Origin of the sequence: Pseudomonas sp. PS02288, from assembly GCF_029959715.1 — a bacterium.
GTDB classification, from domain to species: domain Bacteria; phylum Pseudomonadota; class Gammaproteobacteria; order Pseudomonadales; family Pseudomonadaceae; genus Pseudomonas_O; species Pseudomonas_O kuykendallii.
This window is the reverse complement of the sequence record NZ_JASCPA010000012.1, coordinates 1-57492: the sequence shown is the minus strand read 5'-3', so window position 1 is coordinate 57492 and position 57492 is coordinate 1. Positions and strand designations below refer to the sequence as shown.

Annotated in this window: 49 protein-coding genes; 34 read left to right on the top strand and 15 right to left on the bottom strand. The window is 63.8% G+C overall.

What is annotated here, in order from left to right:
* Positions 1-12 precede the first annotated feature (12 nt).
* Positions 13-663, bottom strand: a complete 651-nt coding sequence (locus QMX85_RS07510) for a TetR/AcrR family transcriptional regulator (RefSeq protein WP_282339500.1) — start codon at positions 661-663, stop codon at positions 13-15.
* A gap of 140 nt (positions 664-803) precedes the next feature.
* Between QMX85_RS07510 and QMX85_RS07505 the strand changes: the two genes are divergently transcribed.
* From QMX85_RS07505 to QMX85_RS07475, 7 genes are all read left to right on the top strand, one after another.
* Positions 804-1838 carry a beta-eliminating lyase-related protein gene (locus tag QMX85_RS07505; RefSeq protein WP_282339499.1) on the top strand — a complete coding sequence of 345 codons (1035 nt, stop codon included), beginning with the start codon at positions 804-806 and terminating at the stop codon, positions 1836-1838.
* Between the two features lie 25 nt (positions 1839-1863).
* Complete coding sequence (locus tag QMX85_RS07500) at positions 1864-3123, top strand: MFS transporter (protein ID WP_282339498.1); 1260 nt, start codon at positions 1864-1866, stop codon at positions 3121-3123.
* Between the two features lie 78 nt (positions 3124-3201).
* A complete protein-coding gene (locus QMX85_RS07495) occupies positions 3202-5109 on the top strand; it encodes a DUF1302 domain-containing protein (RefSeq protein ID WP_282339497.1) in 1908 nt (635 codons plus the stop codon).
* A gap of 33 nt (positions 5110-5142) precedes the next feature.
* A complete protein-coding gene (locus QMX85_RS07490) occupies positions 5143-6513 on the top strand; it encodes a DUF1329 domain-containing protein (RefSeq protein ID WP_282339496.1) in 1371 nt (456 codons plus the stop codon).
* Positions 6514-6728: 215 nt separating this feature from the next.
* Positions 6729-8012 carry a serine hydroxymethyltransferase gene (gene glyA / locus QMX85_RS07485; protein ID WP_282339495.1) on the top strand — a complete coding sequence of 428 codons (1284 nt, stop codon included), beginning with the start codon at positions 6729-6731 and terminating at the stop codon, positions 8010-8012.
* The gene (locus QMX85_RS07480; protein ID WP_282339494.1) at positions 7993-9369 is read left to right on the top strand and encodes an L-serine ammonia-lyase; all 1377 of its coding nucleotides are present in this window, start codon (positions 7993-7995) and stop codon (positions 9367-9369) included. Before glyA ends, QMX85_RS07480 begins: the two co-directional genes overlap by 20 nt.
* 118 nt (positions 9370-9487) lie before the next feature.
* Entirely contained in the window at positions 9488-10174 is a 687-nt protein-coding gene (locus tag QMX85_RS07475; protein WP_282339493.1) for a hypothetical protein, read from the top strand.
* Positions 10175-10386: 212 nt separating this feature from the next.
* Here QMX85_RS07475 and QMX85_RS07470 read toward each other — a convergent pair whose 3' ends face one another.
* Positions 10387-11934 carry an IS66 family transposase gene (locus QMX85_RS07470; RefSeq protein ID WP_282339492.1) on the bottom strand — a complete coding sequence of 516 codons (1548 nt, stop codon included), beginning with the start codon at positions 11932-11934 and terminating at the stop codon, positions 10387-10389.
* Between the two features lie 61 nt (positions 11935-11995).
* Complete coding sequence (tnpB, locus tag QMX85_RS07465; protein WP_282339491.1) at positions 11996-12331, bottom strand: IS66 family insertion sequence element accessory protein TnpB; 336 nt, start codon at positions 12329-12331, stop codon at positions 11996-11998.
* 418 nt (positions 12332-12749) lie between these two features.
* On the opposite strand from tnpB, the gene QMX85_RS07460 reads away from it, so the two are divergent.
* On the top strand, positions 12750-14114 hold the full coding sequence (locus QMX85_RS07460) for a coniferyl aldehyde dehydrogenase (protein WP_282339542.1): 1365 nt from the start codon (positions 12750-12752) through the stop codon (positions 14112-14114).
* Positions 14115-14299: 185 nt separating this feature from the next.
* Here the strand turns inward: QMX85_RS07460 and QMX85_RS07455 are convergent, their stop codons facing one another.
* Positions 14300-15238 carry an AraC family transcriptional regulator gene (locus tag QMX85_RS07455; protein WP_282339490.1) on the bottom strand — a complete coding sequence of 313 codons (939 nt, stop codon included), beginning with the start codon at positions 15236-15238 and terminating at the stop codon, positions 14300-14302.
* Positions 15239-15419: 181 nt separating this feature from the next.
* Between QMX85_RS07455 and QMX85_RS07450 the strand changes: the two genes are divergently transcribed.
* On the top strand, positions 15420-16259 hold the full coding sequence (locus QMX85_RS07450) for an oxidoreductase (RefSeq protein WP_282339489.1): 840 nt from the start codon (positions 15420-15422) through the stop codon (positions 16257-16259).
* Between the two features lie 7 nt (positions 16260-16266).
* On the opposite strand, the gene QMX85_RS07445 is transcribed toward QMX85_RS07450, so the two are convergent.
* Positions 16267-17151, bottom strand: a complete 885-nt coding sequence (locus QMX85_RS07445; RefSeq protein ID WP_282339488.1) for a LysR family transcriptional regulator — start codon at positions 17149-17151, stop codon at positions 16267-16269.
* A gap of 149 nt (positions 17152-17300) precedes the next feature.
* On the opposite strand from QMX85_RS07445, the gene QMX85_RS07440 reads away from it, so the two are divergent.
* Both QMX85_RS07440 and QMX85_RS07435 read left to right on the top strand, forming a co-directional pair.
* A complete protein-coding gene (locus tag QMX85_RS07440) occupies positions 17301-17945 on the top strand; it encodes a hydrolase (protein WP_282339487.1) in 645 nt (214 codons plus the stop codon).
* A gap of 69 nt (positions 17946-18014) precedes the next feature.
* A complete protein-coding gene (locus QMX85_RS07435) occupies positions 18015-19034 on the top strand; it encodes an alpha/beta hydrolase (RefSeq protein WP_282339486.1) in 1020 nt (339 codons plus the stop codon).
* Positions 19035-19111: 77 nt separating this feature from the next.
* Here the strand turns inward: QMX85_RS07435 and QMX85_RS07430 are convergent, their stop codons facing one another.
* Together QMX85_RS07430 and QMX85_RS07425 are read right to left on the bottom strand one after the other, a co-directional pair.
* On the bottom strand, positions 19112-20467 hold the full coding sequence (locus QMX85_RS07430; protein WP_282339485.1) for a PAS domain-containing methyl-accepting chemotaxis protein: 1356 nt from the start codon (positions 20465-20467) through the stop codon (positions 19112-19114).
* A 210-nt stretch (positions 20468-20677) separates the two neighbouring features.
* Complete coding sequence (locus QMX85_RS07425) at positions 20678-21232, bottom strand: TetR/AcrR family transcriptional regulator (protein WP_282339484.1); 555 nt, start codon at positions 21230-21232, stop codon at positions 20678-20680.
* Positions 21233-21417: 185 nt separating this feature from the next.
* On the opposite strand from QMX85_RS07425, the gene QMX85_RS07420 reads away from it, so the two are divergent.
* The 4 genes from QMX85_RS07420 (at position 21418) to QMX85_RS07405 (ending at position 28494) form a co-directional block, all read left to right on the top strand.
* Positions 21418-22584, top strand: a complete 1167-nt coding sequence (locus QMX85_RS07420; RefSeq protein ID WP_282339483.1) for a MexC family multidrug efflux RND transporter periplasmic adaptor subunit — start codon at positions 21418-21420, stop codon at positions 22582-22584.
* 30 nt (positions 22585-22614) lie between these two features.
* Positions 22615-25749, top strand: a complete 3135-nt coding sequence (locus QMX85_RS07415; RefSeq protein WP_282339482.1) for an efflux RND transporter permease subunit — start codon at positions 22615-22617, stop codon at positions 25747-25749.
* Between the two features lie 318 nt (positions 25750-26067).
* A complete protein-coding gene (locus QMX85_RS07410; RefSeq protein WP_282339481.1) occupies positions 26068-27114 on the top strand; it encodes a glycoside hydrolase family 5 protein in 1047 nt (348 codons plus the stop codon).
* A 165-nt stretch (positions 27115-27279) separates the two neighbouring features.
* The gene (locus tag QMX85_RS07405; protein ID WP_282339480.1) at positions 27280-28494 is read left to right on the top strand and encodes an MFS transporter; all 1215 of its coding nucleotides are present in this window, start codon (positions 27280-27282) and stop codon (positions 28492-28494) included.
* Positions 28495-28568: 74 nt separating this feature from the next.
* Here QMX85_RS07405 and QMX85_RS07400 read toward each other — a convergent pair whose 3' ends face one another.
* From QMX85_RS07400 to QMX85_RS07390, 3 genes are all read right to left on the bottom strand, one after another.
* Positions 28569-29045 carry a hemerythrin domain-containing protein gene (locus QMX85_RS07400; protein WP_090227877.1) on the bottom strand — a complete coding sequence of 159 codons (477 nt, stop codon included), beginning with the start codon at positions 29043-29045 and terminating at the stop codon, positions 28569-28571.
* Between the two features lie 240 nt (positions 29046-29285).
* A complete protein-coding gene (locus QMX85_RS07395; RefSeq protein WP_282339479.1) occupies positions 29286-29465 on the bottom strand; it encodes a hypothetical protein in 180 nt (59 codons plus the stop codon).
* A 77-nt stretch (positions 29466-29542) separates the two neighbouring features.
* Positions 29543-30121 (bottom strand): TetR/AcrR family transcriptional regulator, encoded by a 579-nt coding sequence (locus QMX85_RS07390; protein ID WP_282339478.1) that lies wholly within the window; start codon positions 30119-30121, stop codon positions 29543-29545.
* Between the two features lie 187 nt (positions 30122-30308).
* Between QMX85_RS07390 and QMX85_RS07385 the strand changes: the two genes are divergently transcribed.
* The 5 genes from QMX85_RS07385 (at position 30309) to QMX85_RS07365 (ending at position 35783) form a co-directional block, all read left to right on the top strand.
* Positions 30309-30962: a glutathione S-transferase gene (locus tag QMX85_RS07385; RefSeq protein ID WP_282339540.1), complete on the top strand. Its 654-nt coding sequence runs from the start codon at positions 30309-30311 to the stop codon at positions 30960-30962.
* Positions 30963-31086: 124 nt separating this feature from the next.
* A complete protein-coding gene (locus QMX85_RS07380) occupies positions 31087-31983 on the top strand; it encodes a LysR family transcriptional regulator (protein WP_282339477.1) in 897 nt (298 codons plus the stop codon).
* A gap of 3 nt (positions 31984-31986) precedes the next feature.
* The gene (locus QMX85_RS07375) at positions 31987-32889 is read left to right on the top strand and encodes a LysR family transcriptional regulator (RefSeq protein WP_282339476.1); all 903 of its coding nucleotides are present in this window, start codon (positions 31987-31989) and stop codon (positions 32887-32889) included.
* Positions 32890-33038: 149 nt separating this feature from the next.
* Positions 33039-33668 carry a glutathione S-transferase gene (locus QMX85_RS07370; RefSeq protein WP_282339475.1) on the top strand — a complete coding sequence of 210 codons (630 nt, stop codon included), beginning with the start codon at positions 33039-33041 and terminating at the stop codon, positions 33666-33668.
* A 51-nt stretch (positions 33669-33719) separates the two neighbouring features.
* Positions 33720-35783 carry a pyridoxamine 5'-phosphate oxidase family protein gene (locus QMX85_RS07365; protein ID WP_282339474.1) on the top strand — a complete coding sequence of 688 codons (2064 nt, stop codon included), beginning with the start codon at positions 33720-33722 and terminating at the stop codon, positions 35781-35783.
* A gap of 247 nt (positions 35784-36030) precedes the next feature.
* Here QMX85_RS07365 and yddG read toward each other — a convergent pair whose 3' ends face one another.
* Positions 36031-36930 carry an aromatic amino acid DMT transporter YddG gene (gene yddG / locus QMX85_RS07360; RefSeq protein WP_282339473.1) on the bottom strand — a complete coding sequence of 300 codons (900 nt, stop codon included), beginning with the start codon at positions 36928-36930 and terminating at the stop codon, positions 36031-36033.
* Between the two features lie 309 nt (positions 36931-37239).
* On the opposite strand from yddG, the gene QMX85_RS07355 reads away from it, so the two are divergent.
* From QMX85_RS07355 to QMX85_RS07335, 5 genes are all read left to right on the top strand, one after another.
* On the top strand, positions 37240-38586 hold the full coding sequence (locus tag QMX85_RS07355) for an NAD(P)/FAD-dependent oxidoreductase (RefSeq protein ID WP_282339472.1): 1347 nt from the start codon (positions 37240-37242) through the stop codon (positions 38584-38586).
* The gene (locus tag QMX85_RS07350) at positions 38586-39020 is read left to right on the top strand and encodes a RidA family protein (protein ID WP_090227899.1); all 435 of its coding nucleotides are present in this window, start codon (positions 38586-38588) and stop codon (positions 39018-39020) included. Before QMX85_RS07355 ends, QMX85_RS07350 begins: the two co-directional genes overlap by 1 nt.
* Positions 39017-39691, top strand: coding sequence for a DUF1028 domain-containing protein (locus tag QMX85_RS07345; protein WP_282339471.1), 675 nt, complete (start codon positions 39017-39019; stop codon positions 39689-39691). The genes QMX85_RS07350 and QMX85_RS07345 overlap by 4 nt, the downstream gene beginning before the upstream one ends.
* A 231-nt stretch (positions 39692-39922) precedes the next feature.
* The gene (argE, locus tag QMX85_RS07340; RefSeq protein ID WP_282339470.1) at positions 39923-41080 is read left to right on the top strand and encodes an acetylornithine deacetylase; all 1158 of its coding nucleotides are present in this window, start codon (positions 39923-39925) and stop codon (positions 41078-41080) included.
* A 131-nt stretch (positions 41081-41211) separates the two neighbouring features.
* Positions 41212-42819 (top strand): methyl-accepting chemotaxis protein, encoded by a 1608-nt coding sequence (locus QMX85_RS07335; protein ID WP_282339469.1) that lies wholly within the window; start codon positions 41212-41214, stop codon positions 42817-42819.
* A 10-nt stretch (positions 42820-42829) separates the two neighbouring features.
* On the opposite strand, the gene QMX85_RS07330 is transcribed toward QMX85_RS07335, so the two are convergent.
* On the bottom strand, positions 42830-43753 hold the full coding sequence (locus tag QMX85_RS07330) for a LysR family transcriptional regulator (RefSeq protein WP_282339468.1): 924 nt from the start codon (positions 43751-43753) through the stop codon (positions 42830-42832).
* A 478-nt stretch (positions 43754-44231) separates the two neighbouring features.
* On the opposite strand from QMX85_RS07330, the gene QMX85_RS07325 reads away from it, so the two are divergent.
* From QMX85_RS07325 to QMX85_RS07290, 8 genes are all read left to right on the top strand, one after another.
* Complete coding sequence (locus QMX85_RS07325) at positions 44232-45725, top strand: aldehyde dehydrogenase (protein ID WP_282339538.1); 1494 nt, start codon at positions 44232-44234, stop codon at positions 45723-45725.
* A 122-nt stretch (positions 45726-45847) separates the two neighbouring features.
* Positions 45848-47218 carry an aspartate aminotransferase family protein gene (locus QMX85_RS07320; protein WP_282339467.1) on the top strand — a complete coding sequence of 457 codons (1371 nt, stop codon included), beginning with the start codon at positions 45848-45850 and terminating at the stop codon, positions 47216-47218.
* A gap of 190 nt (positions 47219-47408) precedes the next feature.
* Entirely contained in the window at positions 47409-48395 is a 987-nt protein-coding gene (locus QMX85_RS07315) for an ABC transporter substrate-binding protein (protein WP_282339466.1), read from the top strand.
* Positions 48396-48538: 143 nt separating this feature from the next.
* Positions 48539-49342, top strand: a complete 804-nt coding sequence (locus tag QMX85_RS07310) for an ABC transporter permease (protein WP_282339465.1) — start codon at positions 48539-48541, stop codon at positions 49340-49342.
* Positions 49330-50163: an ABC transporter ATP-binding protein gene (locus QMX85_RS07305; RefSeq protein ID WP_282339464.1), complete on the top strand. Its 834-nt coding sequence runs from the start codon at positions 49330-49332 to the stop codon at positions 50161-50163. Before QMX85_RS07310 ends, QMX85_RS07305 begins: the two co-directional genes overlap by 13 nt.
* A gap of 171 nt (positions 50164-50334) precedes the next feature.
* A complete protein-coding gene (locus QMX85_RS07300) occupies positions 50335-51927 on the top strand; it encodes a GMC family oxidoreductase N-terminal domain-containing protein (RefSeq protein ID WP_282339463.1) in 1593 nt (530 codons plus the stop codon).
* A 132-nt stretch (positions 51928-52059) separates the two neighbouring features.
* Positions 52060-52491: a PaaI family thioesterase gene (locus tag QMX85_RS07295; RefSeq protein ID WP_090227925.1), complete on the top strand. Its 432-nt coding sequence runs from the start codon at positions 52060-52062 to the stop codon at positions 52489-52491.
* Positions 52492-52495: 4 nt separating this feature from the next.
* Positions 52496-53509, top strand: coding sequence for an alcohol dehydrogenase catalytic domain-containing protein (locus tag QMX85_RS07290; protein ID WP_282339462.1), 1014 nt, complete (start codon positions 52496-52498; stop codon positions 53507-53509).
* Between the two features lie 5 nt (positions 53510-53514).
* Here QMX85_RS07290 and QMX85_RS07285 read toward each other — a convergent pair whose 3' ends face one another.
* Positions 53515-53976 carry a MarR family transcriptional regulator gene (locus QMX85_RS07285; protein WP_282339461.1) on the bottom strand — a complete coding sequence of 154 codons (462 nt, stop codon included), beginning with the start codon at positions 53974-53976 and terminating at the stop codon, positions 53515-53517.
* 91 nt (positions 53977-54067) lie between these two features.
* Here QMX85_RS07285 and QMX85_RS07280 point away from each other — a divergent pair, with 91 nt between their 5' ends.
* The gene (locus tag QMX85_RS07280) at positions 54068-54676 is read left to right on the top strand and encodes a glutathione S-transferase N-terminal domain-containing protein (RefSeq protein ID WP_282339460.1); all 609 of its coding nucleotides are present in this window, start codon (positions 54068-54070) and stop codon (positions 54674-54676) included.
* A 34-nt stretch (positions 54677-54710) separates the two neighbouring features.
* Here QMX85_RS07280 and QMX85_RS07275 read toward each other — a convergent pair whose 3' ends face one another.
* Together QMX85_RS07275 and QMX85_RS07270 are read right to left on the bottom strand one after the other, a co-directional pair.
* Entirely contained in the window at positions 54711-55448 is a 738-nt protein-coding gene (locus QMX85_RS07275) for an SDR family oxidoreductase (protein ID WP_282339459.1), read from the bottom strand.
* 181 nt (positions 55449-55629) lie between these two features.
* Entirely contained in the window at positions 55630-57267 is a 1638-nt protein-coding gene (locus QMX85_RS07270) for a methyl-accepting chemotaxis protein (protein ID WP_282339458.1), read from the bottom strand.
* Positions 57268-57492 lie beyond the last annotated feature (225 nt).

Here is a 57492-nt window from a genome sequence, read left to right as displayed (position 1 = left end):
AGCAAGATCTTGTTAGCCGGATAACCTGGCAAATAGGCTTGCCGTCAACGCCGGTCGTGACGCGTTCGTTCCACATGCCGCAAGCGGTGCAAGGATTGCGATTTCCGCTGATCTGAGGAAATCCGCATCGTCGGAATCGCCACATGCCCAGTCATACAGGGCGCCTAGGTAGCACGTGTACATTGCCTTCCCTAACTGAACAGGATCGATCTCATTTGAGATTTCGTTGTTAGTCTGAGCATCCCGCACGGCCGAGATTTGTCCCTCTGCTAAGTCGCGACCAAGGTGGGTTCCGTCGAACAGTACCTTTGGAATTCTCACCAGCACCTGGCGGTAGAGTTTCGAATCGTTGGTGAGAAGCTTCACCGCGGTACGCACCGTCTCCAAAGCCAACTCTGTGCCGCTAGCGGGTGATTTGCTCATCGTCGCATCTAGTTCATCCAGTACCAGGATCACTACTGCAAATCCGATCGCATCTAAGCCCCCGATCAGGTTGTAGACGGTTTGGGGAGCCACTTCTGCTGTCGCTGCAATCTGATTAAGCGACACATTCTCTATCCCATGTTCCCGCCACAGCCCTGCCGCTGCCGAGACGATCTCAGCGTACCGGCGAGCTTTGCCGCGCTCGCGCACGGGGGTGGTTGTTTTTAGAATTCGTTCCATATTAGTATCCACTCCATATTTGGTGATCACTACATATTTAGGGGCAATCATAACATGGGAAATTCTGATGCAATCGATTTACGGATGCCAGCGGTGTCCAGCTGTTTTGAGCGTCGGAATCGTGCGTCGGGAGCGCCCCTATGATTGATCTACGTAGTGACCTTCTAGGGCCACGCAGGCACGAAGTTGCTTCAGCGATGTTTTCAGGCAGCCAGCGTCCTCCAGCGCTTGCGTACGGCGAGGACCACGACGAAAAAGTGCTGATGAAAAAGCTGGAGGCAGAGCTTGGGGTCGAGGCAGTGCTATTGGTCCCCACCTGCACCATGGCCAACCAAATCGCTATTCGGCTGCACTTGGCAAATGGCGGTGAACTTGCTTCATGTGCTCTCTCGCACATCGTCACGGTTGAAGCGAGCGCCACTGCTCTGACTGGAGTTTCCGGAAAGCCGCTTGCATCTGAAAATGGTCATTTATCCCCTGCCGCTGTCGAGGGATTTCTCGCTGGGCGATCGCAGGACGACGCAGCTCTAATCTGGCTGGAAAATACGCATATGCTATCTGCAGGTTCGGTAATGCCTTCTGGTTGGCAGGCCGCAATTGGAGGCATGTGCAAGCCAGTTGGCGTTGCTGTCCACTTGGATGGGTCACGCCTTTGGAACGCCGCGGTAGCTCAAGATGCGCCAGTTTCCGCCTTGGTGGCTGGCTGCAATACGGTGGCAATTAGCCTAAATAAAGCGGTCGGGGCGCCTTGTGGTTCTGTGCTTGGTGGATCGCGTGAAGACATAGCCAAAGCCGTTCATTTGCGCAGCGCTATGGGTGGCGAATGGCGCCCTATTGGAAGCATCGCATCCGCCGCTTTGGCAGCCTTGGACGGCTGGCGCGACCGCTTAGAAGCGGATGCATTCGCAACCCGTTCGTTGGCTACCTCAATTGTGGGCCGGCTTGGCGAGCATGCTGTGTTGCCAGCTCCAACCAATCTCATCTTCTTGAGTAGACCGAACGGCGATGCAGCACGATTCGTTGAGGCGCTTAGTCGCTTAGGTGTGAAAGCGTTGGTGCTAACACCTGAAGCAGTAAGGCTGGCGATTCATAGCGGCGTTCGGGACAAGGAAGTAGAGATAATCGCTAATGCTGTGAAGACCGCGGACATTGAACTCAATGGCGCACGGCCATGATTAGAATTAGTTGGGGGGCTGGTCAATGAGTTCTCAAGCGCTTCCTTACACAGCTGGCGGATCCCGCCAGCGTTTCGCCTATGGAATTGGCTCTATCGGCACAGGGGTATTTACCACCGTGCCGAGCGTGCTCTTGCTCTACTTTTTGACTACAGAAGTGGGCATTGATGCGGCCATCGCCGGCATGGTGATGTTGATTCCAAAGCTTCTGGGGCTTATTGGCGACCCGTTGATCGGGGTTTGGGCAGACCGACTGCGGGAGGGATCACCCATTCGCAGACGCGTACTGATGGCAACCGGGGCAGCACTAGCAGGTGCCGGACTCTGGGCTCTGTTTGAAGTACCACAACATTACAAAGGGAATCACTTCGTACCAGCCCTGATCTATCTGATTTGTACGACCGGATACTCGCTTTTTGCGGTGCCTTACTCAGCGCTACCTGCAGAGCTAGGACAAACGCCGGAGGCGCGGCGCGCGCTCGTTTCTACACGATTAGGGATCGCATTCCTCGGTACGCTTATTGGCGGCGTGATGGCTCCATTGCTCGTAGCAAGAGCAGGTTATGCCGTAATGGGCATGGTGCTTGGGGCGGTGTGCGTTGCTTCCATGGCTGCATTTCTAATTTCCTGCCGACTAAACGGCAATGGTCAAAGCACCAACGAGCTTGAACTGGCCGACATAGATCTAACACTGACCAATGTTTCGAAGATTTCCTTCAAATGGCGGCTGCTAGCGTTCGCCTTGTTGTTGGCCGCAACCGGTGCTTTTTCATCGCTATTGCCCTTCCTCGTGAAGGATATGAACGGCAGTCAAGATGTGGTTGGCGCTGGGATGTTGGTCAACATTATCGCGGCGGTATTGGCATCCTTGGCGTGGCCTGCGGTGATACGTCGCATGAGCCTCCAGCGCGTATGGCATGTTGCTGCCTCGCTCATGTGTTTGGGGGTAGTTCCTATTGCATTAGCACCTAGCGCGGACCTGATGTTCTTCGTTGGAATGGCCATTGCCGGTGCGGGTTTTTGCGGCGTTCAAATAGCGGGTTTTACCGGCCTGGCTGATTTGACTGCGGACACTCTCAAGGAAGGGAGCGGCGGAGGTTTTCTGACTGGCGTCTGGATGGCCGCCGAGAAGGCCGGCCTGGCCTGCGGGCCCTTGTTTGCCGGTTTCGGACTTCAGTTTCTACATATAACTATAAGTGGCTCGTTATCCCGAGCCCTGATTTTAATAATCCCAATATTCCTTTCGGTACTTTCAATTATGGCTATCGGCCTTCGGTCGAAATAGTCAAGCCCGCCAGATTATCTCAACATCCTTGAAAAGCCCGCTATTGGGCTGACGGCTTAACTTTACCTGGGGAAAGCTATGAAAATAAAAAAGAGCAGTAGTCGAAGCGGGTCTAATATAAATATGGCTGGGGCGTTACTTGCAGGTTTTTTGCCAGTCGTAATGTCTTCGGAAGTTTATGCAATGCCATATGCGATCGGAGAAATTGAGGGTTCGGTCGATACCACGGTTTCTTATGGCCGTCTGTGGCGGGTGCAAGCGCAGGATAAGAACAATGACGTCATCACAGACAACGATGGCAATAGGTCTTTCAAACCCGGCTTGGTTTCTGAGGTTTTCAAAGTAACTAGCGAAGCACAGGCAAGCTATGAGAATGTCGGGGCTTTCATACGCGGAACCGCGTTCTACGACACGCAAATCATGGATAAGCGCAACAATTATCTCGATGGTAATTTGCCTGCGCAGCCAAGTCAGAACTATCCACATGACAGTAGCTATAGCTACGATACACGTCATACGGCAGGTCGCAATGCGGAGATACTTGACGCGTATGTTTACGGTAGCTGGGATATTGCTGACCATGCTGTTACCGCTAAATTGGGCAAGCAAGTGTTTAGCTGGGGTGAAGGATTGTTCTATCGAGGGGGTATTAATACAACGAACCCAGTAGACGCCGCGAAGTATCACGTGCCCGGTTCCGAAGTAAAGGAAGCCCTGGTGCCGATTGAGGCCATCAATTTCAATATTAGCCTCACCGACAACCTTTCCATGGAAACTTTTTACCAGTGGAACTGGAAAGAAACGGCTATTGATCCCGCCGGTACGTATTACTCTGATAGTGATCTGTTTGCCGCCGGTGGAAGAAATGTTTATGTGGGTGTGGATGACCCCGCTGTGCGATCATTACTCGGTGCATTTCCAATCGCTGCGCAGCTCGGTTTAGTCGGCAATGGTCCAGCTGGCGTAAACAATTATATCAACGCCTCGCAAAGCATATTCAGTGCAGGCCGAGTGGGAAGTGATCTGAACGCAAAAAACGAAGGCCAGTACGGCCTTTCGTTCAGATATATCGCCGAAGAGTTAAACCAAACAGAATTCGGCTTCTACTACGTAAACTATCATGCCAAAGAGCCACTAATCGCACTCGATCTTGACGGCTATAAAGGTGTCGATCTATCAAACCCGCTGTGGGCATTGTTTCCATCTGAGGCAATACCGGGTTTAGCTACATTGGATTTAGGTGCAAATGCCACCGTAAGACGAGAATATGCCGAAGACATCAGAATGTATGGTGTCAGCTTTAATACTACTGTGGCCGAAACTTCGGTTTTTGGTGAGCTGTCTTACCGCCCCAATATGCCAATAAGCATTAGTTCCTCGGGGGACATACTGGGTGACATCCTTGGCCAGGGATTCAACGGTTTATCTAACGCATACGATAGTAGTGTGCCAGATAGCCAAGCCTGCTTTACCGTGGGCGGCCAACAGCTTTGTCGCGACAAGGCTCTGCATAACTATGAGCGTGTGGAGATGTTTAATACATCATTGGGTGCCATTTATAAGCTGGACCAAATGTTTAGCTTTGACTCGCTTGCTTTGGTCGGCGAAGTAGCATCCGAGCATGTTCGCGGAAGTAGCCTGAAGTACAACGTATACGATGGTAGCGCTCGCAGCTATACGGGTACGAAAGGAACCATGACCCGTGATGCGTATGGCTACACAGCTGTTGTTTCCGGTACATGGAATGACGTATTTGGCGGGATCAATCTGTCGCCCTATGTCGTGTTCAAACACGATTTCAAGGGGACATCTCATCTTACGGGTGCCTTTCTTGAGGACTCCAAAGCGTTCACCGCTGGCCTCAAGGCTGTCTACTTGGATAGCTTGGAAACTGAACTAAGTTACACCTCTTATTTTGGTGCCAAGGACGTTAACTCGATGCATGACCGGGACAACGTTGGCCTAAACGTTAAGTACTCTTTCTAGAATTTTATTCCACATTTTTTGCTGGAGAAAAACATGCGCGCAAAAACTATCCTAGTGGCCGTCGCGACATCTTTAAGTTTATTGTCAATTTCTACTCAGGCAGCCGTTACGCCGGACCAAGCCTCGCAACTAGGAAAAACACTTACTCCCCTAGGGGCTGAGCGGGCAGGAAATGCTTCCGGTACCATTCCGGAATGGACCGGTGGACTTACCAAGCCACCTGCCGATTACAAGGGGCCGGGGTCACACCACGTAGATCCTTTCCCAAGCGACAAGCCGTTGTTCACCATTACGAAAGCAAATGTTGAACAGTACAAAAACAATCTGACACCGGGCTTGATCGCGCTAATCAACGCCAATCCTGAGACGTTCAATATTCCGATCTATCAAACTCGGCGGACCGGTGCTGCCCCCCAGTCCGTTTATGACAACACATTAAAAAACGCCACCACTGCCACTTTGGTCGCGGATGGCAATGGTTTTGAGCATGCGTATGGCGGGACCCCGTTTCCGATCCCTCAGAACGGTGTAGAGGCATTGTGGAACCATATTGCGCGCTATCGTGGCACGTACGTCGTACGCCGATACAGCGCAGCAGCGGTTCAACGTGGAGGGGCTTATTCGTTGTCCTCTACTCAGCAGGAAGCGTTGTTTAACTTCTATGATCCCAATACGACAGCTGAAACGCTTAATAACATCCTGCTGTATTACACAGACTTGACCTTGAGCCCAGCCCGACAAGCCGGTGGCTCAGTTTTGGTTCATGAAACGCTTAACCAAGTCTCTGAGCCTCGCCAAGCGTGGAGTTATAACTCTGGGCAGCGACGTGTGCGCCGGGCGCCGGGCGTGGCTTATGACACCCCTACAGATGTATCTGACGGTCTGCGGACTGTAGATGACACGGATATGTTCAACGGTGCTCCCGATCGATATGACTGGAAATTACTGGGCAAGAAGGAAATCTACATTCCTTACAATAATTATAAGATTTCCAGCGAGATGACTAAGTACAAAGATTTACTTCAGCCTGAGCAACTGAATCCGGCATATACCCGATTCGAGTTGCACCGTGTTTGGGTGGTCGAGGGAACATTGAAGGCAGGGGCTCGCCACATTTATGCCAAGCGCACTCTCTATCTTGATGAAGATAGTTGGCAGGCTGCTCTGATTGATCAATATGATGGTCGCGGCGAACTGTGGCGTGTATCGGTGGCCTATCTCAAGAACTACTATGAGTTGCCTACAACCTGGGTAGCAGCAGAGGTTAACTACGATTTGCAAGCGCGTAGATATTTTGCCACTCAAATGGATAGCGAAGAACCTCGGGCGGTAGATTTCTCTCAACCTACTCCCGATATTTCGTACTTCAAGCCGGCTGCCCTGCGTCGTCGAGGGGTTCGCTAATTCGCGATCTGGGCGCAGCGGATGCGCCCTTTTTTATAAACTTCATGTGATGGCTATTTTATTTTATCGTTCGGCAATTTAGTAAAGTGCCTGCAGGAAAAGATGTGGTTCTGCGCATTAAGTTAGCTTCAAAGTTGTAGAAGCCCGAAATCCACTGAGTCAGCGCTAGTTTAGCGCTCGGATCTTTGCACCTTTTATTTTTTCAGGACGAAAAGATGCTGAATAAATTCCGAAGCTTCGTTTATTTAGATTCAGTACTTGAAGACGCGGTGATGGCTGAAACCGTCCGCCAAGAAACACATCTTGAGTTAGTCGCTTCTGAAAATTACGCAAGTCTTCAAGTCATGCAGGCTCAAGGTACAACCCTGACCAACAAATATGCAGAGGGTTACCCTGGCAAGCGCTCTTACGGAGGATGTAAAGCGGTTGATGGAGTTGAGAACCTCGCTATTCAGCGTGCGAAAGAACTCTTCGGTGCGGGTTATGCAAATGTCCAACCTCACTCTGGCTCGCAAGCTAACGCTGCGGTGTACATGGCTCTCCTGCAGCCTGGCGACACAATACTAGGGATGAGTGCTTGTCACGGTGGTCATCTCTCGCACGGTGCCCGCGGCAGTTCATCAAATATGTACTACCGCGCGCTGCAGTATGGGGTCGATGCGTATGGGCTGATCGACTACACAGAAATGGAACGTGTAGCACTGGTCCATAAGCCGAGATTGATCGTCGCGGGCTTTTCCGCCTATTCACGCGTGCTCGACTTTGAGCGCTTTCGTCGTGTCTGCAACAAAGTTGGAGCATACCTCTTGGTTGATATGGCCCATTTCGCTGGCTTGGTCGCTGCGGGGGTTTATCCAAATCCAGTTCCATATGCTGACGTCGTCACGTCGACCACGCATAAAACGCTGAGGGGGCCTCGCGGGGGGCTGATCCTCGCGAAAGAAGGGGGACCTTTAGGTAAGCGGCTCGACGCGGCCGTGTTTCCTGGTACCCAAGGTGGACCGCATATGCACGTCATCGCTGCCAAAGCTGTCTGCTTCGCAGAGGCGCTGCAACCATCCTTCGTCGATTACCAAAAGCAGGTTTTGGCAAACGCTCGAGCAATGGCAGAGCTATTTTCCTCCCGTGGTTTTGACGTCATCTCCGGAGGCACCGACAACCACCTTTTCCTCGTGAGTTTGGTTCGTCGTCACCTGACCGGCAGAGTCGCTGAGCAGGCACTGGAAGCAGCTCACATTACGGTGAACAAAAACAGCGTACCGAATGACCCACAAACGTCTTTTGAGACTTCAGGCATTCGTATTGGTACGCCAGCTGTTACCACCAGAGGTTTCAAGCAGGCTGAATGTCGCGAACTCTCCGGTTGGATCTGCGACATCTTGAGTGACGCGGGTAACGCAGAAGTCATTGCGAGCGTGCGAGACAAAGTCCTCGCGATGAGCGCTCGTTTTCCCATTTATCCGTCTGAAGAAAATCGCTATGTCACTCAGCGTTTTTGATCTGTTCAAAATCGGAATTGGCCCGTCCAGTTCGCACACTGTCGGGCCGATGCGCGCTGCTGCTCGCTTTGCTGAAGGGTTGCGACGTGATGGTCTGCTGGAGACTACTCACAACGTGAAGGTCGAACTTTACGGTTCCCTAGGCGCCACCGGCAAAGGTCACGGTAGCGATAAGGCTGTGTTGCTGGGATTGGAGGGGGAGCACCCTGACACGGTAGAAACCGCAAGCATCGAGGAGCGCCTCTCTGTCATCCGCAAGCAGGGGCGGTTAAACCTGCTCGGCGAAAAGCTGATCGACTTCGTGGAAAAAAAACACCTAGCGATGGTTCGCAAACCGCTTCCCCAGCACCCGAACGGCATGATCTTCCGGGCGCTCGATGAAGCCGGTCTGCAACTGCGCAGCCGCGAGTACTACTCCGTTGGCGGAGGGTTTGTTGTCGATGAGGATGCAGCCGGGGCTGATCGTATTGTTGAAGACAGCACGGTACAGCCTTACCCCTTTAAGAGCGGCGCTCACTTGCTCACCCACTGTTTGGAGCATGGCCTGTCTATCAGCCAATTGATGCTGGCCAATGAAAGCGTGTGGCGCCCGGAAGCTGAAACCCGCTCTGGCCTTCTGCACATTTGGCAGGTGATGCAGGACTGCGTAAAAGCCGGCTGCAGTAACGAAGGCATTATGCCCGGAGGCTTGAAGGTCAAACGCCGCGCGGCAGCGTTGCATCGGCAGCTGTGCAAAAACCCTGAAGCGTCGCTTCGAGATGCCTTGTCCGTGCTGGACTGGGTCAATCTCTATGCGCTGGCGGTCAATGAAGAAAATGCCAGCGGCGGCCGTGTAGTCACCGCCCCCACCAATGGCGCTGCGGGCATCGTTCCTGCGGTACTGCATTACTACGTACGGTTTATTCCTGGTGCCAACGAAGACGGCGTGGTGCGGTTTCTGCTCACAGCCGCCGCCATTGGCATTCTCTACAAGGAAAACGCCTCCATTTCGGGCGCAGAAGTGGGTTGCCAGGGCGAAGTCGGAGTTGCGTGCTCGATGGCAGCGGGTGCGTTATGTGAGGTCATGGGCGGCAGCGTTCAGCAGGTGGAGAACGCCGCTGAGATTGGCATGGAGCACAACCTGGGACTGACTTGCGATCCCATCGGCGGGTTAGTGCAGGTGCCATGTATCGAACGCAACGCCATGGGTTCCGTGAAGGCAATTAATGCGGTGCGCATGGCCCTTCGTGGTGACGGGCAACATTTTGTCTCACTGGATAAGGTGATTCGCACCATGCGCCAGACAGGCGCTGACATGAATAACAAATACAAAGAAACCGCGCGCGGTGGGTTGGCGGTGAACATCATTGAGTGCTGATTATCCGAATAGGTTTTCCGAGGCAGGCATGTCGGCAAATCGACAGAACGCTCCCAGTCCACGTCGTGCACGAATAAGCGCTTTTAGAACGGGGAGAGAGGGCAGTGCGAAGCCGCCGTTGCATGCCCTTCAAGTTGAGCTGGGCGCCCAGATGATGCCTGTCGATGGGTACGGCGTTCCAGAGCAATTCTCTCTCGGCGTGATGAGAGAATTCCAACATGCGAAAGCCTTTGCTGGCCTGTTTGATATGTCTCATCGGGGGCAAGTCATGCTGCGCGGACAGGAGGCATTCACGGCTCTGAATAGGCTGGTGGAGATAGAGGTAAACGACCTCGAACTTGCTCAGCAATGCATAGCGAGCGTTTTTGATGGCGCCTCAAGCACTAATGAAAATTTAGGTATAGCGAGAGTGGATGAGGACGCGCTCCTGCTATTCGTATGCAACACCCGGCGACACGATTTGATCTCGCTCTTAGAGGTCACCAGTAATACTGCGAACGTTGGCGAGCCACTGGACCACGTGCTTCTTGCACTCATCGGTCCCTGCGCCTGGCGCGTGTTAGCACGCTTGGCTCCTGAAATCGCGGACCTCGCCATTAACGAAATGAAGAGGATCTGCATTCTTGGAGTGGATTGCTTTGTGGGCCGACCCGAGGGTTCCTCGGGCGGACATTACGAAATTTCCATTGCCGCCGACCGTGCAGAAACCTTCGCAAGACTTCTTTTGACGGATCCTGAGGTTCGGATGATTGGGCTTGGAGCTTGGATCTCTGCATCGAATCAGAACATTACCCAATTCTGTTAGTGGCTCAATTTTGACCAAAGCCGGTGCAGTGCGGTGCGGGGCTTGAGCAGGTGCCGCTGTGCGCAAGGCTTTTTATCTTTCTATTTTTGATCAATTTCTTTGGAGCAATCCATGTCACCTCAGCAGGAACAACTTCTCTCTTACGGGAAGACGAACGATGAAATTCGTAAGGCGTTCATTGGTAAGCGTCTGCCGAACTCACCTTGCGTAATTCAGGCGGGTGCCCATTGATGCGGCAGTAGTTGGCCAATCTCGCTGGCCCGCTGTGTCGGCAGCCGCATCAGCACATCCTTCAGGTAGGCGTACGGATCATGCCCATTCATCCGCGCCGACTGGATCAGGCTCATGATCGCCGCCGCCCGTTTGCCGCTGCGCAGCGACCCGGCAAACAGCCAGTTCGAGCGTCCAAGGGCCCATGGTCGAATCTGGTTCTCGACCTGATTGTTGTCGATGGGCACGGCGCCGTCGTCCAGATAGCGCGTCAGCGCTAACCAGCGTTTTAGGCTGTAATCCAGGGCTTTTGCCGTGGCTGATCCGTTGGGCACCCGATCACGCTGGGCCAGCATCCAGTTATGCAGCGCATCGAGGATTGGTGAAGACTTTTCCTGGCGTATTCGCCAGCGTTCTTCATCGCTCATGTGCCGTGCTTGCCGCTCGATTTCATACAGCCCGGCAATGGAGTGCAGCGCCTGTTCGGCTAACTGGCTTTTGTTCGCTGCGTGCAGATCGAAAAATTTGCGGCGGGCGTGGGCCATGCAGCCAATTTCGGTGATGCCCTGCTCGAAGCTGGCCTTGTAGCCGGCGAAGTCGTCGCAGACCAGCTTGCCACTCCACTGACCCAGAAAATTGCGCGCATGCTCACCAGCCCGGCTGGGGCTGAAGTCATACACCACGGCCTTCAGGTCGGCGAAGGGTGTGGTGCAGTATGCCCAGACGTAAGCCCGGTGGGTTTTCTTCTCGCCAGGGGCCAGCATTTGCACGGGGGTTTCGTCGGCGTGGATCACGCCTTGCGCCAGTACCGCCTCGCGCAGGGCGTCGACCAATGGTTGGAGCTGTACGCCGGTTTGTCCGACCCACTGCGCCAGCGTCGAGCGGGCGATGGCCAGGCCAGCGCGCCCAAAAATCTTTTCTTGTCTATACAGCGGCAGGTGGTCGGCAAATTTGGCCACCATCACGTGAGCCAGCAGGCCGGCAGTGGGGATGCCCTTGTCGATCACCTGGGCTGGTACCGGCGCCTGGATCAGTGTTTCGCACTGACGGCAGGCCCATTTGCCACGCACGTGCTGTTCGACGGTGAACACGCCCGGCGTGTAATCCAGCTTTTCGCTGATGTCTTCGCCGATGCGTTGCAGCTGGCAGCCGCAGGCGCATTGAGTGTTCTGCGGCTCGTGACGGATCACAGTACGCGGAAACTGGGCTGGCAGCGGTGCGCGCTTGGGCTGTTGGCGGGGTTCAGCCGGAGCCGCCGGAGGATTGAGGGTTTTCAGTTCCGCCTCGATAGCGGCAATGTCCGTGTCGAGCAAATCATCCAGCAGGCTGCCCTGGTCAGGGATTAGTTGCTCGCTACGCTTGGCGAACTTGTGTCGCTTGAACCAGGCGATTTCATGGGTGAGCTGCTCGATGACGGTTTGATTGCGGTCGATCTTCTTGCCCATCGTTTCAACCGTCTTACCCAACGTGTCGACTTGCGACAGCAACTGCGCAGCGAGTGCGCGCAGTTGCTCAGGTGTCAGTTGGTCGAGATTGGGCGAGGAAGTCATGCCGCTGATTGTGCCAGAGCAGGCGATCAGCGCAGATAAAGCGATGGGCTAATGGCCGGCGCTACAGCACTGTGATCGCACCGGCTGCACCAACCCGCTGCCAAGGTAAACCGAGCACCAAAGCCTGAAGCTGCCCGGTGTCGAGTTCAACTTCCGAGCCGCGGTGGATGCCTGGCCAGTGAAACTTGCCCTGGTTCAATCGCCGCGCGGCCAGCCAGATCCCTACACCGTCATGCACCAACACTTTCATGCGGTTGGCGCGGCGGTTGGCGAACAGATAAGCACTGTGCGGCTTCGCCGCACCGAATACCTCCACTACACGGGCCAATGCGGTCTCGGTGCCGGCGCGCATGTCCATCGGCTCAGTGGCAAGCCAGATGCTATCGATGCGGATCACGGGGCAAGCCCCCGGACAAAGCGGGCGCAGCCGTCAGGATCGGACACTGGCCATTTCACTGTGACTGACTGCTCGCCAAGCGATAGCTTAATAATCACCGATGCTGCAGTCGGCCGTTTGGGCGTAGCCCTCAATGGAACGAACGCCGGCAACACTGCGGGTAGCTGATCTCGGTAAAGCGGTAGCCATTTTCGAATGACGTTGGCGTTGATGCCATGGCGGATGGCAACGCTGGAGACGGTCGCACCCGGTTGTAGGCATTCCTGAACGACCTGGACCTTGAACGGTTTGGGGTAAGAGCTTCGTTGGCGCATGAAAATCCTAACGTTAAGGACGAACGCGTCCGCTTAAAAATACGCGGACACCATCGCCCTTAATGCTGGAGTTCGGAAGGTGACTTGGCTGGACGCTTACGTTCATTGTTCAGCAAGCAGCGTTTAACGAGAGCCCCATGCCAAGTGAGGCCCAGCGCAAAGAATGGCTGATGGCTTTGCGGAGGATGCTTTTGCGAGAAAAGGACGCACTGGCCAGCGCTGTCAGTGCCGACTTCGGTAACCGCTCGATTGACGAAACTCTTATGTCGGAAATACTGCCTTCCTTACACAGCATCGATTACGCGGTACGTAACCTTCGCAAATGGATGAAGCCCTCAAAGCGTTCTGTGGGAAAGCAGTTCCGGCCTGCATCTGCGCGAGTCGTTTACCAGCCTGTTGGTGTTGTAGGTGTTATCGCTCCCTGGAATTACCCGCTGTTCCTCTCCATCGGACCGCTGGTGAGTGCGTTAGCTGCTGGTAACAGGGTAATGCTGAAACTCAGTGAGGCTACGCCGAAGACCTCGGAGCTATTGAAGGTTTTGTTAGGCCAGGTTTTCCCCGAGGACCTAGTTGCCGTGATCCTCGGTGAAGCTGAGACAGGCATCGCTTTTTCGCAAATCCCCTTCGATCATCTGCTCTTCACCGGTGCGACCTCCGTAGGCCGCCACGTGATGAGAGCGGCATCAGAAAACCTTACCCCCGTCACTCTGGAGCTTGGTGGTAAATCTCCAGCGATCATTTCTGTCACGGTGCCGATGGATCAAGCAACCGAGCGGTTGGCCTACGGTAAGGTCATGAACTCAGGCCAGACCTGCGTCGCTCCTGATTACGTCTTGGTACCACGCCAAAGGCTGGGTGATTTTGTTAGGTCTTATCAGGATGTAGTCAGCCGTTTCTATCCCACGCTCGAAGATAATCCTGACTACACCGCGATCGTAAACGACCGCCATTTCGAGCGACTCACAGGTTACCTCCGTGATGCAGAGGATAAGGGGGCGCAATTGGTGCCTCTTTTCCCTAAACACCAAGGCAGAAGAATGGCCCACTGCTTGATTCTAAATCCCAGCGACGACATGAAGGTCATGCAGGAGGAAATTTTTGGCCCTCTACTGCCAGTGATTCCATACGATGGAATCGAAGAAGCTCTGGCTTACGTGAGAGAGCGACCACGTCCTCTCGCGCTCTACTACTTCGGACACGATCGCGGAGAGCAAGAGTGCGTTCTGGCGAGGAGCCACTCTGGGGGTGTCTGCATGAACGACACGTTGATGCATGTTGCTCAAGACGACATGCCGTTCGGTGGAATAGGTCCTTCCGGGATGGGGCACTATCACGGGCATGAGGGCTTTCTTACGTTGAGTCATGCGAAAAGCGTCTTCAGTAAAGGAGGGCTGAATACCTCCAAACTCGCTTATCCACCGTACGGAACCACGATGCAGAAATTTGTTAAATGGCTGTATTTTCGCTAAACGCCTCAGCTTTCGATTTGACGAGTCTGTGGGTTGCACGGATAGCGGCAGAACCATTCGCTGGTCAGAAACTGCCGCTCACGAACGTCTGCTTCTGGCCGATAGCTGCCCATCATCACGGGCTGCTATCGGCCGAAGGTCGTCCCCCTCAACCGCCAAGCCCCAATAGCCCTCCCGCCCTCCCCTCAATGCGAAGCCACATAAACCGCCTCTTCCGCCGCCAGTGGGTAGGCGAAGGTGGCGCGCAGGCGTTCGACTTCCTGTTGCGGGGGCAGGCCGAAGAGGCGTTTGAATTCGCGGCCGAAGTGCGAGGGGCTTTCGTAGCCGACCTGGTAGCTGGCCTGCGCCGCCGATACGCCCTTCTGCAGCATCAGCAGGCGCGCGCGGTGCAGGCGGGTGGATTTCAGGTACTGGATCGGCGTGGTGGCGGTGACCGATTTGAAGTGCAGGTGGAAGGTCGCCGCGCTCATCGAGGCCTCCGTGGCCAGCCGCTGGATGTCCAGCGGCTCGGGATAACGCTGGTGGATGGTCTGCAGGGCGGCGGAAATCCTGCCGAAGTGTTCGCGGTTGTCGATCGCCGCCCGCAGCGCGGCGCCCTGGGCGCCGGTGAGGACGCGGTAGTAGATCTCGCGCAACTGCGCCGGCCCCAGCACCCGCGTGTCCGTCGCCGAGCTAAGGGTCTTGAGCAAGCGCAGCAATGCTTCGGCCAGCAGGTGGTCGAGTGGCGAGGACATCATGCTGGCCGGCGCTTCGGCGCCTGCCGGCGGCGCCTCGCCCAACTGCAGCAACAGCTCGGCGGCCACCGCCATGTCCAGTTGCAGGTAGATCGCCAGCAGCGGCTCTTCCTCGCTCGCGGCCGTCTCCATGTCGAACGGCACCGGCACGGAAACCGCCAGGTAGTGCTGGGCGTCGTAGCGGTACTCGCGACCACCGAGAAAGCCGCGCTTGCTGCCCTGGCAAACGATGACGATGCCCGGCTCGTAGAGCACCGGCGTGCGCGTGAGCGGACGGTTGCAGCGCAGGAATCGCACACCCGGCAGCGCCGTGAGGTTGTAGCCCTCGTCCGGTGCGAGCGCCTGCATGAGGGCGACCATCTCGGTCTGGATGCCTGTAACGCCAGACATTTCGCGGTACTCGTGGTGGGAAGGAAACTGTCGTCAGTCTGGTACGCGACGCATCGGCAGTCCAGCCACCCGTAGGAATAGGCTATCGAGGCAGAGTAACCGGCCTACGCCGGAGGGCAGCCTACGAATAGGATTTCTGCCAAGGGTCGCCGGCCGCGCGACCGACAGCGAGGAATCCCCCATGCACGACAGCGACAGCAAACTCTTCTTCATCAGTGGCGTCAGCTCCGGCTTCGGCCGCGCCTTCGCCGAGGCCGCGCTGGCCGCGGGCCATCGGGTGGTGGGCAGCCTGCGTTCGGCCGCCGACCTCCAGGCATTCGAGCAGGACCCGTCCGGACTCGCCTTCGGCGTGTTGCTGGACGTCACCGACGCCGCCGCCATCGACGCAGCGATCGCCGGCGTCGAGCGCGATCACGGGCCCATCGAGGTGCTGGTGAACAACGCCGGCTACGGCCACGAAGGCATTCTCGAGGAATCGCCGCTGGCGGAGCTGCGCCGCCAGTTCGACGTCAACCTGTTCGGCGCGGTGGCGCTGATCAAGGCCGTGCTGCCTGGCATGCGCCAGCGCCGCAGCGGGCGGATCATCAACATCACCTCGATGGGCGGCTTCATCACCATGCCCGGTATCGCCTACTACTGCGGCAGCAAGTTCGCCCTGGAGGGCATTTCCGAGACGCTGGCAAGCGAGGTCAGGGACTTCGGCATCTTCGTCACCGCCGTAGCGCCCGGCTCGTTCCGCACCGACTGGGCCGGCCGCTCGATGCGCCGCAGCGAACGCAGCATCGCCGACTACGACGCCCTGTTCGAGCCGATCCGCGCGGCCCGCGAGAGCAAGAGCGGCAGGCAGAACGGCGATCCGCGCAAGGCCGCCCAGGTACTGCTGCAACTGGTCGCCATGGAATCGCCACCCACGCACCTGCTGCTGGGCTCGGATGCGCTGCAACTGGTGCAGGCCAAGCTGGCCGCGCTGCAGGACGAGATCGCCCGCTACGCCGAGCTGAGCCGCTCGACCGACTTCTGAGCAGCGCCTAGGCGCTCAGCTCCTGCACCAGGAAATCGAGGAAGGCGCGGGTCTTCAACGGCACACGACGCGCGGTCGGGTAGACCGCGTTGATCGAGATCGGCGGCGCCTGCCAGTCGCACATCACCGCCACCAGCCGGCCATCGGCCAGGGCCTTCTCGACGATGAAGGTGGGTAGCAGCGCGATGCCCATGCCGGCTTCGGCGGCCTGCGCCAGCAGATCGCCGTTGTTGGCGTGCAGCGGCCCGGTGACGTGGACCTTCTGGGTCTCCCGGCCGTTGCTCAATTGCAGGCTGACGCCGCTCTGCAGGTAGCCGTAGTTCAGGCACTGGTGGGCGGCCAGGTCGCGCGGCACCTGCGGCGTGCCCTGACGCTGCAGATAGTCGGGCGATGCCACCAGCACGCGCGGCGCCGGCGCCAGGTGGCGCGCCACCATCGAGGAATCCGCCAGGCTGGCGATGCGGATGGTCACGTCGAAACCGCCCTTGACCGGATCGACCTGCTGGTCGCTGAACACCAGTTGCAACTCGACCTTGGGATGCAGCTCGTGGAATTTCGGGATCAGCGGGCCGAGGCGGCACAGGCCGAAGGACATCGGCGCGTTGACCCGCAGCACCCCGTGGATTTCCGCCAGCCCGCTGCGCGCCCGCTGCTCGGCTTCGTCCAGCGAGGCGAGCACTTCGCGGCAGGCCTCGTAGTACTCGCTGCCGGCTTCGGTGAGGTGAAGGCTGCGGGTGGTGCGCAGCAGCAGTTGCACGCCCAGCGAATCCTCCAGCGCCTGGATCTGCTTGCTGACTTTCGAGCGCGGAACGTCCAGTACCCGTGCGGCGGCGGCGAAGCCATTGGCATTCACCGTCGCCACGAAAGTGCGCATGCAATCGACGCGATCCATCAGTGTCCCCAATTTGGAATCAATGAGTCTCGATTCTAGGGAATTGTTCCACCTTCTGACCAGCTTTAAAGTTTCTCCCATGCCGCCCACACAGGCCGACACGAAAGGCCGCGGCCGCCTTGCTACCCACTACTCAAAAGGAAAACCTCATGTCCAACCGCGAACTGCTGAACCCGACCAACTCCGCCCTGATCCTCATCGACCACCAGCCGCAGATGGCCTTCGGCGTGCAGTCGATCGATCGCCAGACGCTGAAGAACAATGCCGTCGGACTGGCCAAGGCCGCCAAGCTGTTCAACGTGCCGACCATCCTCACCTCGGTGGAAACCGAAAGCTTCAGCGGCTACATCTGGCCGGAACTGCTCGGCGTGTTCCCCGGCCAGCAGCCGATCGAGCGCACCTCGATGAACTCCTGGGAAGACAAGAAGCTGGTCGAGGCGGTGAAGGCCACCGGGCGCAAGAAGCTGATCATCGCCGCGCTCTGGACCGAGGTCTGCCTGACCTTCCCGGCGCTGGAAGCCCTCGCCGAAGGCTACGAGGTGTACATCGTCACCGACGCCTCGGGCGGCACCACCAAGGAAGCCCACGACATGTCCGTGCTGCGCATGATCCAGGCGGGCGCGGTGCCGGTGACCTGGCAGCAGGTGCTGCTCGAATACCAGCGCGACTGGGCCCACAAGGAAACCTACGACGCCGTGATGAAGCTGGTGCTGGAGCACTCCGGTGCCTACGGGATGGGCGTCGACTACGCCTACACCATGGTGCACAAGGCGCCGCAACGCACCCTCTCCTGACTCTTTGCATGTGCCGCCGACAACGCTTCCGGCGGCACCAATCCCCACTCCATAAATGAGATCGACGCCATGAACCGCGTGCAAAAAGTACTCAGCACCACCCTTCTCGCCCTGTCCGTCGGCAATGCCTTCGGCGCCGACAACGTCGTCGCCGAACACCAGACCCAGGCCTTCCTGGATGCACTGGCGGCCGGTGGCGGCAAGCCGCTGGAACAACTCAGCCCGAAAGACGCCCGTGCGGTGCTGACCGGCGCCCAGGCCTCGGTGAAGGTGGACCTGTCCGGCACCGAAGTCAGCGAAAAAACCATTCGCGCCGCCGGCCAGGACATCCGCCTGACCATCGTCCGCCCGGCCAAGGTCAAGGGCGAGCTGCCGGTGTTCATGTACTTCCACGGCGGCGGCTGGGTGCTCGGCGACTATCCGACCCATGCCCGCCTGATCCGCGATTTGGTGGTCGGTTCCGGCGCCGTGGCGGTCTACGTCGACTACACGCCGTCGCCCGAGGCGCACTACCCGACGGCCATCAACCAGGCCTACGCCGCGACCCGCTGGGTGGCCGAGCATGGCAAGGAAATCAACGTCGACGGCACTCGCCTGGCGGTGGCCGGCAACAGCGTCGGCGGCAACATGGCGGCGGTGGTCAGCCTGATGGCGAAGGAGCAGAACGCGCCCAAGCTGCGCTTCCAGCTGCTGCTGTGGCCGGTGACCGATGCGCGCTTCGACACCGGCTCGTACAAGCAATACGCCGAGGGGCATTTCCTCACCACCGGGATGATGAAATGGTTCTGGGACAGCTACACCACCGACGCCGGGCAACGCGCCGAAATCCATGCCTCGCCGCTGCGCGCCAGCACCGAGCAACTGCGCGGCCTGCCGCCGGCACTCGTACAGACCGCCGGGCTCGACGTGCTGCGTGACGAGGGCGAGGCCTACGCCCGCAAGCTGGACGCCGCCGGCGTCGACGTCACCGCCGTGCGCTACAACGGCATGATCCACGACTACGGCCTGCTCAATCCGCTCGCGGGCATCCCGGAAGTGAAGGCAGCCCTGCGCCAGGCGGCCAACGAGCTGAAAACCCACCTGAACTGACAGGCGAAAAAAAAGACCCCGCAGGAGCGACAGGCTCCTGCGGGGTCTTTGACTTTTTAGGGCGCGCTATTCCGGTGTCATCCGACCCAGCTCACCGCGCTCTTGGGAATCACCTCGGACTCGTCGAGGGTGGAGGCGAACATGCTCACCGCTTCCACCGCATCGCTGGTGCCGCTGCGGATCTGCAGGATCACCGAGTTGGCCTGGTCGGCCAGGATCACGCCGCGCTGCGCCCCTTCCTGGGTGGCGCTCATGCTGGCGACCGCTTCGCGGGTTTCCGAAAGAATCTTGCCGATCATCTCGGCGATCTCCGCCGTCGAGCGGCTGGTGCGCCCCGCCAGTTGCCGCACTTCGTCGGCCACCACCGCGAAGCCACGGCCCTGGTCACCCGCCCGCGCGGCCTCTATGGCGGCATTGAGCGCCAGCAAGTTGGTCTGGTCGGCGATCCCGCGGATGGTGTTGACGATCGCGGTGATCTGCTCGGAACGGTCCCCCAACTGCCCGACCAGGCTCGCCGAGGAGCCGATGCTCTCGGCGATCAGGCGCATTTCACGCGCGGTTTCCTGGATCACCTGGGCGCCCTGCTCGGCGACTTTCTCGGTCTCGGCGGAGATGTGATAGGCCCGCGACGCACCGCGCGAATCCGCCTCGAACTTCTCCACCCGCTCGGTGATGTCGCTGGCGAACTTGACCACCTTGCACAGCTTGCCCTCGGCGTCGTAGACCGGGTTGTAGGAGGCTTCCAGCCAGACCACGCGGCCGTGCTTGCCGATCCGCTTGAACTGTCCGCTGAAGAATTCGCCGGCGTTGAGGCGTCGCCAGAAATCGCTGTATTCGCTGCTGTTGACCAGCGTCGGCTCGCAGAGGAGACGGTGGCTCTTGCCCTTGAGCTCCGCCATCGAGTAGCCCATGACGTTGAGGAAGTTGTCGTTGGCGACCAGGATGTTGCCGCTCAGGTCGAACTCGATGACGGCCATCGCCCGGTCCAGCGCCGCCAGCTTGCCGCGGGTCTCCGCGTCCTGGCCCACCTTCTCGGTCACGTCCAGGGCGTACTTGACCACCGAGAGCACGCGCCCCTGGTCGTCCAGCACCGGGTTGTAGCTGGCCTCCAGCCAGACGTTCTGGCCGCGGCCGTTGACGCGCTGGAAGGTTCCGGAGACGAATCTGCCGGCGCGCAGTTGCGCCCAGAACTCGGCGTACTCGGGGCTGCGGACCAGCGCCGGCGCGCAGAAATCGCGGTGCGATTTGCCGACCAGCTCGTCGGCGCGATAGCCCATCGTGCTGAGGAAGTTTTCGTTCGCCCGCAGCACCTTGCCGTTCAGGTCGAATTCGGCCACGGCCATGGAGCGTTCCAGCGCGGCGATCAATCCCTTGTAGCCCACAACTTCGGCCGTCCTAGCCGCCAGTTCATTCTTAGCTGCCTTGTTGAACATGACGTTTCCTCGGCGAAACGAGAGGTGTTGATACATCGTATCGGCCGATGAACAGCGGCCTTGATGCCCCGGAAGATGGATATTTCAGCGTGCCCACTGAAGTAGAGCACAGCGCCGTGCGGACGCACCTCGCCCGTGCGGACGAGGCGCGCACTACGGGGCGGAAGTGTGACCGAAGGTTTCTGAAAAGATCGTCAAGACACGCGGGGCTCAGACCCTGCCGGCACCTTCAAGGAAGAACTGCGCGGCCAGCGCCGCCAGGCCGGAACGCGCCACCCGACCTCGGCGTTCCGCGTCCACCAGGCCGGAGAGCACCGAGGCGAACAGCTCGGCCAAGGCCGGCGCGGCGATGTCGATGCGGAACGCGCCCTCTTTCTGCCCGCGCAGGAAGAAGGCGTCCAGGGCATCCGAGTAAGGCAGCCAGCGGCTGCCACCGGCATCGAGGTCGAGGGAGTCGGGGCGCCACTGGAAGACCAGGAAAGCCAGCAGCTCGCGATGCGTCAGGTGCCCCTCGATCAGCTCGCGGAGCGCTTCGCGCGGCGGTGCGCTCTCCAGGTTGGCGTCGGCGATGATCTGGTTCATCACCACCGAGCTGTAGTTCAACAGCATTTCGATCAGGTTGTCGCGGGTACCGCAGAAGCGGTTCAGCGTCGCCTTGCTGACGCCGGCAGCCACGGCGATGTCCTTGAAGGTTCCCCGCGGCAGGTCGACGAGCGCAACGGCCAGCGCCTTGAGGAGCTTTTCGTCAGCAGTGGGTAGGGCCATTCGGTGCTCTTGGTCTGGGGTCGCGTGCTACGGCACGTGCAATATAGTGTGCCGAAAAAGTCATTGATTCGGAAGAAAACTCAAATGGATCAATCTGGAAGCTTATGAGTCAATGTTGACTCATCGTTCTTCGCGACCGATCATGCACGTCCTGACGGATCGATGGGCGCTGCCCGGGTGTGGAGATGACCAGTTTGCGCATTGGGCAGGTGTTGAAGACGACCGCACTGTTGACGGCGATCGCCCTCGCCGGCTGTGGCAAGGCGGAGCAGAACGCCCAGACGACCACCGCGCCACGCGAGGTGGAAGCGCTGCGCGTGGAAACCGAATCCTTCACCCGTGAAGCCGAGTTGCCTGGCCGCATCGAGCCGGTGCGGGTCGCCGAGGTGCGCGCGCGGGTGGCGGGCATCGTGCTCAAGCGCGCGTTCGAGGAAGGCGCCGACGTGAAGGCCGGCGACCTGCTGTTCCAGATCGATCCGGCGCCGTTCAAGGCTGCGCTGTCACGCGCGCAGGGCGAACTGGCCCGCGCCGAGGCGACGCTGTTCGAGGCGCAGGCGATGCTCAAGCGCTACGAGCAACTGGTGAAAGTGGACGCCATCAGCCAGCAGGACTTCGATGCCGCCCGTGCCGGCGTGCAGGGCGGACTGGCGGCCAAACGCAGCGCCCAGGCCGATGTGGAAACCGCCGCGCTGAACCTGGGCTACGCCACCGTGAAGGCGCCCATCAGCGGGCGTATTGGCCGGGCGCTGGTCACCGAAGGCGCGCTGGTCGGCCAGGGCGACGCGACCATGATGGCGCGCATCCAGCAATTGGACCCGATCTACGCCGACTTCACCCAGCCGGTGGCCGACGCCCTGCGCATGCGCGCCGCCCTGGCCGGCGGCGCGCAGGCCGGCGCACGCGAGAACACCCTGTCCCTGCGCGTGGAAGGCACCGACCACGAAAGCCGCGGCACGCTGATGTTCACCGACATCTCGGTGGACCCGGGTACCGGCCAGGTGGCATTGCGCGGGCGCTTCGCCAACCCCGAGGGCGTGCTGCTGCCGGGCATGTACGTGCGCGTTCGCGCGCCGCAGGGCACCGATGCCGCCGCCATCCTGGTGCCCCAGCGAGCCATCCAGCGCGGCGCGGACGGCCAGGCGCGGGTGCTGCTGATCGGCGAGGACGGCAAGGCCGAGGCACGCGCGGTGCGCACCGGCGTCATGCAGGGCGGCCGCTGGCAGATCACCGAAGGTCTGGCGGCGGGCGATCAGGTGATCGTCGGCGCCATGAACGGCCTCAATCCCGGCGACCCGGTGACCGCTAAACCTGCCGACAAGCAACCCGACGCCGACAAGGCCAGCGCCCAGTAAGGCCGCCTGCACGGCGCCCGAGGAAACCCCATGTCCCTGTTCTTCATCAGCCGCCCCAACTTCGCCTGGGTCGTTGCCCTGTTTATCTCGCTGGCCGGGCTGCTGGTCATTCCGCTGCTGCCGGTGGCGCAATATCCCAACGTGGCGCCGCCGCAGATCACGGTTACCGCGACCTACCCCGGCGCGTCGGCCAAGGTGCTGGTCGACTCGGTCACCAGCGTGCTTGAGGAAGAACTCAACGGCGCCAAGAACCTGCTGTACTTCGAATCCACCAGTAACTCCAACGGGATGGCGGAAATCGTCATCACCTTCACCCCGGGCACCTCGCCGGAGCTGGCCCAGGTCGATGTGCAGAACCGCCTGAAGACCGCCGAGGCGCGGATGCCCCAGGCGGTGCTCGACCTCGGCATCCAGGTCGAGCAGACCAGCGCCGGCTTCCTGCTGATCTACGCGCTGAACTACGCCAACGGCGACGGCGACCAGGACACCACCGCGCTGGCCGACTATGCGGCGCGCAACATCAACAACGAGATCCGCCGCGTCGCCGGGGTCGGCAAGCTGCAGTTCTTCGCCTCCGAGGCGGCGATGCGGGTGTGGATCGCACCGCAGAAACTGGTGGGCTACGGCCTCTCCATAGATGACGTGAGCAATGCTATACGGGCGCAGAACGTGCAGGTGCCGGCCGGCGCGTTCGGCAGCACACCGGGCACGGCGGAGCAGGAAGTGACCGCGACCCTGGCGGTCAAGGGCACGCTGGACAATCCGGAGGAGTTCGGTCGTATCCTGTTGCGCGCCAACCAGGACGGATCGCGGGTGACCCTCGCCGACGTCGCGCGCCTGGAAGTGGGCAGCCAGGACTACAACTTCACCACCCGCCTGAACGGCAAGCCGGCGGTCGGCGCGGCGATCCAGCTTTCGCCGGGCGCCAACGCGATCCAGACCGCGGAAGCGATCAAGCGACGCCTCGCCGAGCTGTCGGTCAACTTCCCGGAGAACATCGAGTACTCGGTGCCCTACGACACCTCGCGCTTCGTCGACGTGGCCATCGACAAGGTCATCGCGACGCTGGTCGAGGCCATGCTGCTGGTGTTCCTGGTGATGTTCCTGTTCCTGCAGAACGCCCGCTATACCCTGATCCCGTCCATCGTGGTGCCGGTCTGCCTGCTGGGCACGCTAACGGTCATGTACCTGCTCGGTTTCTCGGTGAACATGATGACCATGTTCGGCATGGTGCTGGCCATCGGCATCCTGGTGGACGACGCCATCGTCGTGGTGGAGAACGTCGAGCGGATCATGGCCGAGGAAGGCCTCGCCCCCGCCGCAGCCACCGCCAAGGCGATGGGCCAGGTTTCCGGCGCGATCATCGGCATCACACTGGTGCTCTCGGCGGTGTTCCTGCCCCTGGCGTTCATGGCCGGCTCGGTCGGGGTGATCTACCAGCAGTTCTCCCTCTCGCTGGCGGTGTCGATCCTGTTCTCCGGCTTCCTCGCGCTGACCTTCACCCCGGCGCTGTGCGCCACCCTGCTCAAGCCGATCCCGCAGGGTCACCACGAGAAGCGCGGTTTCTTCGGCGCCTTCAATCGCCTGTTCGCCCGCCTGACCACGCGCTACACCGCGCTCAACACCCGCCTGGTCCGGCGCACCGGGCGCTTCATGCTGCTCTACCTGGGCATCGTGGTGCTGCTGGGTTTCGTCTACCTGCGCCTGCCGGAATCCTTCGTGCCGTCCGAGGACCTGGGCTACATGATCATCGACGTGCAACTGCCGCCCGGCGCCACCCGCGCGCGCACCTCGGCGGCCGGGCACGAACTCGAGCAGTACCTGGGTTCGCGCGAGGCCGTCGCTTCCACCTTCCTGGTCATGGGTTTCAGCTTCTCCGGCATGGGCGAGAACGCCGCCCTCGCCTTCCCCACGCTGAAGGACTGGTCGGAGCGCGGCAAAGGGCAATCCGCCAACGATGAGACCGCCCTGGTGAACCAGCGCTTCGGCAACCCCCGCGACGGCGCGATCATGGCCGTGTCGCCGCCGCCCATCGACGGCCTGGGCAACTCCGGCGGCTTCTCCCTGCGCCTGCAGGACCGCGCCAGCCTGGGCCGCGAAGCGCTGCTGGCGGCGCGCGACGAGCTGCTCGGCAAGGCCTACGGCAACCCGAAAATCCTCTACGCGATGATGGAAGGCCTGGCGGAGGCGCCGCAGTTGCGGCTACTCATCGACCGCGACAAGGCCCGCGCCCAGGGCGTGCGCTTCGAAACGATCAGCAGCGCGCTGTCCACCGCCTTCGGTTCCGCGGTGATCAACGACTTCGCCAACGCCGGGCGACAGCAACGGGTCGTGGTGCAGGCCGAACAGGCCGAGCGGATGACCCCGGAAAGCGTGCTGGAACTGCGCGTACCCAACGACACCGGCGAGCTGGTGCCGCTCGGCGCCTTCGTCTCCACCCAGTGGGAAGAAGGCCCGGTGCAGATCGCCCGCTACAACGGCTATCCGTCGATCCGCATCTCCGGCGACGCCGTTCCCGGCGTCAGCACCGGCGAGGCGATGGCCGAACTGGAACGCCTGGCCGCTGAACTGCCGGCCGGTATCGGCTACGAATGGACCGGCCTGTCGTACCAGGAGCGGGTCGCCAGCGGCCAGGCCCTGCAGCTGTTCGCGCTGGCCTTCGTGGTGGTGTTCCTGCTGCTGGTGGCGCTCTACGAGAGCTGGGCGATTCCGCTGGCGGTGATGCTCATCGTGCCGGTCGGTGCCCTCGGCGCCGTGCTGGCGGTGACGGCAGTGGGCATGCCCAACGACGTCTACTTCAAGGTCGGGCTGATCACCATCATCGGCCTGTCGGCGAAGAACGCGATCCTCATCGTCGAGTTCGCCAAGGACCTGCGCGCCCAGGGCCGCTCGCTGCGCGAGGCGGCCATCGAAGCGGCGCGGCTGCGCTTCCGGCCAATCATCATGACGTCGCTGGCGTTCATCCTCGGCGTATTGCCGCTGGTGGTGGCCAACGGCGCCGGAGCCGCCAGCCAGCGCGCCCTTGGCACCGGGGTGGTCGGCGGCATGCTCAGCGCCACCCTGCTCGGGGTAATCTTCGTGCCGATCTTCTTCGTCGCCGTGCTCTCGCTGCGTGAGCGACGCAGCAAGGGATCGGGCAAGACCCCGCCGCCCACCGGGGCGTGACCAACGCATCACCCCTGCCCGCGACGGCGTGCAGGGGCCAGGCACCGCATGCCGCGCGAACCCGATCCGATCCAATAGTCGCACGCATGAAACTATCGGCCTACTCGCGATATCTAGCCTTCAAGAATTACGGATCGGTAGTTCGACACTCCACACATACTGAAACACTTTGTTTTATAGTGCTTCGCGATATTAAAACGCGATTAGAAACAGTTTGGTGGAAGAGCAAATTAGCTGCCCGTTAACCGCGCAAAATTCATCACGGACTCTATAACTAGTTTCAGGGAGCCTTCCAACTAAACTATCCGGGAACCAGCCATGAACCCTACCTTCACGCGGTTTGAAACGCTCAGAAAAGTCCTTCCGCTGGCCATGCTGCTGTTCGGCGCGACCGCCGTGGCACAGGAGAAGCTTCCCCTGGTCTCGATCAACGTGGCCGGGGCCGAGTTCTCTTCCGGCGCCATTCCCGGCAAGCTGGGGACGAACTTCTTCTTCCCGGACAAGACCTATTTCGCCAAGTGGAAGGAGCGCGGCATCACGCTCGTTCGCTTCCCGCTGAAGTGGGAGCGCATACAACCGACACTCGGCGGCGCGCTGGACCCAACTTACGTGAAGTATATCGATGACATGTTGGCACAGGCCAACACCTATGGTGTCAAAGTAATATTAGATGTACACAACTACGCGCGTTACAACAACGAAGTCATAGGTTCCGCCAAAGTTACCTTTTCGCACTTCCGCAAACTCAACGAGCTAATCGCCAACCGCTATAAGAACAATCCCGCCGTTTATGGCTACGACATCATGAACGAGCCCTATGGCGCGGCCGACCAATACTGGCCCCAGGCGGCCCAGGCGGGGATCAATGGCATTCGCGTCTACGACAAGAAGAAGCCGATATTCGTCGAGGGGCGTTCCTACTCCGGCGCCTACACCTGGCCCTGGTACAACGACCCGCTGGCTGCGCTCGTCGATCCCAAGGCCAACAACATCATCTATTCCGCGCATGCCTACATCGATGACAACGGCAGCGGCCAGTACAAGACGGCGCCCGCTACCGTGGACCCGATGATCGGAGTCAAGCGCATCGAGCCCTTCGTCAACTGGCTGAAGAAGAACGGCAAGAAGGGCCACATCGGCGAGTTCGGCGTGCCCAACGATCCGCGCTACCTGCAGGCGATGGACAACACGCTCGCCTACCTGCAGAAGAACTGCATCACCATGACCTACTGGGCGGCCGGGCCATCGTGGGGCACCTACAAGCTGTCCATCGAACCGACCAAAGCCGGGCTGGACCAGGCGCAGTGGGCGGTGCTGAAGAAATACGTGGGCGGCGGCAACTGCACCAAGCCCGGCCCGAACTGATCGCCACCCGCAGCACGTCCGCGCATACCGCGCGGCGTGCTGTCATCCCGTTGTAGACCGCTGCTGCGCGGCACCTTCCGATTAGCGGGAATAGCGTGATCGGGATGGGGCAAAGGCGCGCCAATCTGTACCATGGGCCGCCGTTTTCCCTGCCCGGTGATTGCGATGTCCACCCGCACGACCTCCCTGCCCCCGGCCGCCACGGCGGCGGGCCAAGCCAGCCCACTGGTCATCCGCGTGATCGGCGCCTGCGCCCTGGCGCATCTGATCAACGACCTGATCCAGGCGGTGCTGCCGTCGATCTACCCGATGCTCAAGGCCAACTACGGCTTGACCTTCACTCAGGTCGGCCTGATCACGCTGACCTTCCAGCTCACCGCCTCGCTGCTGCAACCCTGGGTCGGCTACCACACGGACCGCCATCCCAAGCCCTGGCTGCTGCCCGCCGGTTCGCTGTGCACGCTGGTCGGCATCCTCATGCTGGCCTTCGTCGGCAGTTTCCCGGCGATTCTACTGGCGTCGGGACTGGTCGGCATCGGCTCCTCCACCTTCCATCCGGAGACTTCGCGGATCGCGCGGCTGGCCTCGGGCGGGCGCTTCGGCCTGGCGCAATCCACCTTCCAAGTGGGTGGCAACGCCGGCAGTGCGTTCGGCCCGCTGCTGGCCGCGGCCATCGTGATTCCCTTCGGCCAGGGTCATGTCGCCTGGTTCGGCCTGTTCGCCGCGTTCGCCATCCTGGTGCTCTACGGGCTGAGCCGCTGGTATCGCAACCACCTCGCGCTGTTCAAGCTCAAGGCCGGCGGCAGGGCCACCCACGGGCTGTCCAAGGGGCGGGTCACCTTCGCGCTGGTGGTGCTGGCGCTGCTGGTGTTCTCCAAGTACTTCTACATGGCGAGCTTCACCAGCTACTTCACCTTCTACCTGATCGAGAAGTTCGACCTGTCGATCGCCAGCTCGCAGCTGCACCTGTTCCTGTTCCTCGGCGCGGTCGCCGCCGGCACCTTCTTCGGCGGCCCGATCGGCGACCGCATCGGCCGCAAGACGGTGATCTGGTTCTCGATCCTCGGCGTCGCCCCGTTCACTCTGGCGCTGCCCTACGTCGACCTGTTCTGGACCGGCATGCTGAGCATGATCATCGGCTTCATCCTCGCCTCGGCCTTCTCCGCCATCGTGGTCTTCGCCCAGGAACTGGTGCCGGGCAACGTCGGCATGATCGCCGGGGTGTTCTTCGGCCTGATGTTCGGTTTCGGTGGCATCGGCGCCGCACTGCTCGGACACCTGGCCGACATCCACGGCATCGAGTACGTCTACAGGCTCTGCTCGTTCCTGCCGCTGTTCGGCATCCTCACCGTCCTGCTGCCGTCCACCAAGGGCGTCTGAGGCGCTTGCGCCCCGGAATGTCCGCGCAGACATAAAAAAGCCCCGCATGAGCGGGGCTTTGGTCGCATCGAGGCTCAGGCGGCGCGGCGTGCGCTGGCGAGCTCCTTCTTCATGCTCTGCTTCATCTGCTCCATCTCCTGGCCCAGCTCGTTCAGGCGGTCTTCGCCCAAAAGCTTCCTGGCCTGGGGGAACATCTCTTCTTCCTCTTCCTCGATGTGGTGCTCGAGCAATTCCTGGCAAACCTTCACGCGGGCGGCGAACTCCACGGTAGCCGGATCGGTGTTCAGCAGGTCGGGCAGCACCAGGCTGTCCACCGTGCGGTGCTCTTCCTTGGCTTCGTGGTACATCTTTTCTTCTTCCTTGCCGCCGGCCTCACGGTAGGCCGGGTAAAGGATCTGTTCTTCGATGGCCGTGTGGATGGCCAATTCCATTTCCAGCTTGCCGAGCAGCTCGGTACGTTTCTTCACCGCGCGCTGGGTCGATTCCGAGAGTTGCGTGAGCAGGTCCTTGACCGTCACATGATCGTTCTTGAGCAGTTCAATGGCGTTCATTGCGTATCTCCTCTAGGCGCAAGACTCAGGGTCTTGTCTTGTCCAACCGTCGAAACAGCCGGCTGGTGAGGAGAAGATTGAGAGGGCCATGCCAACCTCGACGAGAGAAATAAATTCATGATAATCAAAAAGATGGAGAACATCGGCGGCGCGCTTGACCGGTGATATTGCATGGTCGGCCCGGTTCCCCTGTGCAATTTGCATCGCCCGGAAGCGCCGTTACCGGCGCGACAGCGCCGATCAGCCGTCCGCCTTGTCCTGCTCGCTCAGATTGACCGCCGTCCTGGCGGCATCCACGTCGGAATAGCGGTACTCCACGCTGCCATCGTCCGCCGTCACCTCGAAGATCACGTCGATGTCATCCTTCTTGAATTGATCCGGGATCTCTTCACCTTCGAGTCGCTTCAGTTTCACACTCATGGCATCTCTCCTGGGTGGGTTCCCGTGTGACCGCGGGCCCCCGGCAGAGTCCGGGCGAGACGACGAAGCGCACTCCGCTACGCCTTGACCACCGCCGTGGGGATCAACCCCGTCTCGCGGTAGCTGAGGATCAGCTCGTCGAACAGACCGATATCGCCCCGCGTGCGGGCGACCAGTTGCGCGCCGGCGACCGCGGTGTAAATGGCGCGCGCGCGTCGCTCGCGGACCTCCACGCCCTCCACGCCGGCGTCCGCCAGCACCTGGGCCAGCCAGGCCACGTTGGCGTCGGCGAACGCCCTGACCTCGCGCTGGACGTCTTCGGGCAGGTCTTCGTGTTCCGCGGCCATGAAGCTGGACAGACAGAGCCGGTTGCCGTCCTCCAGCGAGCTGCGAAAGATCGATGGGTAACGCGCGAGGCATTCGACGGGATCGGGGTTCGACGCCCGTATTCCTTCCAGAACGGCGGCGGTGTCCTGCCAGTAGCGCGCGGCAACGGCGGCGCCGAGTTCGGCCTTGCTGGCGAAGTGGTAGTAGATGCTGGCGTTCTTGATCCCCACCGCCTCGCCGATGCTTCGAAAATTGATGCCGCTGTACCCGTGCATCTGCGCCGCGGTTTTCGCCGCGGCCAGGATCGCTTCCCGCGCGTTATCGCCCAAGGTGTGCTCCTCGATTCGTCCAATCGACACCACCAAGTTTACGCCCGCACCCTATACCTGCCAACTGGAAGGTAGGGCTTGACAGCAGCATGAGGACGCGCCGAATATTTACCTACCAACTGACAGGTAGATAGGTAACAACATGAGTAACGAAGCACAGCGAATCGACCCTCCGGCCCTTCCGCAAATGAAAATCCACGACTGGTTCAATGGCCCTTACCCGGCTCGCGTGCGCATCGCCCTGGCCGAGAAGGGCCTGCTCTCGCGCGTCGAGTTCGTCCCGGTCAACCTCTGGAAAGGCGAGCACAAGACCGCCGATTTCCTCGCCATCAACTACTCCGGGACCTTGCCGGTGCTGGAGTTGAGCGACGGCACCTACCTCGCGGAATGCACGGCCATCACCCAGTACCTCGACGCGCTGGATGGCCATCCGCTGCTCACGGGTGACACACCGTTGCAGAAAGGGCTCATCCACATGATGACCAAACGCGCCGAAATCGAATTTCTCGATGCGGTCAGCGTTTACTTCCACCACGCCACGCCGGGGCTCGGGCCGCAGGTCGAGCTCTACCAGAATCCGGAATGGGGCGGGCGCATGCGCGACAAGGCGATCCGGGGCATGCACTACTTCGACGGCGTCCTGCGAGAGCGCCCGTTCGTGGCGGGCGATGCCTTCTCCATGGCGGATATCGCGGTGCTCGGCGGGATGATCTTCGCCGCGCTGGTCAAGCTTCCGGTACCCGACGAATGCACCGCGCTGCGGGAATGGCACGAGCGGATGCAGGAAAGACCCAGCGTGCGGGAATGGCGGGCGATGGTGGAGCGCGGCGCTCCCTGCTAGGCCCGCAGGCCGACATCCCCCCGGCCGTGGCCGAGATCGATAGCGGACATTTGCTCCGCGACGACATAGTCTCTGCCTTTCTGTCGATGTCGACGCGGGGGTGGTGGTGGACAGGTTCCAGGAAATGAAGGTGCTGCTGGCGGTGACCGAGGCGGAGAGCTTCGCCGGCGGCGCCCGGCTGCTGGGCCTGTCGCCGCCCGGTGCGACACGCGCCATCGCCGCCCTGGAGAAGCGCCTCGGCACCCTGCTGCTGGCCCGCAATACCCGTAGCCTGCGCCTGACCGAGGCAGGCCGGCGCTATGTGGAGGACTGCCGGCGCATCCTTCTGGAGCTCGAGGAAGCGGAGGAGCTGGCGTCCGGCAGCAGCCTGCGCATCCGTGGAAACCTGACGGTCACTGCCCCGGTGATGTTCGGCGAACTGTTCCTGATTCCGCTGATCACCGAGTACCTCGCCACCCATGGCGAGGTGACGGTCAACGCGCTGCTGGTCGACCGCCTGGTGAACCTGGCCGACGAAGCGGTGGATGTCGCGATCCGCATCGGACAGCTCCCCGAAGGCAGCTTCCATGCCCTCAAGGTGGGCGAGATCCGTCCGGTGATCTGCGCCGCGCCGGCCTTTCTCGATCGCGTCGGGCGGCCAACCCATCCGAGCGATCTGCAGGGCGCTCAGACGGTCATGTCCTCCGCCAGCACGCTGCTCACCGAGCTGCATTTCGACGGCCCCGAAGGCCCCTCGACGATGGCGCCGCACGCGCGTCTGGTGGTGAGCTCCAACCAGGCGGCGATCAACGCGGCGCGCATGGGCTGGGGCTACACGCAGGTGCTGTCCTATCAGGTCGCGGACGCCGTCGCCAGGGGCGAGCTGGAGATCGTGCTGGCCGCCTTCGGCACGCCGCCGCTGCCGGTGCATGTGCTCTACCAGAGCGGCAAGCAGGTCTCCGCCCGGGTGCGCACCTTCGTCGATCACTGCCATGACCGCCTGCTGAACGGCGCGGCGCTGCAGCGTCTCGGCGCACCCTGACGCATGAGCCGCTACCGGCAGATGGAAGTCTTCGCCGCGGTCGCGCAGGCGGGCAGCCTCGCGGCGGCGGCGCGCGACCTGGCGCTGTCGCCGGCCACCGTGATGCGCACGCTGGCGGCGCTGGAGGCACGCCTGGGCACCGCTCTGCTCGTGCGCGGCCCACGGGGCATCCAGCTGAATGCGGTCGGCGAGCGCTTCGCCGCGCAGTGCCGGCTCATCCTCGAGGAAACCGCCGCGGCCGAGCGCTCCGCCGCAGGCCTGCACAGCCACGTCGCCGGCCCGCTGACGGTGGCCCTGCCATTGCTGATGGCGCATCAGGTCTTCATGCCGCTGGCGGTCGACTACCTCGAGGCGTTTCCCGACGTGCAGCTGACGACCTGCGCGCGGGAACGCCCGCCCAAGCTGCTGGAGGAAGGCATCGACGTCGCGCTGGTGGTCGGCCCGTTGCCCGACTCGTCCGGCTTCGCGGTGCCGATCGGCCGGGTCAGGCCGATGATGTGCGCCGCCCCGGCGTACCTGGCACGCTGGGGACGCCCGGAAGACGCCGAGGACCTGCGGGCTCATCGCACCCTTCTCGCCAGCGAAGCGGGCCACGGCGCCGAGTGGCGTCTGCATGACGGCGCCACCACCCGCACGGTGCGCAATGCGCCGGTGCTCACCTGCACCACCCAGCAGGCCGCCATCCGCGCGGCGGTTTCAGGGCTGGGGCTGATCCGCTGCCTGAGCTACGAGGCGCATCAGGAGCTGCAGGCGGGCCTGCTCGAACCGGTGCTGGAACGCTTCGTCGCGCCCGACCTGCCGGCGCAGCTGATCTACCGCGAAGGCCGCAAGGCCTGCGGGCGGGTACGCACCTTCATCGACTTCGCGGTTCCGCGCCTGCGCCTGCATCCGGCGCTGTGCGACTGAGCGGGCACCGTCCCTTTATTGCGGAAACTGAAATTATGGATTGCCCGGCGTGGCGATTCTGCTCCAGCGCGTCAGGGCGCAGCATGAACCCAACAGCGCAACGGCCAACCCGGCCGGCGCGATGCGGCCCACCGATGCGGAGTTCCGACATGCCACAGCACCCGATCAAACTGTACCGCCACCCCCTTTCCGGCCACGCCCACCGTGTCGAGCTGATGCTCTCGCTGCTGGAGCTGCCGACCGAACGGGTCTTCGTCGACCTCGCCAAGGGCGCCCACAAGCGGCCCGAATTCCTCGCCCTGAGTCCCTTCGGGCAGATTCCGGTGATCGACGACAACGGCACCGTCCTCAGCGACTCCAACGCCATCCTGGTCTACCTGGCGAAGACCTACGGCGAGGGTCGCTGGCTGTCCGAAGAGCCGGTCGCGGCCGCGCGGGTCCAGCGCTGGTTGTCGGTGGCCGCCGGACAAGTGGCGTTCGGCCCGGCGGCGGCTCGCCTGGTCACGGTGTTCGGCGCGGCGTTCAACGCCGAGGAAGTCATCAGTCGCGCCCACGCGCTGTTCCGCGTGATGGAAACGGAGCTGGCGTCGACGCCGTTCCTCGCCGGCGCCGAGCCCTCCATCGCCGACGTCGCCAACTACAGCTACATCGCCCATGCCCCGGAGGGCAACGTGTCGCTGGAGGCCTACCCGAACCTGCGCGCCTGGTTGGCGAGGGTCGAGGCGCTGCCCGGTTTCGTACCGATGCAGCCGACCGCCGCCGGCCTGCTCGCCGGGTGAACCCGCCCACCGGCCGCGCGTGTCGCGACGACCCTTCGAGGAGTGACCGCCATGGAAAACCACCGCACCTCGCCCTGGCACGCCGGCGAACGCGCGCTGCAGCAGAAGATCGGCGTGGCCGAGCGCATGGAAGTCGCCGGGCAGAAGTTCATCCGCGACTACCTGCCTGACCAGCACCGCGACTTCTACCAGCAGTTGCCTTTCCTGATGGTCGGCGCGGTGGACGCCGAGGGCCGGCCCTGGGCGACGCTGCTCGAAGGCGCGCCAGGCTTCGTCACCTCCGCCGACCCGAAGCACCTGGCGCTGGCTGTCGAGCCCGACCCGCAGGACCCGGCAAGTTCCGGCCTGCGGGCAGGTAATGCGGTCGGTCTGCTCGGCATCGAACTGCACAGCCGGCGGCGCAACCGCGTCAACGGCGTGATCACCCAGACCTCGGCGGGGCAGCTGGAGATCGCCGTCGAGCACGCGTTCGGCAATTGCCCGCAGTACATCCAGCAACGCACCTACCTGCGCTCCGCCGGCGATCCGGCGGCCGGCGATCCGGCCACCCGCGCGCCGGGCCAGGCGCTCGCCGCGCTGGACGCGGACGCCGCCGGGACGATCGCCAGCGCCGACACCTTCTTCGTCGCCAGCTACGTGACCCACGAAGACGGGAGACGCTCGGTGGACGTCTCCCACCGCGGCGGCCGGCCGGGCTTCGTCAAGGTGGACGGCAATCGCCTGACCATCCCCGACTACGCCGGCAACCTGCACTTCAACACCCTCGGCAACCTGCAGAGCAACCCGCGCGCCGGGCTGCTGTTCGTCGACTTCGCCAGCGGCGACGTACTGCAGATCAGCGGCCGCACCGAACTGATCCTGGAGAGCCCGCTGATCGTCGCCTTCGAGGGCGCCGAGCGCTTGTGGACCGTCGATGTGGAGCGCGTGGTACGACGCCCGGCGGCGGTTTCGATCCGCTGGCGCTTCGAGGGGTTCGCCCCCACCAGCCTGATAACCGGCACCTGGGCCCACGCCGAGCAGCGCCTGAAACAGCAGGAGCAGCGCAAGCACTGGCATCGCTGGCGCGTGACGCGGGTGGAGCAGGAAAGCCCGGACATCCGTTCGCTGTACATCGAGGCACAGGACGGCGTGGCGGTGCCCTTCCTGCCGGGCCAGCACATTCCGGTGCGCCTGACGCTCGACGGCGGCGAGGTGCTGGTCAGGACCTACAGCCTGTCCAGCGCGCCCTCCGACGGCCACCTGCGCATCAGCATCAAGGCCCAGGGCACCGCCTCGCGCCACCTGCACGAGCACCTTGGCGTCGGCGACCTGCTGGAAGTCCGCCATCCGCTGGGCAGCTTCACCCTGGACGCCGAGGACGGGCGGCCGGTGGTGCTGCTGGGGGCCGGCGTCGGCATCACGCCGCTGCTGTCCATGGCGCGCGAACTGGTGGAACGGATCGCCCGCCAGCAGCGCGACCAGCCGGTGTACCTGTTCCAGGCCGGCAGGCGCCTGCAGGACCTGCCGTTCCAGGGCGAACTGCTGCACCTGCAACGGCGCGCGGCGGGTCGGCTGCACCTGCTGCGCGCCCTGAGCGATGCCGACGAAAACGCGCGGCTGGGCGTGGACTACGAGATACCGGGCCGACTGGAGCTGGCGCACCTCCAGGCCAACCTGCCGCTGGACGACTACGACTTCTACCTCTGCGGTCCGGCCCGCTTCACCCAGGACCTCTACGACGGCTTGCGCCGCCTGAACATTCCCGATGCGCGCCTCCACGCCGAGGCGTTCGGCCCCTCGACGCTACGCCGCCAGAGCGACCGGCAACGCGCCACGCCGGTCCAGCCGCCGCCCGCCAGCGGGCCGGTGCCGGTGTACTTCTCCGCCTCCGCCAAGGAAGCACGCTGGACACCGCAGAGCGGCAGCCTGCTGGAGCTGGCGGAAAGCCGCGGGCTGAACCCGGACTTCAGTTGCCGCAGTGGCTCCTGCGGCACCTGCCGGACCCGACGCCTCAGCGGCCAGGTGCACTACCCCAATCCGCCCGCGCAACTGCCGGACGACGACAGCGTGCTGATCTGCTGCGCCATCCCCGCGCACAGCGAGGACGGCGTCCAGCCGCTGGTCCTGGATCTCTAGAGAGGTATGCCGGCATGACTGCCCGCCCCACTTCGGAACACGAACCGCGCCGTTACTGGCACGACGCGCGGGACGATCACGCCAGCGGGCGTTCGCCGCTGGCCTGGGCGGCATCCGAGCGGGAGGCGAGCTACATGCTGCCGCAACTGCTGTGCGCGCCGGAGTGCGCGTCATTGCCGAGGTCGGCCGACAGGCCGGGCGAGTAGCGGGGTTTCCTCTCCACGACCGGACGGCCGTCGTCGAGACGCTAGGCGTGCGTCGCTCGTTCGCGGGTTGCGGCCCAGCAGACCAGCGAGCCCAGGGTCACCAGCAGTGTCCCCTGCCAGAATTGCACAGTCAGCGCGGCGCTCAGCCAGGCCGAGGCGAAGGCAGAGGACAACACCGGCGTGAAGTACGACGCCGTGGAGATCAGCGTCATGTTTCCACGCAGGATTCCCAGGTTCCACAACGCATAACCGCTGGCGAGGGCCGAACTGGCCGCCAGCAGGTGGAAGCCGGCATTCCAGGTGAACGGCGGGAGGCTTTCGCCGCTGAAGGCGTACTTGAACCAGAGCGCCACGGCCGTCATGGCGAAGAACAGCACCACGCCATTCTTGCCTTCGGCAAAGCGCCGGGTGACGTTGCAGTAGAATGCCCAGAGCAGCGCGCCGGTGGCCGCGAGGCCGTAGCTCAAGGGGTTCGAGGCGACGTTGGCGGCGATGCCGCGCAGCGAGATGCCGTCGCCGCTGACGATCCAGAGGATGCCGAACAGCGCCATCGCCGAGCCCGGAAGGATGATCCAGCGCGCCCGCTGGCCGTTCATGACTATGGCCAGGAGCACCGTCAGGCAGGGCCACAGGTAATTGACCAGACCGACCTCGATAGCCTGGGTGCCGCTGTTGGCGAATCCCAGGGACAACGAAAAGCACAGCTCGTAGGCGACGAACAGTAGGCTGCCCCACACCAGGTAGCGGCGCGGGAACGAACGCAGCCGCGGTCGCCCGACGAACACCAGCAGCAGCGCCGCGCCGAGGGTGTAGAGCAGCGCCGCGCCGCCGATCGGGGCGAGGCTCTGCGCCACGCTGCGGATCAGCCCGGTGGAGGTGCTCCACAGCACCACGGCCATCAGCCCGCAGGCCGTCGCGCCGCGCTCGCTGGTTATCGGCATAACGCTACTCTCGATTCCGGAAAAAGCCGCGAGTCTATATGAAGCCTGCCGGCCGTACCGAGGGCGTTCGCGATGCGGCCTGGCGCTGTCCATCCTCTTCGGCGGCCTCGCGTCGCCACGTTCCTCACTCCGTCGATCGCGCGCCGCGGCGGCGACAGGCCCCGCCGCGCCAGGCGTACAGTTTTTCCCTAGCTAGCGACTACAAAAAACATAATTTCGCGAATCCGCTGCGCTGAACAGAATGAGCCCACTCCCGCCGGCAGCGTCGCTGCGGCGCAACAGCCATGATCCAGACAGAGCAGGCACGTGATGACCGACCTGAACCAAAGCGCTTCCCCGAGCCCGCTCGGCAGGACCGTTGAGAAGATAGACACCCTCGTCGTCGGCGCCGGGCAGGCCGGCGTGGCGATGAGCGAGCACCTGGGCAAGCTCGGCATTGCGCACCTGGTGCTGGAGCGCAGCCGCATCGCCGAGGCCTGGCGCACCGATCGCTGGGATTCGCTGGTGGCCAACGGGCCGGTCTGGCATGACCGCTTCCCGGGCCTGGAATTCGACGACCTGGCGCCCGACGCCTTCGCCTCGAAGGAGCGCATCGCCGCCTACTTCGAAGACTATGCGAAGAAATTCAACGCGCCGATCCGCACCGGCGTGGAAGTGAAGCGGGTGGTCCGCAACGCCGACCGCGCCGGTTTCACCGTCGAAACCTCGGCCGGCGTGATCGAGGCCAATCGCGTGGTCGCCGCCACCGGGCCGTTCCAGAAGCCGGTGATCCCGGCCATCGCGCCGCAGGATTCGTCGATCAACCAGCTGCACTCCGCCGCCTACCGTAACCCGCAGCAACTGCCCGAAGGCGCGGTGCTGGTGGTCGGCGCCGGCTCTTCCGGCGTGCAGATCGCCGACGAGCTGCGCCGCGCCGGGCGCAAGGTCTACCTCTCGGTCGGCCCGCACGACCGTCCGCCGCGCAGCTACCGCAACCGCGACTTCGTCTGGTGGCTGGGCGTGCTCGGCCTGTGGGACATGGAAGCCGCGCAGCCGGGCAAGGAGCACGTGACCATCGCCGTCAGCGGCGCCCGCGGCGGCGAGACCATCGACTTCCGCAACCTCGCCCACCAGGGCATCACCCTGGTCGGCCTGACCAAGGCGTTCATCGACGGCGTGGCCAGCTTCCAGCCGGACCTGGTGGACAACATCGCCCGCGGCGACGAGAACTACCTGTCGCTGCTCGACGCCGCCGATGCCTACATCGCGCGCAACCAGCTCGACCTGCCGGAAGAGCCCGAGGCCCGCGCCAGCTACCCGGACCCGGCGTGCATGACCGACCCCATCCTCGAGCTGGACCTGGCCGCGGCCGGCGTCACCTCGATCATCTGGGCGACCGGCTATTCGGTGGACTTCAGCTGGCTGAAGGTCAACGCGTTCGACGCCAACGGCAAGCCGCGGCACCAGCGCGGCGTATCCAGCGAGCCCGGCGTCTACTTCGTCGGCCTGCCGTGGCTGTCGCGGCGTGGCTCCACCTTCATCTGGGGTGTCTGGCACGACGCCAAGCACGTCGCCGACCACATCGCCACACAGCACAAATACCTCGACTACCGCGATGCCTCGCAACGCCAGGCCGAGCCCGTCGTCGCCGCCGTCCAGAGCGCAGGAGCCCGTTGATGCCTACCCATACCCGCATCCGCATGTTCAACACCAAGGACACCTACCCCAACCAGACCCTGGACAACGACCTATGCCAGGCCGTCCGCGCCGGCAACACGGTCTACGTGCGCGGCCAGGTCGGCACTGACTTCGAGGGCAACCTGGTCGGCCTCGGCGACCCGCGCGCGCAGACCGAGCAGGCGATGAAGAACCTCAAGCAGTTGCTCGAGGAAGCCGGCAGCGACCTCTCCCACATCGTCAAGACCACCACCTACCTGACCGACCCGCGCTACCGCGAGCCGGTCTACCAGGAGGTCGGCAAGTGGCTCAAGGGGGTCTTTCCGATCTCCACCGGCCTGGTGGTCTCGGCCCTCGGCCAGCCGCAGTGGCTGATGGAAATCGACGTGATCGCGGTGATCCCGGACGACTGGCAGGCCGGGGTTCGCCCATGACCTTCTCCATCGTCGGCCGTTGCGCCGAAACCGGCATGCTCGGCATCGCCATCAGTTCGTCGAGCATCGCCGTCGGCGCCCGCTGCCCGTGGCTGCGCGCCGCCGTGGGCGCGGTGTCGACGCAGAACATCACCCTGCCCGCGCTCGGCCCGCAGATCCTCGACCTGCTGGAATCCGGCAGCAGCCCGGCGGCGGCGATGCGCCAGGCGCTGGATAGCAACGGCTACGGCCAGTTCCGTCAGGTGACGGTGATCGACAGCCAGGGCGCCACGGCGCATTTCACCGGCAGCGAGGCGCTCGGGCTGAACCACGCCAGGGCCGGCGAGCAGTGCGTGGCGGCGGGCAACCTGCTGTCCTCGCCAAAGGTGATCGATGCGATGGTCGACGCCTTCGAGCGGGCCGACGGCGGCCTGCCGGATCGCCTGCTGGCGGCGATGCACGCTGCCATGGCCGCCGGCGGCGAAGCCGGGCCGGTGCATTCGGCGGCGCTGTCGGTGGTCGGCGACCTGATCTGGCCGGTGGTCGACCTGCGCGTCGACTGGGCCGACGCCGACCCCATCGGCGAGCTGGATAAACTCTGGCGCGCCTACGAACCGCAGTTGCACGACTACGTCACCCGCGCCCTCGATCCGACCAAGGCGCCTAGCTACGGCGTGCCGGGCGACGAATGAGCCGGTGCGCGGCGCCGGTGTTTTTGCGGTGCGCATGGCGCACCCTACGGATGGAGGCTGCTTTGCGTAGGATGGGTTGGCCGCGCAGCGGCGTAACCCATCGGCCACCCGAGGTGGTATCGCAGGCTCAACCCATCCTGCGAAACCGGTGTTTTTCCGGCGCGCGCGGCGCACCCTCCAGTTGAGGTAGGGTGCGCCGTGCGCACCACCTGTTCCCCACCGAGAGGTCCCATGCCCGATAGCCGCGCCCTGCTGGAAAAACTGATCGCCTTCGACACCACCAGTCGCGAATCGAACCTGGCGCTGATCGCGTTCGTGGGCGACTACCTGTCCGGTCTCGGCATCGCCAGCGACCTGATCTTCAACGCCGAGCGAACCAAGGCCAACCTGCACGCCCGCCTCGGCCCGCCCGGCCCCGGCGGCGTGATGCTGTCCGGGCACAGCGACGTGGTGCCGGTGGACGGCCAGGCCTGGACGCTGCAGCCCTTCCAGCTCAGCGAGCGCGATGGACGCCTGTACGGACGCGGCACGGCGGACATGAAGGGCTTCCTCGCCTGCGTGCTGGCCAGCCTGCCGCGCTTCCTCGAGCAGCCGCTGCGCCTGCCGCTGCACATCGCCATTTCCTACGACGAGGAGATCGGCTGCCTGGGCGTGCGCAGCCTGGTCGAGCAGTTGCGCGCCAGCCCGGACAGGCCGGCGATCTGCCTGATCGGCGAACCCACGGAAATGCGCCCGGTGCTCGGCCACAAGGGCAAGCTGGCGATGCGCTGCGAGGTGCACGGCGCGGCCTGCCATTCGGCCTATGCGCCGCAGGGCGTGAATGCCATCGAATACGCCGCGCGGCTGATTGGCCGGCTCGGCGAGATCGGCCAGCGCCTGGCCGAGCCGGCGAAGCACGATTCGCGCTTCGACCCGCCCTACTCCACCGTGCAGGCCGGGTTGATCCAGGGCGGCCGGGCGCTGAACATCGTGCCCGCCGAGTGCCGCTTCGATTTCGAGGTGCGCGCGCTGCCGGCGGACGACCCGCGACAGGTCACCGCCGAATTGCGCGACTACGCCGAGACCCAGTTGCTGCCGCGCATGCGCGCGGTGAGCGAGGCCAGCGACATCCGCTTCAGCGAGCTGTCCGCCTACCCCGGCCTGCTCACCGAGCCGGGCAGCGACGCCGCGCGCCTGCTGGCGCTGCTGTGCGGCAGCGACGAGTTCTCCACCGTGGCCTTCGGCACCGAGGGCGGCCTGTTCGACGAAGCCGGCATCGCCACCGTGGTCTGCGGCCCCGGCAGCATGGATCAAGGACACAAGCCGGACGAGTTCGTCAGCCTCGATCAACTGGCCCGCTGCGATGCCCTGCTGGCGAACCTGGCGCGCTGGATGCAGATAGGACCCTGACCAGGGCCGACTCGCGCCTTCGGCCCGTACACCGCCTGTTGCGCAGGTTGCAGGCGCAGCGCCTCCGCGAGCCGGACAGGGCGCGGCTGAACTAGACTTGCGACTCCCTCCCTCACAATTAGAAGTGGCGCATGAACATTCGTCAGAAGATGATCGCCAGCGGCGTGCTGAGCGTGGCGGTCGCGGCGGGCCTGGGTGCGGTGGGTTTCTGGGGCCAGACCCAGCTCAACGGTGCGCTGGAGCAGAACGAGCTGAGTGTCACCGCGCTGCGCAACCATCTCGAAGGCGACATGATGCACGACGCGCTGCGCGCCGACGTGCTGGCCGCCTTCAGCGTCGAGGCAGGCGACTCGGCCGCCGCCGAGCAGGTACGCAAGGATCTGCGCGAGCATGCCGACTGGTTCAAGCGTGCCATGGACGCCAACGCCGCGTTGCCGCTGCCGACCAACATCCGGCAGGCCATCGCCCAATTGCAGCCGGCCCTCACCGCCTACATCGCCGAAGCCGAACAGATCACCGAAGCGGCCCTGCGCGATGCCCCGTCAGCCAAGGGCGGCATGCCGTCGTTCATGCAGCGTTTCAGCGAACTCGAAACCAGGAACGAGGCGATCAGCGGCCTGATCGAAGAACAGGTGAGCGCCGCCCGCGAGAGTGGCCAGACCGCCGTGCGCAACGCCTCGGTTTATCTGCTCAGCGGGATCGTCCTGGTCAGTCTGCTGCTGGGCCTGATCACCTGGAACCTGATGCGCCGCGTGCTCGGCCCGCTGCAGCAGTCCGTCGAGGCCGCCCGCGCCATCGCCAGCGGCAACCTGCGCGGTCGCATCGACGTCGATCGGCAGGACGAGGCCGGCCATCTGCTGCAGGCGCTGGCCGAAATGCAGGGCAACCTCGGCCGGATGATCAGCAGCATCAACCAGCACAGCGAACAGCTGCAGCAGACCGCCCGCACGCTCACCGGCACGGCGCAGCGCATTCTGAACGACTCCACCCAGCAGGCGGACAGCGCCACCAGCATGGCCGCGGCCATGGAGCAGATGATCCAGAACATCGCCCAGGTGTCCTCGCACGCCCATGACGCCAAGGGCATTTCCGCCCATTCCGGGCAACTGGCCTACAGCGGTGGGCAGGTGATACTCGGCGTGGTCGATGGCATGAACCGTATCGCCGAGGCGGTCACCTCGTCGTCCGAGACGATCACCGAGCTGGGGCGTTCATCCGAGGAAATCCATTCGATCATCCAGGTCATCAGGAGCATCGCCGAACAGACCAACCTGCTCGCCCTCAACGCCGCGATCGAGGCCGCGCGCGCCGGCGAGGCGGGCCGCGGGTTTGCCGTGGTCGCCGATGAGGTGCGCAACCTGGCGGCCCGCACGGCGCACTCGACCCAGGAAATCACCGACATGATCGGGCGCATTCGCAGCAACACCCACCTGGCGGTGGACAGCATGCAGGCCGGCGTGACCCGGGTGAACGATGGCGTGGCCCTGGCGCACCAGGCCGGCGATTCGATCAATGAAATACGCGATGGCGCGCAACGCGCCGCCCAGGTGGTGGAGGAGATTTCCCACACCATCGGTGAACAGAGCAACGCCAGCAGCGAGGTCGCGCAGCGTGTCGAGCAGATCGCGCAGATGGCTCAGCAAAACGCCCAGGCGGTGAACGAGCTGGCGCACTCGGCCGAGGAACTGGAGCGCGTGGCGCAGGGCATGCGCGACGCCGTCATGCAGTTTCAGGTCTGAGGCAGCGGGCTCAGGCGGGCTCGGTTACCGGCTTCTCGCCCAGCTCCGCCTTGCAGTAATCGACGAACAACTGCGCCGGCTTGGTCAGTTGCGCGCGTTTCAGCCAGGCGGCGACCAGGCCGGAGCCGGTGATGTCCTCGGTGATGTTCAAGCACACCACCCGCTGGCCGTCGTAGGTGACGTCGCTGTGCGGGCGGGTGACCAGCACCGAAAAGCCGAAACCCTGGCCGACCATGCCGCGGACCATCTCGATGGAGGGCGAGCTGAAGGCGATGTTCGGGCTCAGCCCCAGCTCCTCGAAGATGCTCACGAAGTAGGTGCGGCTGGGCAGCACGTCGAGCAGGATCATCGGTTCCAGCACCAGGTCGCGCAGCGACACGCGCTCCTGCGCGGCGAAGCGATGGCCTTCGGGCAATAGCGCGTAGGGGCGCTGCGGCGGCATCAGCGGCTCGGTCTCGATGGTGCCGTCGAGGTCGTGCTCGTAGAAGATCGCCAGGTCGAAGCGCCCGCCCGTGAGCCCCTGCACCAGCTCCTGCTGCTCGCCGTCGTGCAGGCGGATTTCCACACCGGGGTACAAGGTGCGGAAGCCGGCGATCAGGCGCGGCAGGTACAGTGGCGCCACCGTTTCGAAGCAGCCGATGTCGATCTGCCCGGCCACCACGTCGTTGTCGGCCAGGGCGTTCTGCTCGAATTCGTGGGCCATGCGCAGCAGTTCCTGCGCCTTGCGATAGAAGCGCGCGCCGCTGGGCGTGAGCGAGACGCCCTGGGCGTGATGGCGGATGAACAGCTGCACGCCGAAGCTCTCTTCCAGGCCCTTGATCGCGGTGGAGATCGACGGCTGGGCGATGTACAGCTTGCGCGACGCCTCGGCGACGCTGCCGCACTCCACGGTGGTGACGAAATACCTGATCTGACGCAGGGTGTAGGAAGCCACGGATTACCTCGGGGTGACGATTGCGGCGCTCACCATAACGTGTCGGGGTGCCGCAGAGGCACCGCGCCGCACCAGCATTTTGCTTGCGGGTGAGCAGCTTTTTTCGAGGGTGCGTGCGCGCCGGGTGACGAGGGGCTTTGCAAGATGCTGGCCGCCACCCGCCAGCGGGTGAAGGCGGCGCGACCTTCGCCACTATCCGGCTGCGCACCCGGCACCGAAATGAAGCGCCAGCCAGCCGCCTCACGCGCCGCCCTTGCCCTCGCGAAAGCCCGAAACGTACCAACCGGAAGCTCCATCGCCACCTGCGAACGCTCCGCTCCGCCACGGTGCCATGCGCCGCACCACGAGCGTGCGAGAAGCGCTTTTTCGGTGCGCGCAAAGCCAGCTTTTTCGTATGTCCCGAGCATATTTTTAATATTTTTCCTTGTGTCGCCCTTACGCCACCATCCGCTCACAGCAACGGGAAAAGGGGATGGCGGTGTACGAACTCAGCGACTGGCAGCAACGGGCGCAGCAGCAACGCTTCATCGACCGCGCGATCATCGGCGGTCGCCAGGTCGGCGCGCGGTCGGGGGCCACCTTCGCCTCGATCAACCCGGCCACCGGCGCGCTGCTGGCCAATGTCGCCGCCTGCGACGCCGCCGATGTCGACCTCGCGGTAAGAGCCGCGCGGCAATCCTTCGAGGCCGGCGTCTGGTCGCAGCGCTCGCCGGCCGAGCGCAAGCAGGTGCTGCTCAAGCTGGCCGAGCTGATCCTCGTCCATCGTGACGAACTTGCGCTGCTCGACTCGCTGAACATGGGCAAGCCGGTGATGGATGCCTGGAACATCGACGTGCCCGGCGCCGCCGGCGTGTTCCGCTGGTACGCCGAAAGCCTCGACAAGCTCTACGACGAAGTCGCGCCGAGCGCGCGCAACGTGCTCGCCACCATCACCCGCGAAGCGCTGGGCGTGGTCGCGGCCGTGGTGCCGTGGAATTTCCCGCTGGACATGGCCGCCTGGAAGCTCGCCCCGGCGCTGGCCGCCGGCAACTCGGTGATCCTCAAGCCCGCCGAGCAATCGCCCTTCTCCGCCCTGCGCCTGGCCGAACTCGCCCTGGAAGCGGGCATCCCGGAAGGCGTGCTCAACGTCGTCACCGGCCTCGGCGAAACCGCCGGCAAGGCGCTGGGCCGGCACATGGACGTCGACTGCCTGGCCTTCACCGGCTCCACCGAAGTGGGCAAATACTTCATGGGCTACTCGGCGCAATCCAACCTCAAGCAGGTCTGGCTGGAATGCGGCGGCAAGAGCGCCAACCTGGTGTTCGCCGACTGCCAGGACCTGGACCTGGCCGCCGAGAAGGCCGCCTTCGGCATCTTCTTCAACCAGGGCGAAGTCTGCTCGGCCAACTCGCGACTGCTGGTGGAACGCTCGATCCATGACGAATTCGTCGAACGCGTGCTGCGCAAGGCCCGCGACTGGATGCCCGGCAATCCACTCGACCCGGCCAGCCACGCCGGCGCCATCGTCGAGCAGCGGCAGACCGCGCGGATCATGGAATTCATCGACAGCGCGAGGAACGAAGGCGCGCATCTTGCGTGTGGCGGAAGGCAGCTGAGTTTCAACGGCTCGAACAACTTCATCGAACCGACCCTGTTCACCGGGGTGACGCCGGACAGCCGCCTGGCCCGCGAGGAAGTGTTCGGCCCGGTGCTGGCGGTGACGCCCTTCGACAGCGAAGAGCAGGCCGTGCAACTGGCCAACGACAGCGTCTACGGCCTCGCCGCCTCGCTGTGGAGCGACGACCTCAACCGTGCGCACCGCGTGGCGCGCCGGCTCAGGGTCGGCACCGTGTCGGTGAACACCGTCGATGCGCTGGACTTCAGCACGCCCTTCGGCGGGGGCAAGCAGTCGGGCTTCGGCCGTGACCTGTCGCTGCACTCGTTCGACAAGTACACCCAACTGAAAACCACCTGGTTCCAACTGCGTCCGTAGGGTGCGCCATGCGCACCGGAGGAACTCCGGTTTGTAGGGTGCGCCGTGCGCACCAGACGAGCCGATCAAATTATTAACGGTGCGCACGAAGCACCCTACACGCCACTGGCGGAGACCTTGCGATGACTGCCAAGCACACGACGAAGGAATACCAGGCCCTGGATGCCGCGCACCACATCCATGCCTTCCTCGATCAGAAGGCGCTCAACGCGCAGGGTGCGCTGGTGATCGCCAAGGGCCAGGGCCTGAACCTGTGGGACAACGACGGCAAGCGCTACCTGGACGGCATGTCCGGCCTCTGGTGCACCGCGCTGGGCTACGGGCGCGCCGACCTGAACGCCGCGGCGACGCGCCAGCTGGAGGAGCTGCCGTACTACAACCTGTTCTTCCACACCACCCATCCGCGGGTGATCGAGCTCTCCGAACTGCTGTTCAGCCTGCTGCCGGCGCATTACAGCCACGCGATCTACACCAACTCGGGCTCGGAGGCCAACGAGGTGCTGATCCGCAGCGTGCGGCGCTATTGGCAGATCCTCGGCCAGCCGCAGAAGAAGGTGATGATCGGCCGCTGGAACGGCTATCACGGCTCCACGCTGGGCAGCACCGCGCTCGGTGGCATGGGCTTCATGCACGAGATGGGCGGCATGCTGCCGGACTTCGCCCACATCGGCGAGCCGTACTGGTTCGCCGAAGGCGGCGATCTTTCCGAAGAGGCGTTCGGCCTCAAGGCCGCGCGTGAGCTGGAAGCGAAGATTCTCGAACTGGGCGCGGAGAACGTCGCCGCCTTCGTCGCCGAACCCTTCCAGGGTGCCGGCGGCATGATCTTCCCGCCCGCCAGCTACTGGGCGGAAATCCAGCGCATCTGCCGCCAGTACGACGTGCTGCTCTGCGCCGACGAAGTGATCGGCGGCTTCGGCCGCACCGGCGAGTGGTTCGCCCACCAGCATTTCGGTTTCCAGCCGGACACCCTGACCATCGCCAAGGGCCTCACCTCCGGCTACATCCCCATGGGCGGCCTGGTGTTCAGCGCGCGCATGGCCGAGGTGCTGGTGCAACAGGGCGGCGTGTTCGCCCACGGCCTGACCTATTCCGGGCACCCGGTGGCCGCCGCGGTGGCCATCGCCAACCTCACCGCGCTGCGCGACGAGAAGATCGTCGAGACGGTAAAGAACGACACCGGCCCGTACCTGCAGAACCTGCTGCGCGACACCTTCGCCACGCACCCGCTGATCGGCGAAGTGCAAGGCGCCGGGCTGGTCGCCGCGTTGCAGTTCACCGAGGACAAGGCCACGCGCAAACGCTTCGCCAACGAGAACGACATCGCCTGGCACTGCCGCACCGTGGGCTTCGACGAAGGCCTGATCATCCGCTCGACGCTGGGCCGGATGATCATGGCGCCGGCGCTGGTCGCCAGCCACGCCGAACTGGACGAACTGGTGGAGAAGACCCGGCGCGCGGTGGATCGCACCGCGAAGGAGCTGGGTTTGCTCTGAGATGCCCTCGGTGCGCACGGCGCACCCTACGGCCATGCAGCCGTTGGGGCGCCGCTCGCACCGACACACTGGACCCACGCTGCACCGCCGAACATGAACCCCACCCGTCAGAGGTGGGGTCACGGAACCCCTGGGCCACTGGCCATCCCCTGCCCCGACCTCGAAAGCCAACCGTCTGTGGGAGTTTTTCATGCACAAGTCCTTGCTCAAGCGCACCTCGCTGTCCCTCGCTACCCTGGCACTGGCCATGGGTGTCGCCACCGGCGCCCAGGCCGGCAAGCTGTCCATCGGCCACACCACCTGGGTCGGCTACGGCACCCTGTACCTGGCCCGCGACCTCGGCTACTTCAAGGACGCCGGGCTCGACGTGGAGCTGACCACCATCGAGGAAGCCTCGATGTACATGGCCGCCCAGGCGTCGGGGAAACTCACCGGCTCGGCGTCCACCATCGACGAGATCCTCAAGTACCGCTCCAAGGACTTCTGCTTCAAGGCGGTGGTCGCGCTGGACGAATCCCACGGCGGCGACGGCATCGTGGTGAGCAAGGACATCACCGACATCAAGGGCCTGAAGGGCAAGTCGGTGGCGGTCAACGAGGGCTCGGTGTCGCAGTTCTGGCTGTCCTACCTGCTGAAGCACGCCGGCATGAGCATGGCCGATGTCGAAGTGCAGAACATGACCGCCGATGACGCCGCCTCCGCCTTCATCGCCGGCCGCGTACCGGCCGCCGTGACCTGGGAACCGAACCTGACCATGGTCAAGCAGAAAGGCGCCGGCAACGTGCTGGTCGACAGCAGCAGCACGCCCGGCGTGATCGTCGACGTGGTGGCGCTGGATTGCGGCGTGATCGAGAAGCAGCCGGAAGACGTCAAGGCACTGGTGGCCGGCGTGCTGAAGGCGGTCGAGTACACCAAGACCCATCCGAAGGAAGCCTACGAAATCATGGCCAAGGGCGTCGGCGGCTACCTGTCGAAACCCGAGGACCTGGCGGAAGCCGCGAAGGGCGTGAAGTTCCTCGACGCAGCGGATAACCGGAAGCTGCTCGGCGTGCCCGGCAAGGCCGGCGACATCGCCGGCATCATCAGCCTGGCCAACGAGACCTGGAGCAGCCTGCAGGGCAAGCCGTACGACGTGAAGTACGAAGACCTGGTCGACACCTCCTTCGTCAAACCCTAAGCGCTCCAGCCGCGGGTATCCGTCCGCCCTTTTGCAGAGCCCGCTCGCTGGCGATGCCGTTCAGGCACTGATCGCCCGCGAGCCGGCCCTGGCGGCGGCGGACGCCCGCGGGCCTTTTCAATATCCGCAACACGAGGTGGTTCATGGCCACGCAAAAATCCTGGTTGCAGCGCTGCCTGACACCCAAAGTCGAACTGCCGGGCAAGCTCGTGCTCGGCGCCGGCACCCTCTGCTGGCTGCTGGTCTTCGGCCTGTGGGCCGGGTTTTCCTACGGCGGCGTGGTGCCGTCGATGTTTCTGCCGACGCCGGGCGACGTGCTCGCCGCCGGCGCCCGCCTGGCCGGCGACGGCACGCTGAGCAAGCACGTGCTGGCCAGCCTGGAAGTGGTGCTGATCGGCTTCGTCGTGTCGTCGCTGGTGTCGGTGCCGCTCGGCCTGCTGATGGGCAGCTTCCGCATCGTCCAGGCGTTCCTCGAACCCCTGGTCAACTTCATCCGCTACCTGCCGGTGACCTCCTTCGTGCCGCTGTTCATCCTGTGGATCGGCATCGGCCTGGAGCAGCGCGTGGCGGTGATCATCTTCGGCGTGTTCTTCCAGCAACTGGTGATGATCGCCGACGTCTCCAAGGGCGTGCAGAAAGACCTGATCAACGCCAGCTACACCCTCGGCGCCAGCCGCCGCGACGTGGTCCTGCACGTGCTCGGCCCGGCCTCGCTGCCGGGCATTCTCGACACCCTTCGGGTGACCATGGGCTGGGCCTGGACCTACCTGGTGGTGGCCGAGCTGGTCGCCGCCTCGAGCGGCCTGGGCTACATCAGCCTCAAGGCCATGCGTGGTTTCCAGGTCGACGTGATCTTCCTCGCCATCGCCATCATCGGCCTGCTCGGGCTGATTACCGATCAACTGTTCCGTCTGCTTCGACTGAGGATTGCCGCATGGGCGCAGTAGCCAAGAAACCCTACATCATGCCGCCGCTCAGCGAGTACGCCGAGGTCGCCGCGCGCCTGCGGGTGGACAACGTCAGCCTGCGCTACCAGTCGCCGAAGGGGGAAACCTTCACCGCCCTGGACCGCGTCTCCTTCGAGGTGCCGGACCGGCAGTTCGCGGTGATCGTCGGCCCCTCCGGCTGCGGCAAGTCGAGCCTGCTCTACCTCACCGCCGGCCTCAACGAGCCGACCGAGGGCGACATCTACGTCGGCGGGCAGAAGGTCGAGGGCCCCGGCGCCGACCGCGGCATGGTGTTCCAGGGCTACACCCTGTTCCCCTGGCTGACGGTTCGGCAGAACATCGAATTCGGCCTCAAGCGTCGCGGCCTGCCGCAGGACGAAATCCGCACCATCGTCGAGTTCTACCTGGGCGAGGTCGGCCTGGCCAAGTTCGCCGAGCATTATCCCAAGCAGCTCTCCGGCGGCATGATGCAGCGCGTCGCCATCGCCCGCGCGCTGGCCAACGACCCGCAGATCCTGCTGATGGACGAACCCTTCGGCGCCCTCGACAGCCAGACCCGCCTGCAGATGCAGCAACTGCTGCTGCAGGTGTGGGGCAACAGCAAGAAGACCGTGGTGTTCGTCACCCACGATATCGACGAGGCGATCCTGCTCGCCGACCGCATCTACGTGATGGGCGCGCGCCCCGGCCGGATCAAGGAAATTCTCGACGTGCCGATCGAGCGCCCGCGCACCCTGGACGTGGTCATGGAGCCGGAATTCATCCGCATGAAACGGCACATCCTCGGCCTGCTGCACGACGACCTGGAAGAGGTGCACTGAGCACCCCGCGTAGGGTGCGCCATGCGCACCGATCTGCGCCCGTCCGAACCGGTGCGCGGCGCACCCTACAGCTCCCTTTGGACTTCGCCTTTCGTAGGGTGCGCCATGCGCACCGATCCCACCCTTGCAAACCGGTGCGCACGGCGCACCCTACGGCTCCTCGAGGCTTGCATGACCGAACACACCTATGACTACCTGATCGTCGGCGCCGGCTCCGCCGGCTGTGTGCTGGCCAACCGCCTGAGCGCCGACCCGGGCGTGCGCGTGTGCCTGATAGAGGCCGGCGGCAGCGACGCCAGCCCGCGGGTGCAGACGCCGGCCGGCACCATCACCCTGTACAAGAGCAAGATCTTCAGCTGGAACTACTTCTCCGCGCCGCAGAAGAACCTCGCCGGACGCAGCCTGCACACCCCGCGCGGCAAGGCACTGGGCGGCTCCAGCGCGATGAACAGCATGATCTACATCCGTGGCGACGCCAGCGACTACGACCGCTGGGAAAGCGCCGGCTGCCCCGGCTGGGGCTGGCAGGACGTGCTGCCATGGTTCAAGCGCTCCGAAGGCAACCGCCTCGGCCAGTCGCCGCTCTACCACGGCACCCAGGGCGAACTGCTGGTGGATCGCCCGCGCGACCCCAACCCGCTGTCGGACATCTACATCCGCGCCGGCGAGCGCCTCGGCCTGCGCCGCAACGATGACTTCAACGGCGGCACGCTGGAAGGTGTCGGCCTGTACAACGTCACGCAGAAGGACGCCAGGCGCCTGTCCAGCTACCGCGCCTTCGTCCATCCCATCCTCGAGCGGCCGAACCTCAGCGTGCTCACCGGCTGCCAGGTCGGCCGGCTGATCCTCGACGGCAACCGCGTCAGCGGCCTGGAACTGCAGCAGGACGGCCAGTGGCGCACCCTGCACTGCAGCCGCGAAACCATCCTCTGCGCCGGTGCGCTGGGCTCGCCGCACCTGCTGCTGAATTCCGGCATCGGCCCGAAAGCCGAACTGGAAGCCGCCGGCGTGGCCTGCAAGGTCGACCTGCCCGGCGTCGGCAAGAACCTCCAGGACCACATCGACGGCCTGGTCACGGTGCGCTCGAAGAGCCCGCTGTCGCTCGGCTTCTCCATCGGCGCGCTGCCCAAGATCCTGGCCGCACCGTTCAAGTACCTGGCGCGCAAGACCGGCTGGCTGACCACCAACTACGTCGAGGCCGGCGGCTTCGCCCGCACCCCGCTGTCGGACACCCTGCCCGACGTGCAGATGCACTTCGTGCCCGGCTACCGCAGCCACCGCGGACGGCTGTTCGAGTGGGGCCATGGCTACGCCATCCACACCTGCGTGCTGCGCCCGAAAAGCATCGGCGAAGTGCGCCTGGGCGCCGGCCGCAGCCTGGAGATCGACTTCAACTTCCTCGCCGATCCCGAGGACGCCAAGGTACTGGTCGAAGGCGTGAAACTCGCCCGGCGCATCCTCGCCCAGCCGGAGTTCGACGGCCTGCGCGGCGCCGAGATGCTTCCCGGCCCGCAGGTGCAGAGCGACGAGCAACTGCTGGCGCACCTGCGCGACTACGCCGCCACCGTGTTCCACCCGGTCGGCACCTGCAAGATGGGCAGCGACGCCATGGCGGTGGTCGACCCGTACCTGAAGGTGCGCGGCGTGGACAACCTGCGGGTCGCCGATGCCTCGATCATGCCGACGCTGATCAGCGGCAACACCAACGCGCCATGCATCATGATCGGCGAGCGCGCGGCGGACTTCATCGCCAACCGGCGCTGACGCGCGGCGCCCGCGCGGGTGATTTCAACTTCGAAGCCATCAAATCAACAAAGTTGACTTGATGACCGAGCGGCGTATAGCTTATCGGCATCCATCCCGCCGCGCGGGATACGTCGATGAGGACAGCGCAGCATGATCGAAGCGGAAATCTCCGGCCTGCAGGCCTTGCGTGCATTGATTCGCGGGGAGCTTCCGGCTCCCTCCATCGGGCAAACCATGGGCGTCACGGCCGTCGCGGTGGAGCCAGGGCGGATCACCCTGGAGGCGCGGCCCGACGGCCGTCATCTCAACCCGGCGGGCGCGGTGCATGGCGGTTTCGCCGCCACCTGCCTGGACGGCGCCGCGGCGCTCGCGCTGTTCTCCACGCTGGAGGCGACCACCGCCCACTCCACCGTGGACCTCAACGTCAAATACCTGCGCCCGCTGACGGCGGGCGAAACCTATCGGGTGGAAGGCTGGCTGGTGGAACGCACGCGCAGCCTGGCGATCTGCGATGCCCACGTGCTCGATGGCGCCGGCAAGCTCTGCGCCAAGGGCACCACCACCTTCATGATCAAGGGGTGAGCCGATGCAGGAACTCAGGGTTCTCGGCGCCGGCCGCCTTGCCTGGGTGGACGCGCCCTCGCCCCGCCTTTCCGGACCGGGCAGCGCGCTGGTCCGGCCCATCGCCTCCGCCTCCTGCGACCTCGACCGGCGCCTGATCGCCGGCGTCACGCCCTTCAAGCCGCCCTTCGCCCTCGGCCATGAGTGCGTCGCCGAAGTGCTCGAAGTGGGCGACGAGGTGACGAGCGTGCGCCGCGGCGACCTGGTTTCGGTGCCCTGGAAGATCGCCTGCGGGCAGTGCCGGCAATGCCTCGCCGGCCGTGCCACGGCCTGCACCGCGGTGCCTCGCCACGCGGCCTACGGCGTACCCGCGGGCGGCCACTGGGGCGGGTTGTTCTCGGAGGTGGTGGAGGTTCCCTTCGCCGACGCGATGCTGGTGCCGCTGCCTCCGGGATTGAATCCGCTGGCGGTCGCCAGTGCCAGCGACAACCTGACCGATGCCTGGGTCGCCGCCAGCCGGCCGATCGCGGCGCGCGACGAGGCCCGCGTGCTGGTGGTGGGCGGAACGGAAAGCCTCGGCGTCCTGGCGGTGCAGATGGCCGTCGCGGCGGGCGCCGGCAGCGTCGACTACTTGGACGACAGCCACTACCGACGGGCGCTGGCGCTGCGCAGCGGGGCCAACGTCGAGCCGGGGGAAACCCTCGACGAAAGCTACGACGTGGTGATTTCAGCCACCCGCGATCCGCAGGCGCTGCACCGCGGACTGCTCGCCCTGGCGCCCGGCGGGCACTGCTCGTGCATCGGAATCATCTTCGAGGACCCGAAGATTCCGCTGTTCGGCATGTACCTGCGCGACGTCACCCTGTCGGTAGGGGTGTGCAACGTGCGCCCGCACATTCCCACGGTGTTCGACCTGGTCGGCAGCGGGCGCTGCGACCCGCTGCTGGTCAGCCCGACGGTGGTCTCCTGCGAGGACGCGCCCGAAGCACTGGTCGCGCCACAGGCCAAGTGCATCGTGGTGCGCGACCGCATCACCTGAGCCGGTCAGTTCAGGCGTTCGGCGAGCGCGCGCATCACCGCATCCCAGGCGTCGCGGCCCGCCGCGTCGGTGGCGGCGAATGCCTCGCGCAGAGCGCGCCGCTCCAGCTCCGACGCCTGCCGCTCCACGGCCTCGCCGCTGTCGCTGAGAACCAGCAGCTTGAAGCGGTGACGCCCCGCCTGGCGCGTGTATCCAACCAGCTCGCGCTCGAACAGATGGGTCAGCGGCCGGTGCAGCGCCTGCTTGCTGACACCCAGGGTGGCGGCCAGGTCGCCGACGTTGATCTCCTCGGAACGCGCGATGACATAGAGGATGCGGTGATGCACCCGCGACAGTCCAAGGGTGGCGAGAAACCGGTCCGCGTCCACCGTCAGCCCGCGGAAACCGAAGTGCAGCAGCTCCAGGGAAGGGTCGAGCGGGTCCAGCGGTTGCATGCGCACCGAGGCGACATTGATTTTCCTGTCCATGACCATGAGGCATTCACCCAGCTAAAGTGCCACGGAGCCTAAGCCTCCCCCACCTCCGGAACAACCCGGACAACGCCAACAGGACCTTGCCATGCAACTCATCCATGCCGCCGCCTCGCCATTCGCCCGGAAAGTCCGGGTAGTGGCCAGCGAAACCGGGCTACTGCAACGCATCGAGCTGATCGATACGGCTGTGCTGCCGACCACCCTCAACGAGCGGGTCAACCGCTTCAATCCGCTGGGCAAGGTTCCGGTGCTGCTGACCGACGACGGCGAGGCGCTGTTCGATAGCCGGGTGATCTGCGAATACCTCGACAGCCTGCACGACCGCGCGCCGCTGTACCCCACAGAACCCGCCACGCGCTGGCGGACCCTGCGCCTGGCGGCGCTGGCCGACGGCCTGATGGAGGCGGCGTTGCTGGTGCGCTACGAGCGCGCGGTGCGCCCGGCCGAGCGGCAGTGGGACGACTGGGCCGAAGGCCAGTTGGGCAAGATCGGTCGCGCCCTGGCGGTGCTGGACGAACACGCCGGCGAACTGCAGGGGCCGCCGGACATCGCGCAGATCAGCGTGGCCTGCGCCCTGGGGTATCTGGATTTTCGCTTCGGCGATCTGGCCTGGAGAGACGCCTCGCCCCGGCTGGCGGCCTTCCAGGAGGCGTTCGCCGCGCGGGAGTCGATGCTCGGCACCCGCCCGGCGTAAGCGCTGCGCAGGCGGCGACCCACGCAGCGCCGGGTCAGAACGGGCTGGCGGTAGGCCGCACGATCAGCTCGCTGACGTCCACGTCCGCCGGCTGCTCGACGGCGTAAGCGATGGCGCGGGCAATGGCCGACGCCGGGATCGCGATCTTGCGGAACTCGCGCATCTCGGCGCGTCCGCCCTCGTCGGAAATGCTGTCGGCCAGCTCCGACTCGGTCACGCCGGGCGCGATCACGGTGACCCGCACGTCGCCGCCGACCTCCTGGCGCAACCCTTCGGACAGCGCGCGGACGGCATATTTGGTCGCGCAGTAGACCGCCGCCGTCGGGCTGACCGCGTAGGCGCCGATCGAGGCGATGTTGATGATCTGGCCCGACCGCCGCTGCTGCATGGACGGCAGGACCGCCGCGATCCCGTGCAGCACGCCACGGATGTTCACGTCGATCATCCGGTTCCATTCCTCGATCTTCAGCGCGTCGAGCCGGGAAAGCGGCATCACCCCGGCGTTGTTCACCAGCACGTCGACGCGCCCGTGCAACTCCAGTGCGAAGTCGGCGAAGGCCTGCACGTCCTCCATACGTGTGACATCCAGCGAACGGACCTCGGCGCCGCCGCCCGCCGCGCGGATTTCGTCGGCGATGACTTGCAGGCGCTCCGTGCGCCGCGCGCCGAGGACGACCCTGGCGCCCTGGCTGGCCAGCAGCCGCGCGGTGGCTTCGCCGATACCGCTGCTGGCGCCGGTGATGAGGACGACTTTTTCCTGATGACTGTGCATGGCTGATTCCTCGCTCGATTCGGAATTCCCACCGAAGCGGTACTGAGATCGAGGGTAAGGGCTCGGGCAATGCGGGGTTATCCGATTCCTGCCGGTTGCTTGCACGATCCTGCGGCGGCCGAGGCGACGGGACGTAGCACGTCGCCTGGTTCGAATCACCGAAGGCCGAAACGGTTGCCGGTCACGCCTGGTCGCCTCCACCCAGCCGCGCGGTGACGGCGGTCAGGTCGCGGGACAGGCCGTGCAACTGATTGGCGGCATGCTCGGTACGCTGCACGTTCTGCTGGTTGGAGCTGGCGATGGAGGTGATCTCGGTGAGGTTGCGCGAGATATCTTCGGCCACCGAGGTCTGCTCTTCGGCGGCCGTCGCGATCTGCCGGTTCATGTCGCGGATCGACTCCACCGCCTCGGTGATGGAACGCAGCATCGCCCCGGTATTGGTCACCTGCTCGACACCGCTCTCCGTCCGCGCCTGGCCGTCCTCGATGGCACGCACCGCGTTCACCGCACCGGTCTGCACGGTGTCGATGATCTGGTGGATCTCGGCCGTCGACTCCGAGGTCCGTTGCGCCAGCGTCCTTACCTCGTCGGCGACCACGGCGAAGCCACGGCCTGCATCTCCGGCACGCGCGGCTTCGATGGCAGCGTTGAGGGCCAGCAGATTGGTCTGCTCGGCGATGCCGCGAATCACCTCCAGCACCTTGCTGATACGACCGCTGTCGTTTTCCAGCTGGCGAACGACGTCGGCGGTTCTGGCAATGTCGTTGCGGATCTGGGTGATCGTCTGGATGGTCAGCTGCATCGCGCCTTCGCCGTCCTGGGCCGAGTTGTCGGCCCGATCGGCGGCCTGCGCCGCCTCGGCAGCGTGACGCGCCACCTCCTGGGCGGTCGCCGACATCTCATGCATGGCCGTGGCGACCTGATCGGTGCGATCGAACTGCTCGCGGGTTCCCTCGGCCATCAGCGCGGCGATGGCGTTCAGCTCGCCGCTGGCGTTGTCCAGGGCACTGGTGCTGAGTTTCAACTTGTGGAAGGTATCGGCCAGGAAGTCCCGCAGGGTATTGGCCGCCACGGCGAGGTGGCCGAGTTCGTCCTGGCGCTCGACCGACACCCGCTCGCCGAAATTGCCCTTGCTCAGTTGTGCGATGTGCGCGATCAGCTGGCGAATCGGCGTGATCAGGCTGCGGTTCACCAGCCAGATGCTGAACAGGCCGACGAACACGCTCGACAGCACCATGAACAGGGCGCCCAGGCTGATGGTGCGGTCGGCAGCCGCGCCGATGTCAAGCGAATGCCTGTCGCTCTCCGTCTTCAGGCCCTCCGCCAGCGCGCTCATCTGCTCGCTGGCGGCCCGGTCCACGCCCTTTACCGACGCATCGCCGGCGACGGGATCGGCGCCGGAAGCGATGAACGCCTCCAGGCCCTTGCGGTAGGACTGGCCCATGCTCTGGTGCTCGCGGCGCAGTGTGTCGAGCTGCCCAACGAACGCGGGATCGTCGCCAACCACGGCGGGCAGCTCAGAGAGTATTTTCTGTACCTTGGCTTCCTGCGCGACGAACTGGTTCCAGTACTTGGTCCTCGCTGCGTCGTCCTTGCCACGCAACAGCACGTTCTTCCACTCCTGCACCTGGGTCTTGAACTCCAGATTCGCCTGGTCCATCAGTTGGGTGGCCTGAAGGGGCCCCTGGATCAGTCCCTGATAGGCCTGCAGCTTGTCCGAAAGGACGTGGAAGCTGACCAGCGCAATCACCAGGATCAACGCCAGGCTGCCGCTCAGCAGGGTGAGAATCTGCGCACGCAAGGAGGTACGTAGGGACATAGGAAGAGCCTCTCGGGAACGGGGGAGTCGTGACCACCTCCCTTGTAATCGGCGCGTTATGGAACGCGCCATTCCTGAGGTACTCGGCCGAACGAGGGCAAATCTTTAAGCGCAGTCGCCGGTTTCCGACGAGCGCCTGCGGGCGGAGGGCCAGAAGGTTGCCCGCACGTTCGTCCCGACTGCAGCTTCCGGCAGGCGGGACGACCGTGCGGGCCGCCCGTCAGT

Coding starts and splice junctions, on each gene's coding strand:
- QMX85_RS07305 (WP_282339464.1), top strand. CDS start 49,330: ATGGGCGCAGTAGCCAAGAAACCCTACATCATGCCGCCGCTCAGCGAG.
- QMX85_RS07400 (WP_090227877.1), bottom strand. CDS start 29,045: ATGAACGCCATTGAACTGCTCAAGAACGATCATGTGACGGTCAAGGAC.
- QMX85_RS07395 (WP_282339479.1), bottom strand. CDS start 29,465: ATGAGTGTGAAACTGAAGCGACTCGAAGGTGAAGAGATCCCGGATCAA.
- QMX85_RS07455 (WP_282339490.1), bottom strand. CDS start 15,238: ATGTCTGGCGTTACAGGCATCCAGACCGAGATGGTCGCCCTCATGCAG.
- QMX85_RS07450 (WP_282339489.1), top strand. CDS start 15,420: ATGCACGACAGCGACAGCAAACTCTTCTTCATCAGTGGCGTCAGCTCC.
- QMX85_RS07285 (WP_282339461.1), bottom strand. CDS start 53,976: ATGGACAGGAAAATCAATGTCGCCTCGGTGCGCATGCAACCGCTGGAC.
- QMX85_RS07490 (WP_282339496.1), top strand. CDS start 5,143: ATGCGCGCAAAAACTATCCTAGTGGCCGTCGCGACATCTTTAAGTTTA.
- QMX85_RS07280 (WP_282339460.1), top strand. CDS start 54,068: ATGCAACTCATCCATGCCGCCGCCTCGCCATTCGCCCGGAAAGTCCGG.
- QMX85_RS07430 (WP_282339485.1), bottom strand. CDS start 20,467: ATGTTCAACAAGGCAGCTAAGAATGAACTGGCGGCTAGGACGGCCGAA.
- QMX85_RS07415 (WP_282339482.1), top strand. CDS start 22,615: ATGTCCCTGTTCTTCATCAGCCGCCCCAACTTCGCCTGGGTCGTTGCC.
- QMX85_RS07365 (WP_282339474.1), top strand. CDS start 33,720: ATGGAAAACCACCGCACCTCGCCCTGGCACGCCGGCGAACGCGCGCTG.
- QMX85_RS07335 (WP_282339469.1), top strand. CDS start 41,212: ATGAACATTCGTCAGAAGATGATCGCCAGCGGCGTGCTGAGCGTGGCG.
- QMX85_RS07375 (WP_282339476.1), top strand. CDS start 31,987: ATGAGCCGCTACCGGCAGATGGAAGTCTTCGCCGCGGTCGCGCAGGCG.
- QMX85_RS07510 (WP_282339500.1), bottom strand. CDS start 663: ATGGAACGAATTCTAAAAACAACCACCCCCGTGCGCGAGCGCGGCAAA.
- QMX85_RS07380 (WP_282339477.1), top strand. CDS start 31,087: ATGAAGGTGCTGCTGGCGGTGACCGAGGCGGAGAGCTTCGCCGGCGGC.
- QMX85_RS07505 (WP_282339499.1), top strand. CDS start 804: ATGATTGATCTACGTAGTGACCTTCTAGGGCCACGCAGGCACGAAGTT.
- QMX85_RS07300 (WP_282339463.1), top strand. CDS start 50,335: ATGACCGAACACACCTATGACTACCTGATCGTCGGCGCCGGCTCCGCC.
- QMX85_RS07275 (WP_282339459.1), bottom strand. CDS start 55,448: ATGCACAGTCATCAGGAAAAAGTCGTCCTCATCACCGGCGCCAGCAGC.
- argE (WP_282339470.1), top strand. CDS start 39,923: ATGCCCGATAGCCGCGCCCTGCTGGAAAAACTGATCGCCTTCGACACC.
- QMX85_RS07470 (WP_282339492.1), bottom strand. CDS start 11,934: ATGACTTCCTCGCCCAATCTCGACCAACTGACACCTGAGCAACTGCGC.
- QMX85_RS07425 (WP_282339484.1), bottom strand. CDS start 21,232: ATGGCCCTACCCACTGCTGACGAAAAGCTCCTCAAGGCGCTGGCCGTT.
- QMX85_RS07385 (WP_282339540.1), top strand. CDS start 30,309: ATGAAAATCCACGACTGGTTCAATGGCCCTTACCCGGCTCGCGTGCGC.
- QMX85_RS07355 (WP_282339472.1), top strand. CDS start 37,240: ATGACCGACCTGAACCAAAGCGCTTCCCCGAGCCCGCTCGGCAGGACC.
- QMX85_RS07420 (WP_282339483.1), top strand. CDS start 21,418: ATGACCAGTTTGCGCATTGGGCAGGTGTTGAAGACGACCGCACTGTTG.
- QMX85_RS07405 (WP_282339480.1), top strand. CDS start 27,280: ATGTCCACCCGCACGACCTCCCTGCCCCCGGCCGCCACGGCGGCGGGC.
- QMX85_RS07410 (WP_282339481.1), top strand. CDS start 26,068: ATGAACCCTACCTTCACGCGGTTTGAAACGCTCAGAAAAGTCCTTCCG.
- QMX85_RS07435 (WP_282339486.1), top strand. CDS start 18,015: ATGAACCGCGTGCAAAAAGTACTCAGCACCACCCTTCTCGCCCTGTCC.
- QMX85_RS07350 (WP_090227899.1), top strand. CDS start 38,586: ATGCCTACCCATACCCGCATCCGCATGTTCAACACCAAGGACACCTAC.
- QMX85_RS07495 (WP_282339497.1), top strand. CDS start 3,202: ATGAAAATAAAAAAGAGCAGTAGTCGAAGCGGGTCTAATATAAATATG.
- QMX85_RS07370 (WP_282339475.1), top strand. CDS start 33,039: ATGCCACAGCACCCGATCAAACTGTACCGCCACCCCCTTTCCGGCCAC.
- QMX85_RS07445 (WP_282339488.1), bottom strand. CDS start 17,151: ATGGATCGCGTCGATTGCATGCGCACTTTCGTGGCGACGGTGAATGCC.
- QMX85_RS07500 (WP_282339498.1), top strand. CDS start 1,864: ATGAGTTCTCAAGCGCTTCCTTACACAGCTGGCGGATCCCGCCAGCGT.
- QMX85_RS07440 (WP_282339487.1), top strand. CDS start 17,301: ATGTCCAACCGCGAACTGCTGAACCCGACCAACTCCGCCCTGATCCTC.
- QMX85_RS07480 (WP_282339494.1), top strand. CDS start 7,993: ATGTCACTCAGCGTTTTTGATCTGTTCAAAATCGGAATTGGCCCGTCC.
- QMX85_RS07345 (WP_282339471.1), top strand. CDS start 39,017: ATGACCTTCTCCATCGTCGGCCGTTGCGCCGAAACCGGCATGCTCGGC.
- glyA (WP_282339495.1), top strand. CDS start 6,729: ATGCTGAATAAATTCCGAAGCTTCGTTTATTTAGATTCAGTACTTGAA.
- QMX85_RS07295 (WP_090227925.1), top strand. CDS start 52,060: ATGATCGAAGCGGAAATCTCCGGCCTGCAGGCCTTGCGTGCATTGATT.
- QMX85_RS07310 (WP_282339465.1), top strand. CDS start 48,539: ATGGCCACGCAAAAATCCTGGTTGCAGCGCTGCCTGACACCCAAAGTC.
- QMX85_RS07270 (WP_282339458.1), bottom strand. CDS start 57,267: ATGTCCCTACGTACCTCCTTGCGTGCGCAGATTCTCACCCTGCTGAGC.
- QMX85_RS07315 (WP_282339466.1), top strand. CDS start 47,409: ATGCACAAGTCCTTGCTCAAGCGCACCTCGCTGTCCCTCGCTACCCTG.
- yddG (WP_282339473.1), bottom strand. CDS start 36,930: ATGCCGATAACCAGCGAGCGCGGCGCGACGGCCTGCGGGCTGATGGCC.
- QMX85_RS07320 (WP_282339467.1), top strand. CDS start 45,848: ATGACTGCCAAGCACACGACGAAGGAATACCAGGCCCTGGATGCCGCG.
- QMX85_RS07290 (WP_282339462.1), top strand. CDS start 52,496: ATGCAGGAACTCAGGGTTCTCGGCGCCGGCCGCCTTGCCTGGGTGGAC.